52 protein-coding genes, 2 tRNA genes and 1 other RNA gene (2 of these 55 cut by a window edge) are annotated in these 57,671 nt (G+C 40.1%); 22 read left to right on the top strand and 33 right to left on the bottom strand.

Translation table 11 applies throughout. The features are described 5' to 3' along the window. From polX to SGI74_00875, 3 genes are all read right to left on the bottom strand, one after another. Positions 1-1,564 carry the 5' portion of a DNA polymerase/3'-5' exonuclease PolX gene (gene polX / locus SGI74_00885; GenBank protein MDZ4676036.1) on the bottom strand. It extends 161 nt beyond the left edge of the window, so 1,564 of the gene's 1,725 nt are visible here — the first part of the coding sequence; it begins with the start codon at positions 1,562-1,564; the stop codon falls past the left edge of the window. Beyond that, complete coding sequence (locus tag SGI74_00880) at positions 1,564-1,797, bottom strand: ferredoxin (protein ID MDZ4676035.1); 234 nt, start codon at positions 1,795-1,797, stop codon at positions 1,564-1,566. Before SGI74_00880 ends, polX begins: the two co-directional genes overlap by 1 nt. 80 nt (positions 1,798-1,877) lie before the next feature. Further along, on the bottom strand, positions 1,878-5,183 hold the full coding sequence (locus tag SGI74_00875; protein MDZ4676034.1) for a hypothetical protein: 3,306 nt from the start codon (positions 5,181-5,183) through the stop codon (positions 1,878-1,880). Positions 5,184-5,424: 241 nt separating this feature from the next. Here SGI74_00875 and SGI74_00870 point away from each other — a divergent pair, with 241 nt between their 5' ends. Further along, the gene (locus SGI74_00870) at positions 5,425-9,075 is read left to right on the top strand and encodes a hypothetical protein (protein ID MDZ4676033.1); all 3,651 of its coding nucleotides are present in this window, start codon (positions 5,425-5,427) and stop codon (positions 9,073-9,075) included. Between the two features lie 7 nt (positions 9,076-9,082). Here the strand turns inward: SGI74_00870 and SGI74_00865 are convergent, their stop codons facing one another. Together SGI74_00865 and selD are read right to left on the bottom strand one after the other, a co-directional pair. Further along, positions 9,083-9,751 (bottom strand): enoyl-CoA hydratase/isomerase family protein, encoded by a 669-nt coding sequence (locus tag SGI74_00865; GenBank protein ID MDZ4676032.1) that lies wholly within the window; start codon positions 9,749-9,751, stop codon positions 9,083-9,085. Further along, complete coding sequence (selD, locus tag SGI74_00860; GenBank protein MDZ4676031.1) at positions 9,748-10,797, bottom strand: selenide, water dikinase SelD; 1,050 nt, start codon at positions 10,795-10,797, stop codon at positions 9,748-9,750. Before selD ends, SGI74_00865 begins: the two co-directional genes overlap by 4 nt. Positions 10,798-10,862: 65 nt before the next feature. On the opposite strand from selD, the gene SGI74_00855 reads away from it, so the two are divergent. Next, positions 10,863-11,807 (top strand): cation diffusion facilitator family transporter, encoded by a 945-nt coding sequence (locus SGI74_00855; GenBank protein MDZ4676030.1) that lies wholly within the window; start codon positions 10,863-10,865, stop codon positions 11,805-11,807. Here SGI74_00855 and SGI74_00850 read toward each other — a convergent pair. The 6 genes from SGI74_00850 to SGI74_00825 form a co-directional block, all read right to left on the bottom strand. Then, positions 11,800-12,501: a PilZ domain-containing protein gene (locus SGI74_00850; GenBank protein MDZ4676029.1), complete on the bottom strand. Its 702-nt coding sequence runs from the start codon at positions 12,499-12,501 to the stop codon at positions 11,800-11,802. The genes SGI74_00855 and SGI74_00850 overlap by 8 nt on opposite strands. A 3-nt stretch (positions 12,502-12,504) precedes the next feature. Then, entirely contained in the window at positions 12,505-13,200 is a 696-nt protein-coding gene (locus SGI74_00845) for a PilZ domain-containing protein (protein MDZ4676028.1), read from the bottom strand. Positions 13,201-13,239: 39 nt separating this feature from the next. Then, a complete protein-coding gene (locus SGI74_00840; protein ID MDZ4676027.1) occupies positions 13,240-13,932 on the bottom strand; it encodes a PilZ domain-containing protein in 693 nt (230 codons plus the stop codon). Positions 13,933-14,064: 132 nt separating this feature from the next. After that, positions 14,065-15,213 (bottom strand): citrate/2-methylcitrate synthase, encoded by a 1,149-nt coding sequence (locus tag SGI74_00835; GenBank protein MDZ4676026.1) that lies wholly within the window; start codon positions 15,211-15,213, stop codon positions 14,065-14,067. Between the two features lie 75 nt (positions 15,214-15,288). Further along, the gene (locus SGI74_00830; GenBank protein ID MDZ4676025.1) at positions 15,289-16,062 is read right to left on the bottom strand and encodes a hypothetical protein; all 774 of its coding nucleotides are present in this window, start codon (positions 16,060-16,062) and stop codon (positions 15,289-15,291) included. Positions 16,063-16,094: 32 nt separating this feature from the next. Next, positions 16,095-16,991, bottom strand: coding sequence for a SpoIIE family protein phosphatase (locus SGI74_00825; GenBank protein MDZ4676024.1), 897 nt, complete (start codon positions 16,989-16,991; stop codon positions 16,095-16,097). Positions 16,992-17,045: 54 nt separating this feature from the next. Between SGI74_00825 and SGI74_00820 the strand changes: the two genes are divergently transcribed. Then, positions 17,046-18,005: a hypothetical protein gene (locus tag SGI74_00820; protein ID MDZ4676023.1), complete on the top strand. Its 960-nt coding sequence runs from the start codon at positions 17,046-17,048 to the stop codon at positions 18,003-18,005. 100 nt (positions 18,006-18,105) lie between these two features. Continuing rightward, positions 18,106-18,948, top strand: coding sequence for a tetratricopeptide repeat protein (locus tag SGI74_00815; GenBank protein MDZ4676022.1), 843 nt, complete (start codon positions 18,106-18,108; stop codon positions 18,946-18,948). On the opposite strand, the gene SGI74_00810 is transcribed toward SGI74_00815, so the two are convergent. Continuing rightward, positions 18,942-20,303, bottom strand: coding sequence for a hypothetical protein (locus tag SGI74_00810; GenBank protein ID MDZ4676021.1), 1,362 nt, complete (start codon positions 20,301-20,303; stop codon positions 18,942-18,944). The two genes, SGI74_00815 and SGI74_00810, sit on opposite strands and share 7 nt — an antisense overlap. Before the next feature lie 195 nt (positions 20,304-20,498). Here SGI74_00810 and SGI74_00805 point away from each other — a divergent pair, with 195 nt between their 5' ends. The 3 genes from SGI74_00805 (at position 20,499) to SGI74_00795 (ending at position 23,159) form a co-directional block, all read left to right on the top strand. Continuing rightward, positions 20,499-21,329, top strand: coding sequence for a hypothetical protein (locus SGI74_00805; protein MDZ4676020.1), 831 nt, complete (start codon positions 20,499-20,501; stop codon positions 21,327-21,329). Positions 21,330-21,429: 100 nt separating this feature from the next. Continuing rightward, the gene (locus SGI74_00800; protein MDZ4676019.1) at positions 21,430-21,828 is read left to right on the top strand and encodes a hypothetical protein; all 399 of its coding nucleotides are present in this window, start codon (positions 21,430-21,432) and stop codon (positions 21,826-21,828) included. Beyond that, positions 21,729-23,159: a DUF885 domain-containing protein gene (locus SGI74_00795; GenBank protein ID MDZ4676018.1), complete on the top strand. Its 1,431-nt coding sequence runs from the start codon at positions 21,729-21,731 to the stop codon at positions 23,157-23,159. Before SGI74_00800 ends, SGI74_00795 begins: the two co-directional genes overlap by 100 nt. On the opposite strand, the gene SGI74_00790 is transcribed toward SGI74_00795, so the two are convergent. Together SGI74_00790 and SGI74_00785 are read right to left on the bottom strand one after the other, a co-directional pair. Beyond that, positions 23,156-24,205, bottom strand: a complete 1,050-nt coding sequence (locus tag SGI74_00790) for a hypothetical protein (protein ID MDZ4676017.1) — start codon at positions 24,203-24,205, stop codon at positions 23,156-23,158. The genes SGI74_00795 and SGI74_00790 overlap by 4 nt on opposite strands. Before the next feature lie 21 nt (positions 24,206-24,226). Beyond that, a complete protein-coding gene (locus SGI74_00785) occupies positions 24,227-25,183 on the bottom strand; it encodes an RluA family pseudouridine synthase (protein MDZ4676016.1) in 957 nt (318 codons plus the stop codon). A 141-nt stretch (positions 25,184-25,324) separates the two neighbouring features. On the opposite strand from SGI74_00785, the gene SGI74_00780 reads away from it, so the two are divergent. Genes SGI74_00780 through SGI74_00760 form a run of 5 tightly spaced genes read left to right on the top strand, consistent with a single transcriptional unit; the run spans position 25,325 to position 30,476 of the window. After that, entirely contained in the window at positions 25,325-26,944 is a 1,620-nt protein-coding gene (locus SGI74_00780; GenBank protein MDZ4676015.1) for a carboxyl transferase domain-containing protein, read from the top strand. A 9-nt stretch (positions 26,945-26,953) separates the two neighbouring features. Then, positions 26,954-27,736: an enoyl-CoA hydratase-related protein gene (locus SGI74_00775; GenBank protein MDZ4676014.1), complete on the top strand. Its 783-nt coding sequence runs from the start codon at positions 26,954-26,956 to the stop codon at positions 27,734-27,736. After that, complete coding sequence (locus tag SGI74_00770; GenBank protein ID MDZ4676013.1) at positions 27,737-29,221, top strand: biotin carboxylase N-terminal domain-containing protein; 1,485 nt, start codon at positions 27,737-27,739, stop codon at positions 29,219-29,221. Beyond that, positions 29,218-29,568, top strand: coding sequence for an acetyl-CoA carboxylase biotin carboxyl carrier protein subunit (locus SGI74_00765; GenBank protein ID MDZ4676012.1), 351 nt, complete (start codon positions 29,218-29,220; stop codon positions 29,566-29,568). The genes SGI74_00770 and SGI74_00765 overlap by 4 nt, the downstream gene beginning before the upstream one ends. Before the next feature lie 8 nt (positions 29,569-29,576). Next, entirely contained in the window at positions 29,577-30,476 is a 900-nt protein-coding gene (locus SGI74_00760; protein MDZ4676011.1) for a hydroxymethylglutaryl-CoA lyase, read from the top strand. A gap of 24 nt (positions 30,477-30,500) precedes the next feature. On the opposite strand, the gene SGI74_00755 is transcribed toward SGI74_00760, so the two are convergent. From SGI74_00755 to SGI74_00735, 5 genes are all read right to left on the bottom strand, one after another. Then, complete coding sequence (locus tag SGI74_00755; protein ID MDZ4676010.1) at positions 30,501-31,814, bottom strand: hypothetical protein; 1,314 nt, start codon at positions 31,812-31,814, stop codon at positions 30,501-30,503. Next, complete coding sequence (locus tag SGI74_00750; protein MDZ4676009.1) at positions 31,811-32,086, bottom strand: hypothetical protein; 276 nt, start codon at positions 32,084-32,086, stop codon at positions 31,811-31,813. The genes SGI74_00755 and SGI74_00750 overlap by 4 nt, the downstream gene beginning before the upstream one ends. Positions 32,087-32,465: 379 nt before the next feature. Further along, on the bottom strand, positions 32,466-35,069 hold the full coding sequence (locus SGI74_00745; protein MDZ4676008.1) for a M1 family aminopeptidase: 2,604 nt from the start codon (positions 35,067-35,069) through the stop codon (positions 32,466-32,468). After that, positions 35,069-36,112 carry a 4-hydroxyphenylpyruvate dioxygenase gene (gene hppD / locus SGI74_00740; GenBank protein ID MDZ4676007.1) on the bottom strand — a complete coding sequence of 348 codons (1,044 nt, stop codon included), beginning with the start codon at positions 36,110-36,112 and terminating at the stop codon, positions 35,069-35,071. Before hppD ends, SGI74_00745 begins: the two co-directional genes overlap by 1 nt. Before the next feature lie 11 nt (positions 36,113-36,123). Then, positions 36,124-36,630, bottom strand: a complete 507-nt coding sequence (locus SGI74_00735; protein ID MDZ4676006.1) for a DUF4442 domain-containing protein — start codon at positions 36,628-36,630, stop codon at positions 36,124-36,126. 162 nt (positions 36,631-36,792) lie between these two features. Here SGI74_00735 and amrA point away from each other — a divergent pair, with 162 nt between their 5' ends. Next, positions 36,793-37,368: an AmmeMemoRadiSam system protein A gene (amrA, locus tag SGI74_00730; protein MDZ4676005.1), complete on the top strand. Its 576-nt coding sequence runs from the start codon at positions 36,793-36,795 to the stop codon at positions 37,366-37,368. A gap of 70 nt (positions 37,369-37,438) precedes the next feature. On the opposite strand, the gene rnpB is transcribed toward amrA, so the two are convergent. The 8 genes from rnpB to rpsU form a co-directional block, all read right to left on the bottom strand. Continuing rightward, positions 37,439-37,785: RNase P RNA component class A (gene rnpB, locus SGI74_00725), an RNA gene on the bottom strand. 67 nt (positions 37,786-37,852) lie between these two features. Then, the gene (locus SGI74_00720; GenBank protein ID MDZ4676004.1) at positions 37,853-38,272 is read right to left on the bottom strand and encodes a ribonuclease HI family protein; all 420 of its coding nucleotides are present in this window, start codon (positions 38,270-38,272) and stop codon (positions 37,853-37,855) included. Positions 38,273-38,288: 16 nt separating this feature from the next. Continuing rightward, positions 38,289-38,999, bottom strand: coding sequence for a C4-type zinc ribbon domain-containing protein (locus SGI74_00715; protein ID MDZ4676003.1), 711 nt, complete (start codon positions 38,997-38,999; stop codon positions 38,289-38,291). Positions 39,000-39,033: 34 nt separating this feature from the next. Next, positions 39,034-39,110: transfer RNA gene (locus SGI74_00710), tRNA-Ile, on the bottom strand. Positions 39,111-39,155: 45 nt separating this feature from the next. Continuing rightward, positions 39,156-41,024, bottom strand: coding sequence for an RNA polymerase sigma factor RpoD (gene rpoD, locus SGI74_00705; protein MDZ4676002.1), 1,869 nt, complete (start codon positions 41,022-41,024; stop codon positions 39,156-39,158). A 21-nt stretch (positions 41,025-41,045) separates the two neighbouring features. Then, complete coding sequence (gene dnaG, locus SGI74_00700) at positions 41,046-42,818, bottom strand: DNA primase (GenBank protein MDZ4676001.1); 1,773 nt, start codon at positions 42,816-42,818, stop codon at positions 41,046-41,048. 136 nt (positions 42,819-42,954) lie between these two features. Then, the gene (locus tag SGI74_00695) at positions 42,955-43,413 is read right to left on the bottom strand and encodes a GatB/YqeY domain-containing protein (GenBank protein ID MDZ4676000.1); all 459 of its coding nucleotides are present in this window, start codon (positions 43,411-43,413) and stop codon (positions 42,955-42,957) included. 21 nt (positions 43,414-43,434) lie between these two features. Then, positions 43,435-43,638 (bottom strand): 30S ribosomal protein S21, encoded by a 204-nt coding sequence (rpsU, locus tag SGI74_00690; GenBank protein MDZ4675999.1) that lies wholly within the window; start codon positions 43,636-43,638, stop codon positions 43,435-43,437. Positions 43,639-43,799: 161 nt separating this feature from the next. Between rpsU and SGI74_00685 the strand changes: the two genes are divergently transcribed. After that, positions 43,800-44,306: a nucleoside deaminase gene (locus tag SGI74_00685; GenBank protein ID MDZ4675998.1), complete on the top strand. Its 507-nt coding sequence runs from the start codon at positions 43,800-43,802 to the stop codon at positions 44,304-44,306. A gap of 6 nt (positions 44,307-44,312) precedes the next feature. Here the strand turns inward: SGI74_00685 and SGI74_00680 are convergent, their stop codons facing one another. Continuing rightward, complete coding sequence (locus SGI74_00680) at positions 44,313-45,137, bottom strand: glycosyltransferase family 2 protein (GenBank protein MDZ4675997.1); 825 nt, start codon at positions 45,135-45,137, stop codon at positions 44,313-44,315. Positions 45,138-45,257: 120 nt separating this feature from the next. Between SGI74_00680 and rfbA the strand changes: the two genes are divergently transcribed. From rfbA to SGI74_00660, 4 genes are read left to right on the top strand one after another with little or no spacing between them, the layout of a single operon-like run. Further along, positions 45,258-46,121 (top strand): glucose-1-phosphate thymidylyltransferase RfbA, encoded by an 864-nt coding sequence (rfbA, locus tag SGI74_00675; protein MDZ4675996.1) that lies wholly within the window; start codon positions 45,258-45,260, stop codon positions 46,119-46,121. Next, entirely contained in the window at positions 46,118-47,020 is a 903-nt protein-coding gene (gene rfbD / locus SGI74_00670; protein ID MDZ4675995.1) for a dTDP-4-dehydrorhamnose reductase, read from the top strand. Before rfbA ends, rfbD begins: the two co-directional genes overlap by 4 nt. Then, the gene (gene rfbC / locus SGI74_00665; protein MDZ4675994.1) at positions 47,017-47,562 is read left to right on the top strand and encodes a dTDP-4-dehydrorhamnose 3,5-epimerase; all 546 of its coding nucleotides are present in this window, start codon (positions 47,017-47,019) and stop codon (positions 47,560-47,562) included. The genes rfbD and rfbC overlap by 4 nt, the downstream gene beginning before the upstream one ends. Beyond that, positions 47,559-48,377: a glycosyltransferase gene (locus SGI74_00660; protein ID MDZ4675993.1), complete on the top strand. Its 819-nt coding sequence runs from the start codon at positions 47,559-47,561 to the stop codon at positions 48,375-48,377. The genes rfbC and SGI74_00660 overlap by 4 nt, the downstream gene beginning before the upstream one ends. A gap of 50 nt (positions 48,378-48,427) precedes the next feature. Here the strand turns inward: SGI74_00660 and SGI74_00655 are convergent, their stop codons facing one another. Both SGI74_00655 and SGI74_00650 read right to left on the bottom strand, forming a co-directional pair. Continuing rightward, entirely contained in the window at positions 48,428-49,579 is a 1,152-nt protein-coding gene (locus tag SGI74_00655) for a glycosyltransferase (GenBank protein ID MDZ4675992.1), read from the bottom strand. Between the two features lie 32 nt (positions 49,580-49,611). Continuing rightward, positions 49,612-51,057, bottom strand: a complete 1,446-nt coding sequence (locus SGI74_00650) for an alkaline phosphatase family protein (GenBank protein MDZ4675991.1) — start codon at positions 51,055-51,057, stop codon at positions 49,612-49,614. 163 nt (positions 51,058-51,220) lie between these two features. Here SGI74_00650 and SGI74_00645 point away from each other — a divergent pair. Continuing rightward, positions 51,221-51,310, top strand: a tRNA-Ser gene (locus tag SGI74_00645). Between the two features lie 138 nt (positions 51,311-51,448). Here SGI74_00645 and SGI74_00640 read toward each other — a convergent pair. The 3 genes from SGI74_00640 to SGI74_00630 form a co-directional block, all read right to left on the bottom strand. After that, on the bottom strand, positions 51,449-51,736 hold the full coding sequence (locus SGI74_00640; GenBank protein ID MDZ4675990.1) for an XRE family transcriptional regulator: 288 nt from the start codon (positions 51,734-51,736) through the stop codon (positions 51,449-51,451). Next, entirely contained in the window at positions 51,733-52,050 is a 318-nt protein-coding gene (locus tag SGI74_00635; protein ID MDZ4675989.1) for a type II toxin-antitoxin system RelE/ParE family toxin, read from the bottom strand. Before SGI74_00635 ends, SGI74_00640 begins: the two co-directional genes overlap by 4 nt. Before the next feature lie 154 nt (positions 52,051-52,204). Further along, complete coding sequence (locus SGI74_00630; protein ID MDZ4675988.1) at positions 52,205-52,981, bottom strand: creatininase family protein; 777 nt, start codon at positions 52,979-52,981, stop codon at positions 52,205-52,207. A 281-nt stretch (positions 52,982-53,262) separates the two neighbouring features. Here SGI74_00630 and SGI74_00625 point away from each other — a divergent pair, with 281 nt between their 5' ends. The 3 genes from SGI74_00625 to SGI74_00615 form a co-directional block, all read left to right on the top strand. Next, positions 53,263-54,513 carry a hypothetical protein gene (locus SGI74_00625; GenBank protein ID MDZ4675987.1) on the top strand — a complete coding sequence of 417 codons (1,251 nt, stop codon included), beginning with the start codon at positions 53,263-53,265 and terminating at the stop codon, positions 54,511-54,513. Between the two features lie 70 nt (positions 54,514-54,583). Beyond that, a complete protein-coding gene (locus SGI74_00620) occupies positions 54,584-55,783 on the top strand; it encodes a M6 family metalloprotease domain-containing protein (GenBank protein MDZ4675986.1) in 1,200 nt (399 codons plus the stop codon). A 9-nt stretch (positions 55,784-55,792) separates the two neighbouring features. Next, positions 55,793-57,671: the 5' portion of a glycoside hydrolase family 15 protein gene (locus SGI74_00615; protein ID MDZ4675985.1), read on the top strand. 233 nt of this gene lie beyond the right edge of the window; the window shows 1,879 of its 2,112 coding nt (coding positions 1-1,879); it begins with the start codon at positions 55,793-55,795; its stop codon lies beyond the right edge, outside the window.

Raw genomic sequence — 57,671 nt, 5'->3', positions numbered from 1 at the left:
CACGCCCACCTTTTTCTTTTAGATATTTACCAAGTCGCCAATCCATGTCGAGTCGCTGTGGGTTTGCATTCAACTCAATGATGACACCCTGTTTGGCTGCCTCGTCAATAATCGTGTGCATGTTTATTTCAAATGCTTCTCGAGCTAATAGTAAACGCCCCGTGGGATGACCTAGAAAATCTAAATAGGGATTTTTTACAGCTTTGAGAACTCTTTTGGTCATTTGATCTTGAGATAATGTAAACCCTTGATGAATACTTCCGATGATGAAATCAAATTTCTTTAACACAGCATCTTCATAATCTAAGCTACCATCACTTAAAATATCTGATTCAATGCCTTTAAAAATTTTAATTTTAAATTTTTTCTGAAGGGCTTCAATGGCTTTAAATTGTTCAAGAAGGCGATCTTTTTTCATTCCATGGGCGTATCCAGCTGAAGTAGCTGAGTGATCACTGATACCAATATATTCAAAACCTAGTTTTTGGGCAGCCCCGACCATTTCTTCTAATGTATTTGTTCCGTCACTATCAGTTGTATGACAATGAAATATGCCTCTAATTTGGTCGCGCTCAATTAATTGGGGAAGACTTTTCTTTTTTGCAGCTTCAATTTCGCCGTTATTCTCGCGCATTTCTGGTGAAATATAAACAAGCCCTAGTTTTTCAAAAATTTCTGCTTCTGTTTTACAAGGTGTTGGTTTTTCTCCCTTGTACAAACCATACTCATTAAGTTTTAAACCTTTGTCTTTGGCAATTTGGCGCATGACGGTGTTGTGTTCTTTACTGCCTGTAAAATACAATAGCGCAAACGGAAATTCTTGCTCAGTAACAACTCGTAAATCGCAAGCCATTCCATTTTTTAAAACAACACTTGTTTTTGTTTCACCACTGCCAGTGATGCTCTCAACACTGGGATGTGTTGAAAACTTTTTAGTTACAGACTTTGGATCACTCGTAGCCACAAGAATATCGATGTCACGTACGATTTCCTTTCGACGTCTTAACGACCCACCCACTTCAATTTTAGTAACGCCCTTAACACTTTTAAGTGCCGCAACTAAAATTTGAGCCTCAAGGGCTGCATCGGAGTATAGAAACGATTCTTGATATTTTTTAACAAACTCAATGTTTTTTAAAATCTTCACTTGGGTTTTTTCACCAAAGCCCTCAAGTTTTACTAATCTATTTTCTTTACAGGCATATTCAAGCTCACCCACTGATGTGATATTTAGTTTGTTATAAATTGCGCGCACCTTTTTTGGCCCGAGACCAGGGATACGAATCATCTCCATGAGACCTTGAGGGATTTTTTTTTGAAGTTTTTTATGCTCAGTAATTTCACCTGATTTTAAAAACTCTTCGAATTTTTCTTTAAGTGCTGGACCAATGCCTTTTACTTCACCAATGGCTCCACTCTTGATGGCTTTTTCTAAATCACCATCAAATGATTCAATGATGCGAACAGCATTTTGATGGGCTCGAATTTTAAAAGGATTTTCACCAAGAAGATCAAGATAAGTGGCAATTTCATTTATAAGAGTGGCAAGTTTATCACGATCCATTAGGGCCCGTCGTTACCGATAGCCTCAACCGGGCAACCTTCCATTGCTTCTTTACACTGAGTTTCTTCTTCAGGTGAGGTTGGTTGAACAGATAAATAGGCGTGGCCTTCTTCATCATTCATTTTAAAATTATTGGGCGCTGAAGTGCAGCAAGCATCACAAGAGATGCACTGCGTGTCGACATAGAATTTACCTGCTACATTTTGTGGGTACTTATTTGCTTTATCAGCCATGGCTTCTCCTATTTAGCGAACCTTTAAGTTACAGGATTCCACAAATAAGTCAATTGCTTGGCCAAAACTATAATGAGTTGTTAAAAAGGGATTATCTTCGATAGTACCGCAGAGCAAGAATCAATCGCCTTTGTCACACCCCGCAAGATATCTTCACTGAAAAGTCCAAAGAATATACCCCCAGTAAACGTGGCAAAGCTTCCGATAACTCCGTAAGACAACATTCCTTTTGCATTCTCACCAGGCTTAAACCCTATTTTTGTGAGAATACGATTTGTAGTGGCCCATGGACCAGAAATAGTCGAACCACGAAACAATCTCTGAACTCCCCACTGTTTATAGGGAAGAACTGCTGCCCAAATAACCCTATTATAAAGATATCCAAACGTACCTTCTACGGGCGTTCTTCTGATTTCACGAAGATTTCCGGCAACCATATCTTCTACTAGTGGAATTGTACGAAAGAGTAGGTTTTTTAAACCCCGCTGATAGCGCGTGTCTGAAAACAATCCCTCCATAAACCGCAACCCCGATGTCAGAACCTTATTTTGCCTTACTAGTTGTGTTTGTCTCAAACCTTGAAATATACCCGGTTGTGCAGGTGAGTGCGGTGGAACTTTTTCGGTTTTAATAGTGGCATCGACATATTTTTGAACAAAAACATCTGTTCTATAAATTTCTGTTACCCGTGCGCGTTCATAAGCAGATAGTGTAGCCAAATATGTTTTAAGTGAGGCATTTGACTCAAGTCGCACTTTAAATAAACTCTCAGTTTCAGCCTCAACATCTGCCATTAACTGTGTTTCAGTTGAGTCAGGACGCAAACCAACTAAACTTACCAATTCACTGCGATAGAGTTTTTCCCATTGCGTGCGTAAATTTGCTTGAGCTGCATCACCAGACTCACCAAAAAGTTCAATGGGATCTACTTTAAACTGAGCGACAAATTTTTCATTAGCTTTTGTAATAGCTCTTTTTAATTGCCAACGTGCAAACCGACCTTCTCTGAGTGACGGGTCTAATGCTTCGGGGCTTATATCTTGAGCAGTTTGAGTACCGACAGACACAGCAACTTCTTTTATTTCCATTAAACTAAAAAATTCTTTTCGATAAATCTGTGCCGCTGACCGCACTCCTGCATTTGACCCTTTATTACGCCAATTACCGAGCTTTGTTATTCGATCAGATGGGCCACCTGTAAAAGTAAAGGAAGTAAGCTCTTGTCGTACATTACGATAACGCTCAGCCACTTCTTTAATTTTTGTGGGAGTCAAAAATGCTGATGGATCAGATTTAAATTTCTCAACAAGACTAAAATCTTCTTTGGCTCCTTTTAAAACAACAAGTGCACGTTCATTTTTTGTATCTTGTGCAACAACAATTGCATTATTTAGGGCTCTTAAGACTAGCCCTTGTCTTAAAACTGCATAATATTCCTCAGGATTTGATTTATCTGTTGGCTTATAGCCAAAAAAGCCTTGAATACTTTGATAAAAAGAATTGGCATCAAAGAGAAAAGCTCTTTCATCTGGCAAACCCTTACTATTGAGTGATGCGCGAACCATTTTTTTCACACGCGTATCAAAGAGTCTTTTGTTTATTGGATCATCGGGATTCACACCTTCTTTACGCATTTCATCAGCGACAATTCTTAATGCATCATTTGTTGAAATTTCTTGAACTTGATTGGCATAGGCATAAGCACCTGAAGAAATGTAAGCCGTAAGATTACCGATGACTGCTATGAGATTATATAAAGCCATATTGCCGCCCATTCCCCAGGCAGCTTCAGCGCGACTTGCAAGACCAGGAAAAATCACAACAAGACCAGAAACAATCCACGGAATGACCATGTACTGCTGAAAGGCAACAAGGGCTGTGTCAACAAAGCCAAGAATACCAACACCGTAAATCAGCGTCTTATGATTGACTGGAGTTTTATTATTGATTTTTCGCGAGTAACCAAATGTTGCGTTAAAGAGTTTTCTGATGCGGCCGTTTTCAGCAGTTCCGGCGCGATCCATAATGTACTCAATAGTATTGGTAGATGTCACATAGGGAAATTGCGCAACAAACGTTAGTGATTGTGCAAAAACAGTGAGGTTTACTTGAAACCCATTTTTCCCAATACCGCTAACACCCATTCGCTCTTTAATTTTTTGTCTTAAAACCGTATATCGCAGAGCTGTACCAACAGAAAAAATAAATGCGCATTTTGCGAGTACAATACTAACGCCAATAAGAACTCTTGTGAGTTCGGCATCTGCATGAGCAGTGTTAATACCTAAAACCTGAAGAAAAGCAGTTCGCCATTTTTCTAATTTGGTTTGCTGATAGTTTGCAAAGATAGTGCTTTGATTTGATTTGTCTAAATCAAATCCCGTGAAGAGCATCCCGAATCCCGCGGTACTCCCGCGAGGCAAAGTGAGCTTCGTTGTTCCTAAAACAGATTTCATTGAAGTTAAAACCTGTCCAAAACTATTCGCGATAGATTCGTGTGCTCGTGAAAATGATTTTTCATCTTCTTTTAGAGCGGCTTTACTAAGTGTTTGTAGATTATTAATAAAGTTTTGTCGCACAGATTCAATTTGGCTCTTATTAGCCTTAAGTTTATCAATAGCCGCTTGCATAGCCATGCTTTGAGCCATCATAAAGTTTACAGATTCAACTTTAGCTATAGATTTAAGATCCTCAACTTTCACAGGCAAGGGAGCGCCTTGGGTATCTGTGAATACAACAATATCGTGCTGAGGAATTTCAGTTACTAAAACATCCGCTTTTGCTGTGGCTTGCCAACCCGTGCCAGGCATAGGAAAAAAGTAAACAGGAATTTTTTCTTCTTGTGCACTTGAAGCTAAGAGTTCGTTATACGGAACATAGAATATTCCCTCGCCAAAATCAGCACCGTCATTTGAAGAGGCCGAGAAAATATCGCTCCCCGCATTAGCTGCGAAGAAAACATAATCACTGGTTGCAAAAATCGGGTGAATCGGTGCTTTTAGTTTCCAAACTTTATTTTGAAACGGAAGTTTGATTTGTGAGACTTGGCCATCATTTGAAAATGCTAATTCACCAGATACTTGGCCCGTGATTTGCCCCCAACTTTGAGCATTTTGAAAAAATGGATCTTGATCAACGATAGGATCATTTGAGCTAAGATCTAACTCTCGAGGAAAAGTTGTATCAGCTGCAATAGCTGAAATCGCAGGGTCAACAACTGCATCAGCAATAGCCATTCGAGCATCTTGATTAGTAACTATGCTTTGTGTCAGCACTTGCGTGGCTTCTTGTGCTTTAGCTACATCGACGAGTGTGCTGCCAAGGGCTAGTTGAAAAATTATAATCCACGAAAAAAAAGTCATAAGGCTTGAGAGTTTGTTTTTCATTTTTAACATCCTTTGCTCGTACTATTAGTAAGAGCAAACCCCGGGCCAAAATCTTCCTGATATTTCAGTTAGATGGCACTGATTTAGGTGTAAAACTTTTGGTCTATATTACGAATTAGAGCCTCAAAACGACGCCTCAGACGATTAGTTCGGCACACATACCAACTAAAACCTTTATCACAAGTCACCCCAGACGGCATTGGCATTGCATTGAAAATGTAATTCGAAACTGGAGAAAATTTTGGCGTTAGCAAAGTTCATTCACATTGCGATTTGCTTATCACTCACCCTTAACCCGTTGTTGTTAAGCCCGGCAAGCGCACAAGATAATATCTTAGAGCCTGGAATTGAAGTTTTACAAGTGATCGCTACCAGTGGTGTCACCAATACAACCCCGACACTCTTAGTACCCGGTTTTAATTTACGTACTGAGCAAAAAGCTGAAGTTGATCATCTTCGCCAAACACTTGACGGGTTTGCGATCAATAGCCCCCTTGATCGTTGGAGATTGCTCGACATTATTTCACACGAGAACCCAAAAGCTCATTTTATCGATTACTCAGCACTTACATATGCCGCTTTCGATTCAACAAACACTCAAAAAGTTCTCTCAGCACATTCAAAAAGATTTAAACCTACCTTCTTAAGTTCGAATGAATCAAAACTGCAAATTCATTATCAAGGAAAACTACTCTATGACTTTCGTATGCCCGTCATTGGTTTTGCAGTTTTTGGTGATTACCTAGTTTTTGTAGAAAAACACAATCTCACGCCCTCTGGTGTGCAATCGATTTCATTTATTGATCTTAAATCGTATGATCCAATTCTTGGCAGAGTGAACCCACCGGTTTTTAAAATTCCCGTTCAGTTTGGAAATCGATTAAATAATCTCGATATAAAGAATAACCAACTTCATATTAATCAAGTTGTAATTGGCAAAGAACATCTTAATGAGATGTCACTCATCCAACAATCTGCCTACAACATCAATGTCAATATGCTTGATCCAAAAGCATTAACACAAATGCAACCACTTGGTGATGGCTTACAAGAATACCTCATGCGCGCTGTAGAACTTAAAGGCAAAGATTTTCAACAACAAATGCAAGACATTGCCGGTTCAGAAGCAAAGCTTTTAGAATTTGCTAAGGGTCTTAAGGGTCTAAAGAAAGATCAGTCTAACGCTGTTGATTCCGATAAACTCATGCACCAAGACTTTATCGAAAAAACTGCAAAAAATATCAGCGCAAATATCGAAGCAGAAAAAAGGCTACTTTCAAAACTTCATCAATTTTGGGCACGCATGACTTTGCCTCAGCCCAATGGCGCGCCTAAAATTATTCAAGGCTTAGCACTCATAGCTTCTGCATTTAGCCCCCACAGCAAAGCTAGCCGAACAGCGGCGTTGAATGAAGGTATACTGAGAATTGCAAATCATCCCAATGTTCAAATCGCAGGAGCCATCGTCACAGGCACTGCCATGGGCATTGTGTTTCCTGAACAAATGGCTCATCTTTTTTATCTATCAACAGATCTCACACGATCAATCATGAATTGGGCCATAGATGGATCAAGACTTACATCGACAGCCTTCATGGAAACTTTTGCTGGCCTTAACCCTTCAAATTTCTACAATGCTTATTTGGCACCTGACAAAATCAGCAGATTTGGTATCGGCCTTGGCGCCATTATCACTACACTTTATATGACCTTGGGAATTCCTCATTTGATTGTAAACTCGTATCTTCTTTTTAAAGACTTACGCAAAATTGGAATCTCACAATTCAAAAACACAGAAGTAAGTTGGTTAGGTGCTCTTAAAACAGCTTTTATAAAAAGACAAAATTCCCAAGAAAAAACATATCTAGAAGCTCTGGCAACCTCACATGCAAAACAAAGTGGAAAAGACAAAGAACTCGAATTCACTGCTGAACAAAACGCAGAAGCAGAAGAACAAGTACGTGAATTAGAACAAGCTCAGCGAGAGGGCGGATTTTATTATCGCATGCTAAAAGCTATTGGCAAAACTCCAAGCACTCAACAACTTGACCAAAAATCAGATCGACAGATCAGCACTCTTTTTCAAGCGATTAAACATTTTACTTATAGCTATTGCTCATTTACAAACTCCGGGCGCACCTACACGCGCATTTGGAATAATTGGTTTGCGTTACGTTCATTTATTTGGAAGCCTAAAGCCCTCATTGGCATGATAATTTATCCCAAGCTTTACGCCAGAGCTACTCGCGGAGTAATACCCAACAAAATTAATGGTGGGATGAAAAATCGTTTTGAAGATATTTATGAAGCAGATTATCGCCACCAAGTAGATGCCTGGGAAACTCAATTTATCAATGTCGAGAAGGTCCTTTACGAACATGCATTTAAAAAATCTTTCCAAGCCCTCGTCAACCACATGAATACAAGTAACGATCTTCATGATTTCTTCAAAAAAGAAGGCATTGCTAATATCTATGATAAAAAAATCAATAAATTTACCGAGCAAAATAAAATATTTTTTGAAAACCATTTCAATCTTGTTGTAGAGCGAGCATCTGAACTCTATCTTCAAGATTTAGTTTCAAAACATGGAGTTGTGCCCCAAAATGCAAATCTAAACTTAGAGACACTCAAAAATATTACATTACCTTACAAAAACGAATTGCAACTAGATGCATCAGTAGCTCAGAGATATGTCGAGCAAGTTATAACTCCAGAGCTACTTACAGAAGCTAAAATCAGAACTGAAAATGAAACCAAACTCTCAGCCACGAATCTTTTTCGTAAATACGTACACAGAGTTGATCCCGATTTTTTGAATCGACAACTTAACCCTTTAAATAATCGCCAAGTAGCAAGAATGCAAGTTGTTGAACGACAAATTAATAACCCCCAAGCCATGGCGCGCGCAGTACGGTCTATGATTGCGGGTAACATTGTAGATAAGCCCCAAGAACTTTTTTTCACTTTCCTTTTGTTGGCAGGGGTTACGGATCCCATTTTAAGACCTATCCAAGACTCCATTCACAGCCCCACCTCGTGGTACTATTTGTCTCGAATGGTATTTTTTAGTGGTTACACTTATGCAGTAATTTCTGGTGTGCTCTCGGATGTTTGGCTTAAAATTCAACAAGATGAAATGCATGAAGGTCAATTCGGAAAAGTCCCTACAAAAGAAGAACTCACCATTTCTGTAAAGCCTAAAAAAATCCATGACCAACAAGGTAGAATTATTTTTAATCAAGATAGGCATGAACGCGAGATGACTTATTTTGAATGGTACAAACATCAGCTAGTTAAAAATCCTGATAATACGCTTTTAAAGGCTTGGAGTTATTACAACAAATTGATTTGGGCCAATATGCCCGCAGCTTTTACCACACACTTAACTATAAGCTTGGGTTTACTTAAGCGATTTGACATTGATAGTTATATTACTAGCTATTCAACAAGCTTCGGGCTTCCACTAGGTGGATTACAATTTCAAACTGAACAAGCCTTTGAATTAGCAGCTGGCTACAGACTCAAAGACATCAAAGAAGAGCTCAGAGCACATCCAACGGTTCAAGAATACTTTAACCGAAGAATTGGCAAAGACAGATTTAAATACAATCTTGCATACAGAACTTGGGAAAATGTCACAGGCCAATTACTTCAAAACATGCTTACAATTGGCGTCCCCGCAACTGAAACTCTACCTGAAATTAAAACACGTGCTTTTTCACGACTTATGCTCAGACCCTTCGCGGGTGATATTACCTTTGCAAAAGCTGCCGTTGATACAATCGCGACTGTGACAACTCCCCTTGTTTCTGTACCAGGAGTTAAGCAAATAGGTGATGGTTGTGTGTTACTACTCACAAATGGCCTGCCAGCAGCTACTTTAAAATAATTAAATTTTACCGCTTTAATGTGGTTTGATGGTTTTTTGAAAACCAAAGACTTTCAAAAATCTTCTCTTCTTTAGATGGATTCGCTACAATTTCTTTTATTTTTAAAATCAACTCTGGCGTCACGAAGGCACGTTCTAATATAAATTCATGTGCTTTTTCTTCAACAGTACCAGGTGACGTGATCTCATCGATCAAACCACAACGAAATGCTTCTTGCGCACTCACCCAGCGACCTGACGTAAGCCAATCAAAGGCAATGGAAGCGCTGACACGATTTAACAATCTCTGTGCTCCGCCCCATCCAGGGGATAATGAAAGTAAAACTTGTTTAAAGGCAAAACGCGCACTGGAACTTGCCACTATACGATCAGCGGCTAAAGCCAACTCACAGCCTCCTCCAATACATATACCCTCAACGGCTGCGACTATTATAACGGGGGCTTTTTGAAACCCATCAAGTGTTTTTCGAATCTCGCGATTTACTTTTATACCTTCATTTTTTGTTTTCATTTTTGAATAAGCTTTAAGATCGCCACCAGAGCAAAAAACTTTTGAATTTTTTGAGGCAATGACAAGCCCTGTACAATTCTTAATTTTTAATGAAATTTGTTTAGCAGTAGCGAGATCAAGGGCATTAGCAGATTTTGGGCGATCTAAATAAAAAGTTTCAATCATATTACTTCGATCGATCCCTTACGATCTTTAGCCGTGATTTCACCAACGACCCAAGACTGTTGACCTGCCTTTTTCATCTCAAGTTGAAATTTTTCTACATTACTTTTAGACATTGAAATTAAAAGACCGCCGCTAGTCTGCGGGTCAAAAAGTATACTTTGCATAAACATTTCGACATTTTTAAATACAACATTATTTGCGTACTCACGATTTGTTTTATCACCCCGAGTGACGTACTCATCTGCGATTAACTTTTCAAGCCCTTTGAAATATGGAATTTTCTTAGAATAAATTTTAGCTTTCACCTGACTTGCGCGCGTCATCTCAGCAAGATGTCCCAAAAATCCAAAACCCGTAATATCTGTGCATGAGGTGGCATCTGTCTTTATCATGGCATTACAGGCTCGCTCATTGAGCCTTGCCATTTGTTCAATGGCTTCTTTCAGAAGTTTTTTGGGACAATCTTCAAACTTTGCTGCGGTTGTAATAATTCCTGTGCCTAGTTTTTTTGTAAGTACCAATGCTTGCCCTACAAGGGCTTTGTCATTTGAAAAAATACGTCCAGGGTGAATGGTTCCCGTAACCGATAATCCGTATTTTAACTCAAGATCTTTCACTGAATGCCCACCGACTAGTGCGCATTTTGCTTCAGTCATTTTTTCGATCCCACCTTGAAGAATTTGACCAATGACTTTTGGATCAAGATCTTCAGGCACACAATATACATTCAGTGCGGTTAAAGGCTTTCCACCCATGGCGTAAACATCGCTTAAAGAATTGGCCGCAGCAATTCGCCCAAACCAAATCGGATCATCAACAATAGGAGTAAAAAAATCAACGGTTTGAATCAAGGCAAGTTCAGGAGAAATTAGATACACACCTGCATCGTCGGCTTTATCGAACCCAACAAGAAGTCTGGGATCAGCCGGCTGTTTTAGACCTTTAACTGCTTGCCGCAGCAACGCTGGGCTCAGTTTAGCGGCTCAACCCGCGCAAGAAACGGATTGTGTGAGCCTGATTTTAGTTTTACTCGTTTTTTTGATCATGAGCGCCATTTTGTACTATGAAAGTTTTCGTGACAAGGCAGCATTTCTAGAATAGCTATTTTATTATGGGCACTACGCATCATGACCATGAACATCATCACGATCATCAACACCCCCATATGCATGGGAGTCACTCTCATGGCTTAGATAACTCAAAAAACATACGGCAACTAAAGTGGGTCATAGCCCTCACCTTCTTATTCATGATAGCCGAGGCATTTGGGGGGTTTTACACAAATTCATTAGCCCTTATTTCAGATGCTGTTCACATGCTCACTGATACAGCGGCTTTAAGTTTAAGTCTCTTTGCTTTCATGATGAGTTCTAAACCAGCCACGGCTCATCGTACTTATGGTTTTTTACGCCTAGAGATACTAGCAGCTTTCATCAATGGTATTTTTTTAGTGCTCCTCTCATGTGTGATTATGTGGGGAGCTTGGGATCGTTTTAATAATCCTGTAGAAATCAAATCAGTGGAAATGTTTTGGATTTCAACAGGCGGCCTTATTTTTAATCTTGTTGGTGCATGGCTTTTAACTCACGGAAATCACGCACATCCCAATATGCGTGGCGCCTTGTTTCATGTTTTAGCTGACGCCCTAGGTTCACTAGGAGCAATGATCGCAGGTCTATTAATATATTTTTATGGCTGGACTAAAGCTGATCCCATTGTGAGTGTTATCATTGCACTTATTATTATCGCATCATCTTTTAGACTTATTTTAGATACCGCACACGTAATTCTTGAAGGCACACCACTGCATCTCGATAGCGATGAAATTCAAGATGCTATAAGTAAAATTCCGCGCATCACAGAGGTACATGACCTGCATGTTTGGAGTATTACATCCGGAATGGTGAGTCTCAGCGTACACGTTGTTGCTGTTGGTGAATCAAGACATGAACTTTTATGTGAAATTAGAGAAATGCTTAAAAAGCGATTTAATATTGAACACGTCACTATTCAAATTGAGGAACTAAGCCTCAAGCAACACGAACCGTCTATTTAACGGTATCTAAAAGACTACTATAAACCTCTTCAGCCTTCATGAATTTCAAACCTGCACCTGGTTTATTTAATCCAAAACCTTGTTGTAACACCCATATTACTTTTGCAAAAACAAGATGTGATTTATCCAACTTATCGAGTTTAACATTCATTTTTAGAATATCCCCGGGCACTATAACACCTCTCTCGATGTTAATGAATGCACCACCTTGGCTAAGATTAAATAAAAAACCCTTCATTACTTCGCCAGTGAGCATCCGCTCTAAATCAACCATCTGGTCAGTTGAGAATCGTTTGGTTTTACGCTGATAGATTTCGTGGCCTTTTGCTACTTTTTCGCATATTGCCAGAAGTTCAGTTTTTACGAATGATTGCTCTAAAATAACAACACGCTTAATTTCAGTTGCGCTATCAAACGCCTCTCTCTGAATTTTTCCTGATACGATAATAATTGGCATCTCTCGATAAATATCACGAAGTTTAGATATAAATTTGACACTTTTCTGATGAAAAACAGGAATACTAAAAATAACACATTTAATTTCACCATCTGATAGTTTTTGAAGCGCCTCACTGAGACTCGCCACACGATGCAAAGTGAATGCACGACCAGTTGTCAGCGCACTTTCTATTTCGGAACCGATTTCTTCGACATGACTAATTAGTAAATACTGTTGACGTCCGCTCTTACTCATATTTTATACCTTCTCAAGCAAAGTTCTATAGACTTGCTCTTCATTAATAAATTTCAGGCCAACTGCCAGCCCTTGCCGCACTTTTGGTGCAGTCCAAATCACTTCAGCATTAAAATTATGCGCTTTTGATAATTGATCTAATTTAATAGAGACGCGAAAGAGCTCTCCTGGTTTGACATTACCCTTGGTAAGTTCAATATAGGCGCCGCCCTTACTAATAGTATAAACACTACCTTCATATTGTTCATTAGAGGTCAGTTTCTCAAGATGGGCTATTTGAATCGTATTAAATCGTTTATGTTCGCGAAAGTATATTGGCTTGCCTTCTGCAAGTCTCTCCGTCAGCAATGCAAAATCACCATGCTTTACAGGCTTATCTATAATGACAATCTCATTGTATTTCTTTAATTTTTGCATGTCGATATTTTGAATTTTCTGCGCTGTAACGATTGTTGTAGAAAGTGTTGGTGTGATTGATTTTATTTTTTGAATAACCTTAAGTGTATTGGAGTCAAAAATTTTTAAATTAAAAATTAATGAATTCGCACTACCATCCGCCGCATGATCAAAAATTTCACGAATCGTATCGACTTGAATTATTTGACATAGTGGATTTGCACCAATCTCTGCAACAATTTGGTCACAGCCTTCTGATTCTTGTCTGAACAGAAGAAATGTATATTTTGATTTATCTGACATTTATATCCCCAATCAAAACGATTCGAACTTTAAACTCTGTTACAGCTTGTCGAGTAAATTTCTGTAGACATCGCCTGCCTTCATGAATTTTAAGCCAATAGCAGGCTTTCCCAGCCAAAAACCCTGTGGAGTAGTCCAGACAACTTGCGCGTCGACATTATAAGCTTTTGAAATTTTATTTAATTGAATTGTAACCTTGAGAATCTCACCGCGTCTCACGCGTCCTGAGTGCAACTCCATATAGGCTCCACCATGGCTGAGATTATAAATTGCGCCCGCGATGATTTCACCGCTGATTGTTTTTTCAAGTACCGCTTTTTGATTTGTATAGAATCGACGAAAAATACGCTGATTAACTTTTGCACCTTGAACTATTTTTTGACATATTCCCCAAACATCTTTGGCTTCAAAAGGGCATTCGATAATAATAACGCGATCCATTTTTTTCACAATATCATAGGCTTCTTTTTGAACGAATGCGGCAAAAATGATGACGGGAAATGTATAACCCATATCGCGAAGATTAGTGATGACGCTGATTTTTTGTTGATTAAAACTATCAAAATTAAAAACCATACAGCTGATGTCCCCTTTTGCGAGACGACCCAAAGCAGCCGGTGCGGTTTCGATCATTTCAACAGAGTAAAGTCGATTACGCTCTATTTCATCGCGAATTTTGAAAGCATCGCCCGTCTTTCGGCTCACCAAAATAAAGTTGTATTGCGCATTCATACACTGCCCTTCAGTTATATATTCAATTTGCCCAATTAAATGATCGGAATCTGGACTAAGAACTTAAGACAAAGGTTTGAACTTCAAATTTTGAAATTTGAATTTATTGTTTAGAAGTTAGACGAAATTTAATTATCGCTTATCAGGGGCGACCCATTTGAGATCGCGATTGCCAGAGTAATGGCCGCGTGGACGATAAATACGATTGTTTGCATATTGCTCAAACGCATGTGCAATCCAACCAGAGATGCGGCTTACAGCAAAGATAGGTGTGTACAGATCAATGGGAACATCAAGACAGTAATAAACACTGGCTGAATAAAAATCGACATTGGGCAAAAGGCCTTTTTTGTCTTGCATGATATCGTCAATATGAACGCTCATATCATACCATTGTGGTTCACCACGGCGCTTACCAAGTTCCTGTGACATGCTTTTTAAAATTCTTGCCCGTGGATCTCCGTTTTTATAAACGCGATGACCAAAACCCATTACTTTTTCTTTGTTCTCAAGCGCATTTTTAACAAAAGTTTCACATTCTTTCATGTTGCCGATTTTAAGGAGCATCTTCATGACTTGCTCATTTGCACCGCCATGCAGAGGCCCTTTAAGTGTACCGATTCCGCTCGTGATAGCAGAATGTAAATCACTCAGAGAACTTGTGGTCACACGAACACTAAATGCTGAACAGTTTAACTCATGATCAGCATGTAAAATGAGAGCGGTATCAAATACTTTCACATGATAGGGGTCAGGCTCTTTACCTTTAAGCAGATACAAAAAATTCCAAGCAAGTGATTTATCAAGTTTTGGCTCGAGCAATTGTTGACCGGTGCGAAATCTCTCAAGTGCGGCAACGATTGGGCCCATTTTAGCTGTTAAACGAAGTGCTTTATGTTGATTAGATTCAGCGGAGATATCGGTAGCTTCTTTATCCCAGAGTGCTAGGCCTGATACGGCAGTTCTGAGCCACTCCATGGGATGTACGTTTTTATTGGGAAGTCCTTTTAAGAAATTTACATACTCTTTTTCGAGTATCATATTTTGAGCTAAATCTTTTTTGAATTTTTCTAACTCTGTAACTTTTGGAAATCGCTTATTCCAAAGTAGAAATGTTGTTTCTTCAAAGGTTGAGTGTTCAGACAAATCGTCAATTGTGTAACCTGCGTAAGTGAGAGTGGCATCGACAATTGAAGAAACCGCTGTCGTACAAGCGACGATCCCCTCTAATCCTTTATCAATTGCTTTGTCATACACTTCAACTTTCGACTCTGATGCCATGAAAATTTGTCCTTTCGCGCGCGCGAAAAATTATTATGATATGCCTTTGATCATATCGGAAAACCATTGGCAAATCTAATCTGCTCTTTGAGTTTCTATTGAAAGTATTTCTTTTGTGACGACATCGAAGGCTTCGTTACTGTACAGAAGGCCTGTATGACCTAAATAATCTAATTTTACATTCTTAAATGAACTTTCAGGTTGACCACGAATAATAGCATTGTCAGAGGGAACAACAGTCCAATCAAATGCTGAATAGATGCTCACCACTTCACTATTATTTGGAAGAGCCGTGTTTTCTAAAAGACGAAGTAAAAATGACTTCATCTTCATATCATAATCTAACGCTCCGCGAGAAAGCCCTTTAGCTAAAAAACTTAAAGCTGTTCCTTGGTGCGCCGTTCCAAGAGTGATTAATCTTTTTACCCTGCCTCGACCTTCACCCAAACTCATATAGGTACGCGAAACAATTCCACCCAAAGAATGTGCAACAATATCTACCTGATCACATCCCGTGACACGCATGACCTCATTCACTTTTTCAGCGAGTTGCTCAACCATATAAAAGACATTTCCATGAAATGTACTGTAATTGAGCGGATAAATATTTTCCCAACCAAGTTTTTGCATTCTTAGCTTTAAATAAACGAATGCAGATCTATTGTGAATAATTCCATGAACAAGAATGATAGGCCTTGGATTTACGGCAAGGGTTGAATGTTTTTGCGCTTTGAGTGCTGCATTAAAAAAACCAAATGGATATAAATTTGCTGCCATGACATTGGCACCAACTTCACGGGCACAGGCACCTAAAAAATATGATCCTCTTTTAAATAACTGAGTTACCATAACATCTGAGCTTATATCTGAGGAGGATGATGTCAACCTTTACGAAGTTTAATAACTTTGTCTTTTACTTCCATCACGAGAATGCTCAAATCCTGAATGTAATCGCGGCCATTTGTAAACTTTTCTAACTGAAACAATATTTCATTTCGCATGTCGTGGCACTTCGCACCAGGATTTTTTAGAATATGCTCAAAAAGACGATCTTCACTAAATGCTTCATCAGAGCGATTTAGAGCCTTTGTTAGACCTTCACTTGTAACAATAAGTTTATCTCTCGGATCCAGAGAAATGGTTTCACTCTTTTGATTTGGCTTTGAACTTTTAGCGATAGGGCCTTGTGTGGCCTCGAGCCTCACCAATTTATCTTGTTCTCGATTGTAAATATAAGAATTTATATTTCCAGCTTTTGAATAAGTCAGTGTGTAACGACGACGATCAATGACACCATAAAAAAGATTTGTCGTATCTTTTGCATTAACAGCACCTTGCATTTCTTTAGTCATATTATTTGAAACTTCGCTGGGGTCCAGACCTTTACGCGCTTCAATTTGAGTTGTGAGCTTTAATAATACCGATAAAAAAAGTGAGGCCATTCCATGACCAGATGAATTGGCCATGATGATTCCAAAACGCATTTTATCTTCGAGTTCAAAAATATCGAAATAATCACCCCCAGATATGGGTGACGCTACAAATTTTGTAGAAAACTCAAAACCAGGAATCGTCGGTATCTCTGTGGGCACTAGACTTCGCTGAATGAGTGAAGCCAGTTGCAATTCATTGGACATCTGGTTGATAAACTTCTCCAGCTGAACATTCACGTCGCCAAGTTCTTTTCTGAACGCTAAAAGTTCGCGTTCGCGGTCTTCTAGCTCCATCTCTAGCTGTTTTATCTTTTGATCGGGTGTTCTTGCATCTTTTTTTGCCATCTCAACATCTTCTCGGGCTTGCTTAATAACTGTCAAGGTAAGTAGACTTGAATCATGGAAATTAGCTTTTCAACTCAAGGTGAAATACAAGTAGTCACAATCATAGGTGGTCTCGGAGAATCCGAAGCCGCCGCTGTTCGCTTTAAACTCGAGCAAAAAATTAATCAGGGGCGTTTTAAAGTTCTATTTGATGCAAGTCAGTACACCGTAACTGATGATGCGGCGCGGAACTTTCTTTTGGGAATTATCAGTTATGCTGTTATGCGTGGAGCTTTAAGTGCATGTTCCGGAGTTCCGACACAACACTGGGCCCTAATGATTATGCCCGGCAATCAGCAGGTAAAACTTTTCATTTCACTAAGTGAAGGTGTTGATTATCTCAACAAAAGCGCAACACCCGATGCACAAAAAAAAGCCAACCTCGGAAAAAAACTCGAAGGAAAAGGCAAAGAAGCTGAAGACGAAATTAAACAAGGAGCTTTGACAGATCTCTTGCGAAAATATGAAATTTTTCAACAAAATGATAGTGACGATCCCTTTCGGCTTAATTTTTATGTCGAGCAATACAAAACAAATCCAAATCACGAAGCACTTGCTGCTGAAAGGAAAGCTAAAGAAAGTTTTACAAAGACAGTAGAAGAAATAGATGCGCTTGGAAAAGAATGCGACGACTTAGCTACAAAAGTTAAGGGCTACATGATCATGCGTAAACAGCCATTGACTGGTAAAGAACTTGAACTCAAACATAAAACCCTGACCTATGATCTAGGTGAACAAAAACAGGTTTTAGATAACCTAAAAAGTCAAATCGCTACGAATACAGAAGCACGTGACGAAGCGTTAAGCATTGGGGAATTGAAACAAAGTGAATTTGAACAAGAGCTCACCGATATTGAAAATAAAATTAAAGATGCAACTACCGAAAATGACAAACTTACCCAAGACTTTACTGCCAAGGATCTTGAAGAACAAAAAATAATTGAATCGCTAAAAGCACAACTCCCGCAAAAGTAAAAACACTCGGTTTTATGACGCGTAACTTCTAATGCGCATTGGTATTTAGCGCCATGTTCTAGTCTTGTAGAATTAAAAAAATTATCTTACAGTTTTTCATATGAGTATTGCTCGTATCGATTTGACATCATATAGAGTGGCATTAGCAGCATCACCTTCTCGGGTAACCACACTTCCACTCATTTTATTAACCCATGAAATCTTAAGCGGCAAACAAGTATGCGCTCAAAAAACAAGTAAACGTATCGATTTTCTTATTCATGAGTTTGCTTCACAAAACCAACCTTACAATGATGCTATTGAAGGAATATCAGCGCTCAATGATTTTTTATTTAATAAGAAACAATTTAAAAAAACAGGGGAAAATAATCCCGATTCACTTTTTATGGCTAAGCTTTTAGAAAACCGCGAAGGTCACCCATTAGCACTGGCTTTACTTTACCGTGAACTTTGTCAACGCTCAGGTCTTGCACCGATAAATTTTGTAAATTTTCCTGGCCATTTTTATGTAAAGACACTTTATCGCCATCAACTTTTTTTCTTAGACCCTTCAGATCAAGGAAAACTTCTTTCTGTTTCTGAACTACAAAAAAAGTTATCTCAAAAAATGGGCAAAAGTGTCGCTCTTAACGGAACTTTTCTTGAAACACCTACTGAAGCGCAAATGATGGTTCGCTTTTTAGGAATGCTCAAAGGAATGTATCTTGATTCGAGACAGTGGTCATCGCTCTTAACAGTATTAGATATGATTATTGAAACTAGCCCCATGCGGGTGAATGAATATAAAGAACGTGGCTTGTTATTATACCAAATTGGACATTTCGCTGACGCCCACAACGATCTCACTTTGTTTATGAATAAATCGCCGCCATCACCTGAGGTTGAAAAACTTCGAAGCTTTGTAAGACATTTAAAATCTCCACCTGTTCACCCGCTTCACTGACGTACTTGTAACACGTTTACAAAATAGCTTGGCCCAGGTGCTCGTTCAATGCGATTAAGAATATCGAGCCATGAAGGTGATCCTTCAGCATCGATAAAAGTTTGAAGGGCACTAAAGGTTTTTACAAATACACGAATATCTTCATTTTGACTGAGAAAATAACTCGCAAGACCATTACTGATAACATCGACTTTGCGCATTCCACGACGTTGCAATGCATATGAATGAGCGTAGAAATAATAACTAGCACAACTATCAAAATACAAAATCTGATAAGCATTCGGAAACCGAATCGGAATGGGCATTGCCGGATTCGAGCTACTAAACGCTGCAATTTTGTCTAAGTTCAAGCTTCCACCAAGACCAGAATGCCCTGCATATACAACTATATCTGAATTTTCATAAGCATAACGAGCGCGCTGAGCAAAAATGACGGGCCTGTCTATATCACTTTCAGTAAGCGAAATTGACAGACTTACTTTTGGCTGCGTCGCACTTTCGGCGCGTACCAAATCAATAAATGGTTTTGTTTTGTAATCGCCAACCTTCACAATTTGGAATCCAGATTTATTTACAAATTGATCAATAAGGGCGTTGTAACTGCGTCTCCCAACATCTTGACGATTTCTCCAACTGCTATCAAATCCAAGTAAAACAGATACGCGCAACTCACCTCTTGCTCTCGCTTGTGCAGCAAGACTTGCGTAATCAGGACGAGTTGTTTCTGGATTAGGAATTGGTAATCCCGTAAGTGACGCTGTGACTTCATCTACTTTATTCACACCCGTTAATTGCGAAGCACAACCTCGCTTGAAAGGATTCCAAAAATAAAAGAAAAATTCTTTCTCAGGTACCTGACGAGATGTACATTCTAATGCATAAATTTTTGAAGGATCTCGTGGAATAAAAAGTGGCAGGGCTTTTGTTTCACCTGGCTGTATGAGTCTTCGACGCGCAATTACTCTTTGAACGGCTCTGTAAGTTACCTCGTGACCTAGATTTGTATTTTTATCTGAGATGTAAGTCACTGAAACCATGGGTCCAAGGCTTATCAAACCCAATACATCAGAACTCCATCCACCAATTTTTTTTGTATATTCCTCAACTTCAAATACAGACAAAAGATGACTCGTCTGTTTTATAGCCATATTCGTTAACGTCTGTTGGGTGAGTTGCGTATTCTCAGGCATAACAACTGTGGAAGTGAATTCAATAATCGCTTCAATACCTGAAGGGGCAAGTGAAGTTGCAATTATTTGTGGGTAAACAACAGGCGCTAGCGCATTTACAGAAACCGGAAACGTCAAGAAAACGAAGGTTGTTAACGATAAAATTAGCTTGTAAAAGTATTGCATTATATCCCCCAAACCTCAGATGAAAGCAAATATCACGCGTAAAACCCAATGGCAAGTCACCCATAGAAAATGACAGTTTTTCTCACTTTTAGTGACAATTTCTGGATCTTATTCACCCCTTAAACCTGCACCTAGCCATGCCTACAGCTTATAAGCGAGTTCATTTTTGGCATATTGCGTGCTTATAGCCGTGATATGTATCAAGTTATTTTGCCTATTTTATTAGTTTTTTTAGCCTCGCCTGCTAATGCCACCATTCGCCCAAATGGATTTTGCATTAAGACACTTAGTTCAATTGACGAATTTCTTATTGATGAAGTTGAAGGGGCGTTGGATGGCAATGCACGAATTAAATCGAGTTTTGTAAAATGGGTTGAGAAAAAAAATGGTAAACCAATAAAATTTGATGAAATTAAACCCGACGTAAAAATAAAATTATCACATGAATATATTCAAGAAAACCATTCTATTATTGCAGAAGCTAAACCCAAACTTGTTCAGGCCCATTTACAAATACTAAAACAACGATTAATTCCACCCAAAAACCGAATTGATGAAATAGAATTTAATGGTTCACGGTATCCGATTTTAAATGTTTTAGGAGAAGGCAGTGAAGGAACCGTTGTACTAATAAAAATTAAAGGTCGTCTAACTGTAATTAAGAAATTTAAATCGCCAAGAATATTAGCTGATCATGTGAATTTATATAAAATACTTGCCGACAGTTATGTCAGCGTCACCAAGGTCTTAGATGCTGACCTCGCAAATGACTCATTAATGATGACTTATAAAACAGGTTTAACAATCGCAGATATTAACAAACTTGTTATTGATGGAGTAATTTCTGGGGCTGTACGAGATGCATACCGGTTTTTCCATTCCCAATTTCAAAATAGTGTTGTGCGCTTTGCAGGTCATCAAATCGTGAGTGCAACAAAAGATCCGTCTTTGTATTTTAATTTAAACGTGACAAATGTTTTATACAATCCAGATTCAGATTTTTGGATTGCGATTGATCCTCGCTAAATAATCATTACTTATAATTTATTTACTCCACATAAATCTTAAAACCTGCGATCTAACAGATCTTTGCAATTGACACTTCCCCCGCCCACTCATTAAAACAATGCCTAATAGTTTTCTTAATTTTTGCATACCAGGGGGTAAAAGCATGGGTGTTTATAAACTGCTGACAATCATATTGTTATTTTTCACTTCAACATCTTCATTTGCATTTCGAATCGATAGTAAACTTTTGCACCAGCCCCAACAATCTCGCAATGAAACTGCAAATCAAGCACTTACCCAATTAAGCCAAGATTATTGGGATGCCCTTATGGCCTACGCCCCTATGTGGTCCACCTTTGAAGGTGAAACTAAATATAATGATCGCCTAGAGGATCTTAGCTCCGAAGCTACAACAGCATGGAGATCCACACTTATTGGTTTTCAAAAAAGGCTCAATACAATCAACTTTCGAGCCCTCACGTTTGGCTTGCCGACACTTTCACATACTTTCCATTGAAGACGACCCAAGATTTAGAAAATTTCATCAAACGACTTGAAGCTGTGCCTGCGTATTTTGACAATAAAATTAAATCTTGGAACAAAGGAATTACCAAAGGTTATATTGCTCCGCGCTTCGGAGTTGAATTGGCCATCACTCAGATTGAAGCCAATATTAAAGCACTCGACGCTGGGGTATCACCATTTAACACCCATGTCGCAAAAATCACAGATCCAGTTTATTTAAAACGTGCACAAGATGCCCTATCCACACATATTGCCGTGTCTTTTAAAAAGATGCATGACTATTTGAAAAATAAATATCTTCCCCATACAACTACAGATCACGACGGTATTTGGGCACAACCAAACGGTGTAAAATCTTATAAAAAATTAATTAGCTATTTCACCACCGCAAGCCTTGATCCCGAGGTCATTCACCAAATTGGTTTTGAAGAGCTTAAAAAGTGCCAAACTGAAATGCTAGCTATTGCTAGCAAACTCGGATTCACGGGGACTCTTCAAGAATTTTTTATACATGTTCGTCAAGATCCCAATAACTTTTTTAAAACTCGAGACGAAGTTTATGAAGCAGCAGCCGCAAGCATGGAACGAGCAAAATCATTCCTACCTAAGTTGTTTATAAATATGCCCCCTGCTCAATATGAAGTAAGAAAAATTGATCCGGTCATGGAACAATCAGCAGCCGCCGGGTACGCAGGAGCTCCAGACCAAAATTTCACACGCCCTGGCTACTTCTACATCAATACATATCTACCTGAAACACGAGCACGCTACCTCATGGATTCATTAAGTGCACATGAAGGTTTACCAGGGCATCTGCTTCAAGTATCAACCGCATTGATGCTTAAAGATCTACCAAGATTTAGAGCGAGTTGGGGTAACACCGCTTATGTCGAAGGTTGGGCTCACTACAGCGAACTCTTGATGAGTGAAGTTGGATTTTACCGTGATGAGCTCTCGATGTTTGGAATGTGGAGTGATCAGGCATGGCGCGCAGCACGTCTCGTTGTTGATACTGGCATTCATCATAAAAAATGGTCACGAGCCCAGGCTTTGAAGTTTTTCATGGAGAACACAGCAATAGCTCAACACAATGCTCAAACTGAAATCAATCGCTATGCTGTTTCACCCGGTCAAGCTCTTGCTTACAAAATTGGACAACGTGAATTCTTAAGACTGAGAGAATTAGCTAAGCAAGAATTGGGTTCAAAATTTGATATCAAACAATATCACAGCGTCGTACTCAGCGAAGGCGGTGTGCCGATGTCTGTGCTCAGTGAAGTTGTTCAAAAATGGATTAACAGTTTGAAGCAACCTAAAGATTAGAATAAAAATCGACCGAACAAACCAATTTGATGCTGGGTGAATGAAAGCACTTCAAGGGTTCCTGAGGTGTAGGCACCATGGTTATCTCCATGGTAATAAATTCCCAACTGAAGATTTTTACTCATTTGATAAAGTGAGTCGAAACCAAACGGTATAATGGTGTAACCCTTGGTCGCCACAGCTGTGCCACCTGCGGGTGTTGTTGTAACATCACCCGCATTCCCAAAACCTACATAAGGTGTGAGAAAAAATTTACCAAATTGCTTTTCATAAAATGCAGTTAATAAATACTGACTACCACCCGTTTCTTTTATAGCGACGTTAGCACCCGTAGCTGAACTCGTCATCGAGCGCTCCATTTTAAAAAGATAATTGAGCTTCGCTCCCACAACACTGCCTGGTGTGAATTTATATTGAACACCCACCATCGGGGCAAAAGACATTCCACCTGAATTACGTGTACCCGTTACTGTTGAAGTGGCACTTGTTTTTGTGCCCGAATAATTAAAATTTAATCCGTAGATGAGACTCATCTTCTTCATTGGGTATAAGCCCTTATAAAGCAGCACAATATCTCCAAGACCAGATTCTTTTTCTGTCTCTTCAGGAGGAGGATTTGTTTCATAAGCGTATTTTAATTCACTACTTCCAAAACTAAGATTTAAACCTACAGTGTGATTACTTGTAAGGCCGAATTCATATGAAAGAAGTGCTACTGTCTCGGTATACTTTACTGTTTGAAAACGAAATCCGCCAATACCTGTCTCAGTACTATAAGTTGAATAATAAGGAGTTAATGTAATCGCACTTCGCTTAGCACCTGGTTGAAAAAAATAATAAGTGCGAACTGCATTTGATTTTTTAGTTTCTGTTTTGTTACTACTAAATTCATCTGAATTTTCAATTGCTGGTGACTGACGTTTATACGGCTGAATTTGATCTGACTTTTGTCGAGGCTTCGATTTTGGCTTTGTAGAATTTTGTGCCATTGCAGAAATTGAAAAAAGACTCAAAATCACAAGCACATATTGCTTGCTGTATTGCATGCTGCCTCCTTGCGAAACTACTTACTTAAGATTAACGGTCGACGCGTTATAAGGCAAGGTTATCCCCAAATGATTCCAGTGACATGGGACCTTATACTGGTGATACCCCCCAGTCTTTGGACAAGAAAAAATCATCTCAACCGCATGCAGACCAAACTCGTCGTGTGAAATACCTCCATACATTTCATCACCAACAATTGGAGCTCCACTTTGAGATAATTGCGCTCTGATTTGATGGGTGCGACCTGTGAGAAGTTCAATCCCCAATTCAAAACCTCCGAGCTTGAGAGCATTACAACTATGAATTTGCAAAAGACATTCAATCCACTTTTCGTTTGTGTCAGAGGGAACAACATCCTCCACTTCTTTTGGAGCGCGCACAGTATCTTTCATAAAGTGTCGGTATAAACGTGGCTGAAGCGGCTTAAGAGTTCTGGCTAGATAAAATTTCTTTAAATTTCTTTGTGAAACTAAATTATTAAACAGTGATTGATACTCTGGAGTTTTAGCAATGAGCACTAATCCCGATGTTGGAACATCAAGTCTATGCGTTACAAAATAATTATGACCAGTAACTTTCCTAAGTCCATGAATCAGATTTTCTTTAAGATTATCAAGTGTGGGATGCATGGGTAAACCTGATGGTTTATTCATAATAAGAAAATCATCATTAGAAAAAATAATACGCTTTTGAAGGTCAGATTCATTTACAGCGTATCGCCGCGGCTCAAAATGCACACGCAGAGTATCTGTTGAGTGAATCAAGTCTTGTGGGTCTAAAACTCGTTTTTGATTTTTATAAACTGCACCAAATTCGATCAGCCACTCTAGCTCATCTTTGGTGAATGACCTTTGCGCGATCACAAGATCCGCACTCACTTTTTGAGCTAAATAATCCAAAAGCACCATTGGCTCAAGCGGGCCCGGGTAAAACCCAAAACGCTTCGACAAAGCCTTTGCTCCCACAGCTAAATTCATACTTACTTCTACCCCATAACGCACAGCAACGCACAAATAATCTCCAAAATCCCAAAAATGCACGACCTTACTTTTTGTAATGCAAAAATGCACGGCCTTACTTTTTGTAATTTGACGCGAAATGTGATCGAATCTGAGCCCGTGGAAACAATTGAAACGCAAGTAAACACATCAAGCCCTGAATTCAACGCCAATAAAGAGTCGTATGCAAAACTTTTAAAAAAATTAGAAATGCATTTGCGACAAGTTGAATCAGGTGGAGGAGAAGAAGCCTTACGAAAACATAAATCTCGCGGTAAACTTCCGGCACGTGAACGCGTTCAAAAACTAATAGACCCTGGTACGCCCTTTTTAGAATTCAGCGCCCTTGCTGCATGGGAAATGTTTGACGGCGAAGCACCAAGCGCAGGAATCATCACAGGCATAGGTGTTATTCATGGTCGCGAAGTCATCATCGTTGCAAACGATGCCACAGTAAAAGGTGGCACCTATTTTCCCATCACTGTTAAAAAACATTTAAGAGCACAAGAAATTGCCCTAGAAAATAATTTGCCCTGTGTTTACCTCGTAGATTCAGGTGGCGCCTTTTTGCCACTACAAGCAGAGGTGTTTCCAGATCGCGATCATTTCGGAGCGATTTTTTATAATCAAGCCCGTATGTCAGCAGCTCGCATTCCACAAATCGCAGTAGTGATGGGTTCATGCACCGCTGGGGGAGCCTATGTCCCAGCCATGTGTGATGAATCAGTTATTGTAAAAGGAAATGGTACGATTTTTTTAGGTGGCCCGCCTCTTGTGAAAGCTGCCACGGGTGAGATCGTTGATGCCGAAAGTCTTGGCGGTGCACTTGTGCATTGTCAAAAAAGTGGGGTCACAGATCATTTTGCAGAGGATGAAAATCACGCACTTGAGATCACGCGCAATATTATTCAAAATCTCAATCGCCCGTCACTTGCGCAATCAACATTGGCTCTAAGTGCAATTGAGAAAAAAGATCCACTTTATGATTCTAAAGAAATTTATGGAATCATTCCAAATGATCCAAGAAAACCATTTGATGTTCGTGAAATTATCGCGCGCATTGTAGATGGCAGTGAGTTTCAAGAATTCAAAGCGCTGTACGGAACAACTTTGGTCTGTGGCTTTGCACGCATTTGGGGATTTCCCGTAGGAATCATAGCCAACAACGGAGTTTTATTTAGTGAAAGTGCATTAAAGACTACACATTTTATTGAACTTTGCTGTCAAAGAAATATTCCGTTGGTTTTTTTACAAAATATCACGGGCTTTATGGTTGGAAAAAAATACGAAAATGAGGGCATCGCAAAAGATGGTGCAAAAATGGTTATGGCCGTGAGCAATGCACGTGTGCCTAAATTTACCGTAATCATTGGCGGAAGTTTTGGTGCCGGGAATTATGGAATGTGCGGCAGAGCGTTTCGTCCACGACAACTCTGGATGTGGCCCAACGCACGTATTAGCGTCATGGGAGGTGAACAAGCAGCCAATGTTTTATTAACAGTGAAGATGGATCAACTCAGTAGTCAGAAAAAAACTATGACGCCAGTAGAACAAGAGGCGTTTAAAAAACCGACTTTAGAAAAATATGAAAATGAAGGCAGCCCCTATTATTCCACCGCAAGACTTTGGGATGACGGAATCATTAACCCGGCTTACACCCGAAAAGTATTAGCGCTTGGTTTGGCTGCGAGCACGAATCAAGAAATACCACCCACGCCCAGTGGCGTGTACCGCATGTGAAAGATGACGATGACAAACTTAAAAGCTGATAAATTTAATTCTGTTTTACACGTCACCCTTTCACGCCCCGAAGTGCATAACGCATTAGATGCAGATTTGATCAAAGGCCTTACAGAAATTTTTAAATCTATAAAAAAAGATTCATCGATTTTAGCAGTTGTACTTCGAGGTGCGGGGCCTAGTTTTTGCGCTGGAGGGGATCTCAACTGGATGCGCAAATCTATGAAATTCACTTTAGCCCAAAATAAAAAAGACACTCAAAAACTTTCTGACATGTACGAAGCCATCTTTCAATGCCCCGTGCCTGTTTTAGCTGTCATTCAAGGGAGTGTAATGGGCGGAGGAGTTGGATTAACAGCTGTCTGCGATATCGTTGCCGCTGAAACTGAAACAAAATTTTGTCTCAGTGAAGTCAGACTGGGTTTAGTTCCCAGTATTATTTCACCCTATGTTTTACGAAAAATTCCCGAATCACAAGCCAGGCCTTTGATGCTCACGGCCGAGGTGTTCAAAGCTTTACATGCTCAACAAATTGGGCTCGTACATTTTACCGGTGCTGTGGCAGATGCAGAAAATTTTATTCAAGAAAAACTAAAACTTATTGTTAATAATGGCCCAGAAGCTACTCGAATCACAAAAGATCTTATTCAAAAAATAAAAACATCAAACTGGCCAGCAGCAAGAAAACTTACCGTAAAAACAATAGCTCAACGGAGAGTTTCTAAAGAGGGTCAAGAGGGTATGAATGCTTTTTTTGAAAAACGCATACCCACATGGCGAAGGGGTACATAATTGCGCGTCGCCATTAACAATCGCGGTGAAGTTGCTGTTCGCATCATTCGCACCTGCCAAGAGCTAGGTTTTACATCGATATTACTTCATTCAAGTCCTGATAAAAATACAATAGCCTATCGAATGGCTGATGAAACCGTAGAACTCACAGGATCATCATCACTTGAAACCTATTTAAATATTCCGGTAGTTGTGAATAGTGCACTATCAGCAAAGGCAGAACTACTTCATCCAGGGTTTGGGTTTTTAAGTGAAAATGCTGAATTTGTAGTGGCGCTCGAAAGTGCTGGTATTACTTTTGTTGGGCCATCAGCAAAATCAATTTTTACTGCAGGAAATAAAATAAAGGCCAAAGAATTAGCTAAGGCGAATAATGTTCCCGTCACTCCGGCGTACACTGGCTCTGAAACAGACCCCGCCAAATTATTAGCAGAAGTTCGAAAAATTGGATTCCCCTGCATCGTTAAAGCCGCATCCGGTGGCGGTGGCAAGGGAATGAAGGTCGTTGAACATGACTCAGATTTTTTTGAACTCTTAAGCTCAGCTCAAAGAGAAGCTAAAAATGCATTCGGTTCTGATCAAGTATTTATTGAGCGCTATATTCAAAAGCCAAGACATATCGAAGTTCAAATTTTATGTGATACGCGCGGAAAACGACTTCATTTTTTTGAGCGCGAATGCAGCATTCAAAGAAGACATCAAAAGATTTTTGAAGAAACACCATCAACGGCTATTACACCTGAACTGCGCGATAAAATTACAGCAGCAGCACTTAAAATTGCTGAAGCTGCAGATTACACAAATGCAGGTACAGTTGAGTTTTTATTAGATGAAAAAAATAATTTTTACTTTATGGAGCTCAACACAAGACTGCAGGTAGAACACACAGTCACTGAACTTGTATGCGGCGTTGACCTTGTACGTTTACAATTTGCAATAGCATTAGGCCATGAACTCGAAATTGAACAAACAGATATCTCACAAAGAGGTCATGCATTAGAGGTAAGAATCTATGCTGAAAACCCAGCACTTGAGTTTTTACCCAGCCCTGGAACAATCCAAGAATTACACCTTCCTCTTGGCCCCCATCGTCGCTTTGATTTTGGTTATGACGTTGGCGATACAATTACACCCAACTATGACCCTATGATCGGCAAAATTATCACATGGGCTCCAACTCGTGAAGAAAACCTCAGACGCATGTACTCTACACTTTGTGAAACTGTTATTTTTGGAGTTCATACAAATATTGAATTTTTAAAATCAGTATTGCTCAATAAAAAATATCAAATGAACAATGTCAGTACTCGTTTTTTAGAAGAAGAGTACAAAGGTAGTTTTAAACTTTCTGAATTAACCGAAACACAAAAAGAATTTGCAAAAACAGCTGCTCAAAAATCAACCACCTCCACTGGCAATCAAAATGGAAGTGACCTCTCAAATAATTCTGGCCTTCGTTATCAATCACCGTGGGTGACATCATGAGTGATTTACGTCGCGGCTTTATCAAAAAGATCGGCTCCACACTTTGGATGCACTTTGAAGGCCGCACTTTCACAGTAGATATGAACACATCCTCTAGCGCTCGACGCAGCAAACAGACCCACGGAGTCACCGATGGTTTTCTACGCTCACCCATGCCTGGTAAGGTTTTAAAATTAAATTTCAAACCTGGCCAAAGTGTTAAATCGGGTGAAACTGTTTGTGTATTAGAAGCGATGAAGATGGAATACGCGCTGAAAGCTTCATTTGATGGAAAAATAAAAAATATTTTTAAAAATGCCGGCGAACAAGTCTTACTCGATGATAAAATTGTAGAATTAGAAAAATAGAGGCTCATATGCGCATTAAAATATTTGAAGTAGGCCCACGCGACGGATTACAAAACGAAGTAAAAATACTGAGCCTAGAACAAAAAAAACATTTCATTGAACTTTTATCTCAAGCCGGGCATTCAGATATTGAAGTTGGGGCATTTGTTAATCCTCAAAAAATTCCTCAAATGGCCAACACAAAAGAATTAACAAAGGCACTTGGTAAATCATTAAAAACCCAATACTGGAACCTTGTGCCCAATGACCGCGGATTTCAAGATGCCGCTGAATCTGGTGTTAAAAACATCGCGATTTTCACAGCAGCCAGTGAAACGTTCAATCAACGTAACATCAACACATCTATTGATGGTAGCTTTGAACGCTTCGAAACATTTTTACCCAATGCAAAAAAATTAAAAATGCGCATTCGCGGTTATGTCTCTACGTGTTTTGGTTGCCCATACGAAGGTGTGATAAATCCTAAAGCTGTATTAAAAGTAACCGAGCGCCTACTTAAGTTAGGTGTTCATGAAATCAGCATTGGAGACACCATTGGTGTTGCGAACCCAAAACAAGTTGAAAAACTCACAAAATCACTTTTAAAACTTATGGGTTCAAAAAAACTTGCTCTGCATTTTCACGATACAAGAGGTACAGCACTAGCCAATATTCTCGCAGGTTTACAAGCAGGTGTGAAAATTTTTGATTCCAGTAGTGGCGGCCTAGGCGGTTGCCCATACGCACCAGGTGCTGCAGGCAATGTGGCCACCGAAGACTTACTCTACATGCTGCATGAAATGGGTTTTGACACCGGAATCAATTTAGCCAAACAAGTTCAAGCAAGTCAGTATGTTCAATCTTGCTTGAATCGCACATTACCTAGCCGCTACTTACAAGCAGCGACCAAAAACTCCACGAATTCTTGAAATCGATAACCGTTGGCTTAAGCTCTAACGACTCCAAGTGCCTTGGGAGCAGAGCCAACCGCCAATTGCTTTTCCATCGGGAACCTTAGATGACCACGTTGGGTCATTTCCTTCCCAGCCACAGTCATGCCACCTACGATCTAGACAAAGAAAACGAGAATCCCCATTTGATAAACCCACGGTGTTATGAGTTCCAGAAAAATCACTCGCGTTAGTGGGAGTTCTTTGATTACAGTTTTGAGCTGCCCAATTCCAATCGGTCCTAACTCTAAATGTTCTATCAAAAATAATTTTATCACCAGATCCAACTATCCCTTGATCGGATGTAACTGGTGATAAGTAATAAGTGGGGCTTGCCGGATTTTCAGATAAGCATTCTGTTAAATGCCGATCTTGAGGCAAATGACAGCTTTTGATTTTAGGTCTTCCGTTTACGAGTTTGAAATCACTATTTTGAGAAAGCTTACGCAATGTTAAATGAATTGATAAATCACCCTGAGCAACTACTGGGTTTTGGTGACCTTCAATGGCAGCTATGGTAACTCCATCGCCCTCACGAGTATATGCATGTGAAAGATAACCTCTGAATCGGGGTTTTAAACCGCCACTCACATCTGGTAGATATATTGACGGAAGTTCGCTTTCTTGTAGCCAGTGAACATCATCGCCAATGTGGTGAATCTTGTACTGAATGTCAAAATAAGCGCTATTGTCAGTGGGCATGGTTATAATTTGTTCCATCTTAAAGTGCGTCGCTGCACCACCATGTGCATAATCAAGCATGGGGACATTTCCACCATTGGATACTATTTTTAATTGAACAGCTTGACCGCCACTTGTGTTAACAACTTCATAGGTCCAATCAACAGGATTCTTCACTATGACATTTGCCGCTCTATTATAACTTCCCGCCTGTGCTGGGTTGGTAACACTGGCATCACATGCGGCCGAGTGTCCATCTAGTACACGACCCGTACTATCTAGCAAAAGATTACCTGCGGCATCTCTTGGCTGACATTCGTAAATTGAGGCCTGAAATAGAGCGCCAGTATCAATATGATCAATTAAGTTAAAACCCTTAGTCGTCGGATAACTCCAAAGTTCATAAATAGCCCCACCCCAATCTGCAGCAAGCGCAACTTGTATTTCTCTTTTTGTTAAATAGAGGAGCTGTTTATAATCGCAGGTACCTAAAATTGCAGCGTTTGCATCACATTGAGGTCCACCAGCTCTCACAAAGAGTCTGTAGTTCTCCATTGAACCATTATGAGGATGTTTAAAGAGATAATCTAGGCGACCATTGGCATCAGTATAAAGACCATCCTTACTTCCTATCAAAGTTTGAGATGCATCAAGAGAGCGTATTTCGATATATATATAGGAACATTCGGCATTCCATAGGTGTAAGGAGATGCCGCTTGTTTTGTATCGATACTAATTTCAATATTACCAGTGGCCATATTGCGAAATGAACTTACATCAAGTTTAATTTTATTTGTGCTCCAACTAAAATTTTGAAACAAAACGAAAGTTACTGTGAGACAAAGAAACGAAAGACCTCTATAAAAATGTCTTTTTGAATTTTCAAGATTACCCAAGAACCGCTTCATTAGTTTATCCCCCGCAATTGCCCAATTACATGCCATCAATCTTTCGGCACCTTATTGAATTTGCAATACTCCCGGCCAGAACTTCATCGCTATTTCGTCCACTTTCGAAGCATAATTTTCTGAGATACAAATAAAAAGGCCCTGACACCTGAGGCTCGCTTGCAGTGTTACTGCTTGCCAAGCTCTTGGTTGCCAAGGCTATGGAATGCCTCCGATTGATAAGGAGGCCCGCATGAGAACCAATACCCAATGTTCTCTTCGGTTAATTTTAAGAAAACTAGACAAGCAAGCGTCAATTTAAATTGCGCTGGTTCTTAGTCTAATAACCATCTCAACCCACAAGCCAAAAGTTTGGGTATCTCCGGATAACGACAAACTCTTATTTACGTTTTGTTTTCTTAGATTTTTTCGCGATAAGTGTCGGCGGTTTTACTTCAAGCATTTCCATGCGATCTTTCAGCTTTCGATTTTCATCAAGCAGCTTCTCAAGAGTATCTTTAAAATCAGTAAACTCTTCAGGGCGCTCTTGATTGTGTCGCACTCGTTTTGCTGCACGAAATGCTGCGGCTTTAAAATGACCATCGACAATGCGGTGAGCGGCATCTTCTAGTGCCCATGCGACACTCGGATCGCGCCTGCGCACAAGTGCATCAGTGGCTGCAAAACGTACACGTAAATATGGATCATCCAAACTTTCTTTTAAAAATTCTGTGACCTCAACGCGATCAAGACCATACTCGCCAAGTGCAATGGTTGCGGCGGGCCTTGCAAACTTAGGCGCTCCATAGCGGGCATTCTCTAAAAATAATGGCAACGCGTTTGCGTCGCGCAACATTCTTAAACCCACATTGGCGTGTGTTGCAACATAGTCATTCCAGGTTTTAGTTTTAAGCGCTTTTTTAAGTGCATCAAAAGCATTTTGAGATTTTGTACGTCCTAATGCATTGGCTGCGGCACCACGAACAAAAATATTTTTATCAGATTCAAGTGTCGCAATCAGTACATCTGCAACTTCTTGATCTCGAAAATCACCCAGGGCTAAACAAATACGCGTGCGCACTTTACCTTTCTTTTCTTTTTTCAATGCTCGTAACAAGGCCTTACGTGCTTGATTTGAACGTGTACTTCCTAAAGCTGCAGCAGCTTCAATACGAATTCCCCAAAATGAATCATTATCGAGGCGATCAATTAATGTGTCGATCCCCTCACTCGTTGCTTCCTTTGCAATTGCTTTAATCGCCCATATTTTACCAATCACATCGTCATCATTTTTTAATTGATTTTTGAGCATCTCAAGCGGCAATGCCCATTCAAGTGTTTTGATAATTGAATTTCCAACATCAAAACGACAATACAATGGCTTCTCTTTTAAATGAGCTGCAAATGTCTGCTCTTTTTCATCGATTTTAATAGGAAGCTTCACAACCGACTTATCTGAGAAAACAAATTCAATTTCTGAATCAATTTTAAAAAGTGAAGTTAATGCATCTACAGTTTGTTTTTGATTAAATTTGAGTTTTGCAATTTTTTGAGTTTGATCCCACTCAAAACCGGCTTTTAATTCTGGATGACCGGCTTTAAAAATCCATTGATCAAAAAACTCTTGAAGATTTTTGCCAGATTCTTTCTCAAGTGCTCTTTGAAAATCAACGGTCTCAACTGCACCACCTTTATGTAACAACAGATAATTTTTCGTTCCGTTCCAAAAATCTTCATTACCAATTAGATTTTTGAGCATATTTAATACAAGCCCACCTTTTTGATACAAATGCCGATCCCAAACTTCACCTGGGTCACTATAAAAATGAGTAACAATAGGTCTACGGTAAAGGCCCGAATCTTCTGCTAAATAAATATTGAGTTCTTCGAATCGAAAATAGTGAGTTTCTTCAACTCCAAGGTCGACCTCTTTAAAAACCGTCTCCATAAACGTAGCCCAGCCTTCGTTTAGCCAGCCATGACTCCAGGATTTACAGGTCACAAGATTCCCAAACCACTGATGCGCTAGTTCGTGAGACACCAGATCATCACTAGTAAAATCTTCATCAAGCTCTAGAGGGTGTAAAACCGTATCTGTTTGTGTGGTGGCAGATGTATTTTCCATTCCGCCAAAAACAAATTCTGCTACTGCGATTTGATAGTATTTTTCGTACGGATACTCAACACCCAGTTTTTCACTAAAAAGATCCATCATCTTCGGAGTTTTTCCAAAGCTCAGCTTAACCTCTTCTTCACGCCCTTTTTCACAAAGATAAGCAACTAGTTTTCCACGCCATGTTTCTTTAATCTCAGAAAACATTCCAGCAGTAAGCGTCACAAGATAACTCGGAATCAACGCCCCACTTCGCCAGTGAAACGTCCAGTATTTACCACTTCTTGATTCACTCAATAAAGCGCCATTACTTGTTGCGATGAAACCCGCGGGTACTTCTATTTTCATTTCAAATGAACATTTAATTCCCGGCTCATCAAATGAAGGAAACCAATAACGAGAATCATCATCTTGACCTTGAGTCCAAACCTGAATAGGACGATTTGGATATTTATCATCAGGGTTTATAAAATAAATCCCTGCCTTTGGATCACGGGCTTCATAATTTATTTTTACTTCACCCGTGTCGCCGCGCTTAAGTGTATCGGGCAGAAAAATCATAATGTGTTTTTCTTGGACTTCAAATTGAATAGATTTTTTATTAATTTCAACAGTAGAAATACGTAAATCGATGGAATCAATTTTAAAAGAATTAACTTCGCGATATGCAACCTTAAATGAAATCGTGTTACTGCCTTTAAGTGTTTTTTCTTTCACATCTAAAACAAGATCTAAAAACTGATGAATTGGCAGTACAGGTCTTTCTTCACTGTACTGAACCTTTGCCCAAGGAAACGTATGCGCCGGTACTTTTTCTTTAACATGTGGCCGTGGTGCAAAGTAATTACCAGCGTGACATCGACACCCTATTAGATCTTTGATGTTTTCCATTATAAAACACCACGTCGCTCTTGATCTCTTTCGATAGCTTCAAATAGTGCTTTAAAATTTCCTTCGCCAAACCCTTGATTGCCTGCACGCTGAATGACTTCAAAGAAAAATGGTCCCACTGCATTTTGTGAAAAAATTTGCAGTAAATAACCAGAATTATCACCATCAGCTAAAATGCGCTGTGCTTGAAGTTTTTTTAAATCTTCTTTCATATTATTAATGCGCTTAGGAACATCATCATAATAAGTATCTGGGACATTTAAAAATTCTTGCCCCGATTTTCTCAATTGAGGAAGTGTCTCTAAAATATCAGCCGTTGAAAGCGCTAAATGTTGAACTCCAGCACCATGATTCACATTTAAGTATTCTTGAATCTGGCTCTTAGTTTCAGTAGGTTCATTTATAGGGATTTTAACTGTGCCCTCAGAATTCTCCAATACCTTACTCAATAATCCTGTGCGGCCAGTTGTGATTTTAAAAAACCGTGTGACTTTAAAATCAAAAATCTTATGATAAAAATCAGCCCAATATTCCATCTTGCCTGCTTCAACGTTGCAAGTGAGATGATCTACAGCAAACATTCCAAAACCTTTAGGGTAATTTTCAACTTCTACTTGGACAACGGGGTTAAAAACACGAGTGTTTTTGCGTGAAACAAAAGTATGCAAGACATCACCTACAGCCTTAATACTTGCTTGCGTATAATCACCATCAGCTAATTTATCTTTTTTAGGCTCATGTACCTCTGTAGCTCCACGTTTTACTGCTTCGCTGTAAGTTTTTTCTGCATCGTCAACGTTGAGTGCAACTTGACAAATTCCATCACCATGTGCGGCTACAAATTTTGATGCATAACTTTTGTCATCATCTCCTTGTGAAAGGATAAACTTTATTTTCCCTTGCCCCCAAAGTGTACTTCGCGTTGAAGATGATTTTCCCTCACCAAGTTTACTAAAACCCCAATCGGTTAATTGCTTTTCTCTTTCGCTTAGTGATTTCACTGCAAATTCGATTGAATCCACACCATTTAATTTAATACTCACGTTATTTCTCCTTAACCTAAAGCCAACGGACGCAGTGTTTTTAAAATCCAATGTCCATTTACGCTTGCTACTGTTTGATCTTTTTCATCTGTCACTACTACTGATAATTCACACGTTACTTCTTCACCTGAACGAATCTTTCGTAATACTTTTTCTCGTTCAATTTCTCCAAGCGATGCTCGCACACGCACTGCTGAAAATGCCGGCTTAAAAAACTGACTTTGTAATGCCTCTAATCTCACTTGATCTAATTCTGGATTAAGATGTCGCTTCCATAACATGTTAGATGCGTACTCAGCTGCCGCAATTAAAACTGAACTTTGCAATTGCCCCACTTCATTTCGATTTTGTCTTCCATATGGAATTTCTACTTCAACCGATGTATCGGTTAACAGCTTTACTTTAAAGCCCATGACTAAAGTCAAAGGAGCACTCATCAAAGGTGTGAGCTCCCACAGTTTTCGTGCAAGCCTTGGGCTTAATTGCTCTAATTGAAACAACGATTTTCTTAAATCCATAACCTTTTAACTACCCTTATCTGGAGCAGGTTTCACACCTTTTAATTGCTTTTGAAATTATGTGATTCTTACATAACTCATCCTCTGACACAAAACATCAAAATGGTCAATGCAGAGCGAAATTCACTGTTATTTTTAACCGAGTAAGGTTAATTTGCGTTTATGTCTGAATTTGATAAACAAGTCATTCAAATAGCCTCGTTAGGTGTCTGGCAAATTGTCACCGGCAAAACTATGAGTAAACAACTCAAGCAAGTTCTAGATCCGCGCTGGGAACATAAAACCGGCCTCTTTATCACGCTGAAAAAATCAGGAAATATTCGCGGAAGCATGGGGCTTTTAGATTCAAATACAACTTTAGCTGAAACACTTTTTGAAGTAGCTGGAACCGCAGCAACACATGATTCTCGTCACCCCCCAATTGAAGAAAATGAAATCAAAGATCTTGAAATCAACGTGACACTTTTATCAGAAATAAAAAAACTTAAATCAGCAGATGACATCAAAATTAAACAAACTGGCCTTATCATCTCTCGAGGAGCCAATCGCGCCGTCTTACTGCCACACGTGGCAAGTGATAATAATTGGTCGTCTGAACAATTTTTAGAAGCGTGTTGCGAAAAAGCGAAGCTGTCTCATAAAGCGTGGAGAGATCCAAATACACTAGTTGAGTATTTTACGGGCATTGAACTTAATGGCGGCCCACTACTCAATGCCATTGAAGAATTTATTTCGTAAAAAAATATTTAAGCTTAACCTTACAAAAAAGTGCGGGCTTTAACGTTTTAGCGTTAAAGCCCGCATAATTCTCACAAGTAAAGCTGTAAGCCGGATCCTGTCGAGGATGATCATTCCTCTAGGCCTGAGATTACTCTCAAGGCTCAAGCGATCTTACCCGGAAGCTACGGGCGGATACACCCTACTATTGCTTCCCTATTTGATCTTGCTCCGTGCAGAGTTTGGCTGTTTTCACTCCAGCGGCTCCCCGAAAACTCCCGTTCCCGTGTTCCGGCTCAATGCCCTGGACATTCTCTCTGTTCCACTGTTCCTCGCCTCACGGCGGAAGGGCGTTACCCTTTGCACTATCCAACGGAGTCCGGACTTTCCTCTCCTTCATCTATAAAAGCCTGAAGCAGCGATCATCCACTCTACTTTTGAGAATTACATTTATAACAGAAGTGGCTCTGAAGGCCAAGATACATGATGTTCAGCGATAAAATATTTAACTATCCAACGCTTTATTAGCCAACCTATCGGCATGAACATTTTGTTCTCGTGGAATATGTTCAAATTTAATTACTTCAAAATGTGCTGTTAATTTTTTGCATTGTTGATAGAGCGGAATAATCCCCTCAGCTTTGACCTTATAAAGACCTTGCATTTGTCGAATCATAAACTGCGAATCAGCGCGCACCATAAGAACTTTTGCTCCACCGGCAGCACAAGCTTTTAATGCTTCAATGAGTGCGGTGTATTCAGCAAAATTATTTGTTTGATTACCCAGCTTAAGTGAAATCTCTTCGAGTAACTTACCATCGGCTGAAAAAATAGCGACACCCGCAGATGCAGGCCCGGGATTACCTCGACTTGCACCATCGGTATAAACAATCACTTCATGGGGAAGCTTTGCTTGTGGCCCCATCAGTGTTTATCTACGTTCACTGTATTTTGTAATACAAGAGTCTTTGGCAATTAGGACAGGTAATGAGATCTTCACCCTTTTGAACACGAATGTACATTTGTGGGGGCAAAGCAACGTTACAAGATGTGCAATGACCTGAATTTACAGTTACAATTGCATCGCTATAAACAGCGCGAATACGATTATAACGACTAATCAGTGGAGGATTAATTCCAGCCACCATAGAATTACGATCACCAGCGTATGCTGCGATTTCTTTATCAGCTTCACCAACTTGGCTACCAACCTCAGATTTTTTATCAACAAGTACTTTAGCAAGATCATCTAAACGCGCTTGAATTTCTGCGAGTAAAGTATCTTGAGATGTGATTTTTTCTGCAAGCTCACCGACTGTTTTTTGACGATCACTGATCATTTTTTTTGCTTTATCAGATTCTTTTGAAGCTGCGTGGAATTCTTTATTGTTTGTTACACCACTGAGTCGCGATTCGATATTTTTAATGCGATCGCCATCCATTGTGATTTCTGATTCAAGTGAACGCTTTTGTCTTTCAAGATCAGCTTTTAGATTTTGAGCAGCTGTTAAAGCTGACGTTTGCGTTTTGATTTCATCTTCCACCTTAGCAAAAGCGGAGGGCGCTGAACTAACTAGTTTTCGAGCTCGATCGATTTTTAAATCCAACTCTTGCAACCTACTTAACTTCTCAAGCTCTTCTCGTATTAACATTTGCCTCCTCGCAGAGATTAAAACTTTCATTAAATGGTGGGCCCACCAGGATTCGAACCTGGGACTGCCCGGTTATGAGCCGGGAGCTCTAACCAGCTGAGCTATAGGCCCGTACGCGCTTCCACTTCTAAAAAAAATCTAAATCTACAATACTGTTTAATTATCAATAAACGCTTTTAACTTCTTCGCACGACTAGGATGACGGAGTTTTCTCAACGCCTTTGCCTCAATCTGACGAATTCTCTCTCGAGTTACATTAAAATCTTGTCCAACTTCTTCGAGAGTATGATCACTTTCCTCACCAATACCAAAACGCATGCGAAGTACTTTTTCTTCACGAGGTGTAAGTGTCGCAAGCACTCGGCGTGTTTGCTCTGCTAAATTTAAATTAATGATGGCATCAGATGGATTAATAACTTTTTTATCTTCGATAAAGTCACCTAAATGACTGTCTTCTTCTTCACCTACTGGTGTTTCGAGACTGATAGGTTCTTTTGCAATTTTGAGAACCTTACGAACTTTATCAATAGGCATTTCCATTTTCACAGCTATCTCCTCAGGAGTTGGCTCACGACCAATTTCTTGAACAAGATAACGTGAAGTGCGAATCAATTTATTAATGGTCTCGATCATATGTACAGGAATACGAATTGTTCGAGCTTGATCGGCAATGGCGCGTGTGATGGCCTGACGAATCCACCATGTGGCATAAGTTGAAAACTTATAACCACGACGGTATTCAAACTTATCAACGGCTTTCATCAAACCAATGTTTCCCTCTTGAATTAAATCCAAGAATTGAAGACCACGGTTTGTATATTTTTTCGCAATACTAACAACCAAGCGAAGGTTTGCTTCAACAAGTTCTGATTTAGCCTTGTCAGCTTTTCTTTCTCCGCCTTCGATGCCCCAGTAAGTGTCTTTAACCCACATAGTGTGCATCTGAGCTTCAACTTCAACTCGATCAATACGTTTTTTAGCTGTGTTTAATTGCTCACATAAAACGTCAAGCGCTTCGCAAGTCATGCTAGTATCGCGCATAAACTTACTGCGATCTTTAGGATTATCTTTTAATCGCTTGCTCAGCTCGTTGAGTTCTTCGATGTTTGCTGTATCTGCACGACGAACACCCATAGTGATGAGACTATTGAGTTGATTCAGACGTGTTACTAAGTTTTTAAATTTAATTACAATGCGATCAATAGTTTTTCTATTAAAGCTTACGTCTTGGAAGTTCTTAAAAACCTCTGCTTTATTCTCATTGAGCTCTGCATGAATTTTTTCTTTTGTCGCTGGGCTCAGGCCATGTTTATTGAGTTGATCAAAACATTTTTGAGATTTTTTCTTGTAAGCTTTAACGTGACCAATGAGATCATAAATTTTTTGGATATATTCTTTTTCGTCGTATGTTGTGTCTTCGTCTTCAAGACCGCGAAAAATACTTTTTACTTTAATGCGACCTTTATCAAGACGTTCACCGATATTGATGATTTCGCCAGTACCAAGAGGTGAACTCAAAATAACTTTTAGAATCTCTAATTCACCTTCTTCAATTTTCTTAGCGATCTCTACTTCGCCTTCTCGCGTGAGAAGACTTACACTTCCCATTTTGCGAAGATAGAGACGTACAGGGTCATTACCCTTGCCACCTTCTTCGTCTTCTTCTTCCTCTTCTTCTTCTTCCTCTGCCGCAGCTTCGGTAGGTTCTTTGAGGAATTCTTCTCCGTCTTTACCTTTTACTTTTTTGGTTGAATCAACAAGCTTGATGTCATTTTGATCAAGAGCTTCCATAAGCATATCGAGAAGCTCAGGACTTGCAATTTCAGCTGGCAAAAGATCATTTACTTCTTCATAGGTTAAGTACCCACGGCTTTTACCCATGCTGATAAATCTCTTTATTTCAGAGACGATCTTATCTTGCAGTTGTTTTACGGAGAGTTTTTCGACAGGTGCAGCCTTGGCTGATTTGCCTTCTTTTTTTCCGGGCTTATCCGTGTCGTTATTTGTTTTAGTTTTCTTAGCCATGGGTCTCCTAAAATTAAACTATTAAGGCTGTTGGGGGCCTTTTTGTTCCATTGCAATTTTCATGAAAATTTCTAACTGTTCATTATTGAGATCAGGTTCGCTTTTAATCGAGTTTAAAAGATTCTTAGACATGCGTTTTAAATACCGATCTTTTACCCGTACAAGGCAATCTTGGATCAACTGCTCATCTCCTGCTTTGTCTAACCCGCTATTAAATCCAATATGATTTGTTAGCAATTCTGAATTAACACCTTCACCCTTTAGCGAAGCGCCCAATTTATCAAAATCATTTGGGTTTTGACAATATTTTTCAACTACCTTTTGGGCAACCATGCGGGCCTCATTATTTACGAATTTCTCAATGGCACCCGAAGCTTGAATGAACTCGAGGTGCACTGGTTTCTGTAGCATAAATTGAACCAAGATCTCCTCTTCGGTAGGAATTTTTTCTGTCTTCTCAGTATTTACATTTATCTGTGTATTTTCAGCAGGTTGCGCGTGTTGCGCGCGAAGTTGCTGCGCCACGAGACGTTGCTCCATACCCAGTCGCTCTGCCACTTCTTGTAAGTAAAGAATTCTCAACCGTTGATCTGTTACACGCTCCAAAAGAGGTCCCAAGACATCAAGAAGCTCTACCTTTTCGCTGGGTTGGCCCTTGAAATGTGCCATGTGACGATTCATAAAACTGATGAAATGATCTGGCGCTTGTGCCGCTAAACGCTGGAATTCTTCTAATCCAAACTCTCTTAAATAATCATCAGGGTCTTTTTGGCCGGGCAAAGAGAGACATCGAGAAAAAACTCCGGCATCAAGTAGCATCGGAAGACTTTTATCGGCTGCTAATTGCCCAGCATCGTCACCGTCAAATAGTACGACAACACGTGAGCATAGCTTTTTAAGGCTCTTTGCATGCTCGAGAGTAAAGGCTGTCCCAAGTGTTGCCACCACATTCTTTACGCCAAATTGATAAAGCGCTAAGAGATCCATGTAGCCCTCAACGATGTAAACTTCATTTTGAGCGCGAATATGTTTTGCAGTTACATGTAATCCGTAAAGAGTTTTACCCTTGTTAAACACAGGGCTATCAGAAGAATTAATATATTTTGGCATTTGATCGCCAAGACTTCTTCCACCAAAACCTAAAACGTTTCCGTTAGGTGATAAAATCGGAAACATCAATCGGTCGCGAAATAAATCGAAGTAATCACCACTTTGTTTTTTCTTAATGAGTCCTAATTTTTCAGCCGATTGTAATGGAGCTCGCGCTCGTAGCAATGCCCCTGCTAGATCACTCCAGCCCGTCGATGCATAACCAAGTTTGAATTCTTCAACGATCTCTGGAGTCAAGCCTCTGTCATGAAGATATTTTTGAGCTCCTTGATCTGAGCTCAATGCTTTTAATTTATTATAAAAATATACGGCCACATATTTATTTACTTTGAGTTGTTGATGGCGCTCATCTGTCACTGCAGCCTGAGCTGGTGTGATTTTTTCTTGTACAGGGAGTGCAATATTCGCTCGATTGGCAAGATACTCCACCGCATCAGGAAATGACATGCCTTGAAAATCCATGAGAAAGTTATAAGCTGAGCCAGATTTTTTACAGCCAAAACAATGGTAGAGTTGTTTCACATCACTGACGTAAAAACTCGGCGTTTTTTCTGCATGACTTGGAAACGGACAAAGACCTCGAAAGCTTGAACCAGCTTTTTGTAACTGTACGAATTGACCAATGAGATCGACGATATTATTGGCTTCGCGTACGTTTTCGATGAATTCTTCGTTGAATCGCAAACTAAAAATCCCCTACCAAAAGTTACCCGAAAAATAAAAAGAGCTCTGACGATTTGTAACCATCAGAGCCCCTTGTTGCTTATTCTTAGTTTATTAATTCCCTGGGCATCAAAAGACATTCATTTCAAATATCTTTTTATTGAAGCTTAGCCTTTACCAATTCGCTAATAAGTTTTCCGTCAGCACGACCTTGAGTTTTAGCCATTACAATTTTCATGACTGCACCCATTTCTTTTGCTGATGTAGCACCCGCAGAACTCACAGCTTCTGTGACGATCTTTTCAATCTCTTCTCGCCCCATTTGTTGAGGAAGATAAGATTCAATGATCTTCATTTCTGCTGTTTCTTGATCAACCAAGTCTTGACGTCCACCGGCAGCGAACTGCTCGATAGAATCCTTACGTTGCTTGAGTAGAGTTTTAAAAACAGCTAAGACGTTTTCATCATCGCGCTGTTCTGGGGTGCGCTTATCATTTGGATCTTCAGGCTTCACACGATCGTCGATCTCTTTATTTTTGAGCGTTGACTGAACCATGCGAATAACTGAGAGACGAAGCTTATCACCATTTTTCATGGACGCTTTAAGGTCGTCCATCAATTTTTTTTTCAATGACACTTAGGGGGTCTCCAGGCTTTTTCGCAATTTTTTCAAATTGCGTTTACGCGCCGCGATCGACTTTTTCTTTAATCGCACGCTTGGTTTTTCGTAATGCTCTCTTTTTTTAATTTCAGAGAGAATTCCGCCTTTTTCACACTGTTTTTTGAATCGGCGCATAGCACCTTCAAAACTTTCACCATCGCGAATTTTAATTCCGGGCACGAAACATCACCCCTTTCCAAGAGTCATTTGTTTGCTCACCAGTCACCTCAGTAACTTGATCGCAAAGTTTAGAGCTTTTTAAGCTGTTTATAAAGCCTATTGTAGCTACCAGCCATAATATGCTTTGTCAATTTATTGGGCTCTAGACTATAGAGATTCCTATGGATTCACAAGCTTCTAAAACCGATCAAGACTTTATGCTTCGCGCCCTAGAACTGGCTCAGGAAGCGGCTTCTATAGATGAGGTTCCCATCGGGGCACTGGTCGTTTTGGATCATGACCCTGTGACTGGAACTTTATTACAGACTCCTGAAATCGTGGCTGAGGCCTATAACATTCGTGAAAGTGGGAAAAACCCCGTAGGCCATGGGGAGCTTTTGGCTCTTCAAGCCGCGGCATTGAAATTAGGTCGTTGGCGACTCACGGGCTGTACTTTGTATGTGACTCTCGAACCTTGCGTAATGTGCGCGGGAGCCATTGTTTTGTCACGCGTGAGTCGCGTAGTGTATGGAACAAGGGATCCAAAAGCTGGAGCTGTTGATTCACTTTATGGCATTTTGAAAGATGAGCGATTGAATCACAGACCTAAAGTGTTGAGTGGAGTTTGTGAAGCTGAGTGTTCGAGAGTTTTGAAAGAATTTTTTGCGAAGAAAAGAGGGTTGCTATGAAACTTATCACTTTGTAAGTTTTTGATTTTTTAAATACAGTTTCGCCTGGCGTAAGAAAAATCCGCTTGCTTCAAGAACAGCTAAAATAAAACCTAACGTTCCGTCGCGAAAACCGCGTTTTCTGAAAAATGCTTTTGAGAATTGGGCCAAGCCTGAAAACAGCATGTAGCTGGGGCCGTGTTTTACACCGCGCTTGAATAATTGCTCCGCTTCAAGTGTTGAGTAGCGATTCATTTTATCCATCATTTGAGCAAGTGTTGCGCGTGGGTAATGATAAATTGGGAATTCAATCCTTAAGATGCGACCTTGCACCACCGGGTATTCATGAACTTCGCCGGTGAAATTTGCGCCTTCTCGGCGAAAAAATCGCCATTGATGAGATGGGTTTGCAGCACCATAGCGGTAAAGCTGGCCGCGAAAATGTTCCCACCTTCTAATTTCATAGAGATCTACGCGCGGGGTTTTAGGCTCTCCTAATGGATGAACACTTGGAGTAAAAATCGCCGTGCGCTCGGCCCACTCTTCTCCTTTTTTCTTAAAATTTGTAAGCCAATTTATAAGATCAACGGAACACACTTCATCGGCATCTAAAAAGAAAACCCACGGGTGTTTTGTGTGATTGAGGGCGAAATTTCTTTGCTCACCGAAATTAGTCCAACCTCGAATAAAAACCTTATCCGTATATTTTCGAGCAATAGCTTGAGTATTATCTGTGCTCTCCCCGTCTACAACGATGATTTCATCAGCCCAAGTGAGGCTTTTAAGAGCGTTTTCAATAACACCCTCTTCGTTTTTACATATTATAAAAGCTGAAATTTTGGTTTCCGACATATCTACAATCTCTCCAAACCACCGCGGAAAGCCAAGTGAAAAAGTAGACCTAAAGTAAAGTTTATGCTACTCACAAAACATCTATTTTAGATCATATTTATTGAAGCGAGGATTTAAGGCATGAAGGGCATATTATTAGCTGGCGGAAGTGGCACAAGGCTTTACCCACTCACACTCACCGTGAGTAAACAACTCCTTCCTGTGTACGATAAACCTACAATTTATTATCCGTTATCGAATTTGATGCTAGCTGGAATCAAAGAAATTCTCATCATCAGCACACCTCGAGATCTTCCTCGCATTCGTGATCTTTTAGGCGATGGAAGTGAAATTGGCCTTAAACTTTCATATGAAGAACAAGCAAAACCCGCGGGCATCGCACAAGCACTAACCATCGGCGCTGATTTTATCGGCAATGATTCAGTTTGTTTAATTTTGGGCGATAATATTTTCTACGGTCATGAGATGACTTTACTCCTTGATGAATCATCTAAGTTAAAAGACGGTGCGTGTGTATTTGCCTATCAAGTACAAGATCCTGAAAAATACGGCGTTGTAGATTTTGACGGAAATGGAAAAGCCCTGAGTTTAGAAGAAAAACCAAAAGTTCCAAAATCTAAATGGGCTGTTACAGGAATTTATTTCTACGATAAAACCTGTGTTGAGATTGCAAAAAATCTTAAACCTTCAGCTCGCGGTGAATTAGAAATCACTGATGTTAACAAAGCCTATCTTCAAAAAGGTAAATTAAACGTAAAACTTTTGGGTCGAGGAGTGGCTTGGCTTGATACAGGTTCAGCTGATTCACTTTTATCTGCGGCGCAATTTGTTCAGACTTTAGAAAAACGACAAGGTTTACAAATTGCCTGTTTAGAAGAAATTGCTTTTAGCAAAGGTTTTATCAATCGCACACAATTAGAAGCCATTGCTGAGAAATATCCAAAAAGTTCTTACGGCGATTATTTAAGAAGGCTACTTGAATGAAAATTCTCGTCACAGGATCGACGGGACAATTAGGAAAAGCTCTCGTTACAGCTTTTGGCAAACAATCCACACTCAATAATCAAAAAGTCGAAGTCGAAGTCGTAGCCCTTACTCGTTCAGAATTTGATCTAACAAAACCAAAAACTGTGGCCGAAGTTTTATATAAGCATCAACCTCAGTGGGTTATTAACACCGCAGCTTATACAGATGTGGCCCGGGCTGAAACTGAAGAAGATCTCGCGAACATCGTCAATGGTGACACACCTCGAATCATGGCTAAATGGTGTGCAGAGAATAACGCTTCTTTTATTAGCTACTCCACAGATTACGTTTTTGACGGAACTCACACATCGCCTGCCACAGAAGATCTTTCAACAAACCCTTTGAATGCCTACGGGCGCTCTAAAGTTCGAGGTGAAAAACTCATCTCAGAGATTGGGGATAAGTGGATAATTTTTAGAACATCATGGGTCTATGATGAATCTGGTAAAAACTTTCTACGCACCATGCTGAAATTTGGTCAGGAACGCGAAGAATTACAAGTTATCAACGATCAATGGGGCGCCCCAACATATGCCAATGATTTGGCCATGGGCACATTAGACGCCATTATAAAATTAAATGGACTTAAAGAATTCTCCCGAGGGATTTTTCATATGTGTAATGAGGGCGAAACCACATGGCACGGATTTGCCCAGGAAATATTTAAATGCGCCATGGACAAGAATATTCCACTCAAGGTAAAAATGGTAAAGCCCGTGAGTACGAAGGACTATAAAAACCCAGTGGTTCGGCCCCTTAACTCACGTTTAGACATGGCAAAGTTAAATAAAATCTTGGGAGTGAAGTTACGCCCCTGGGATCAAGCCGTAAAAGCTTGTATGGAGCATTTAAGTTGAAAGTATCAAATCTAGAATTAGAAGGCCTAAAACTTATTGAGCTGAAAGTGTTTTCAGATTCGAGGGGTTATTTTATTGAGCGTTTTAATTCTGAGAAATTTAAAGAACACGGTGTTCCTTATAATTTCGTTCAAGATAACCATTCTTTTTCAAAGGCTGGAGTCTTGCGTGGACTTCATTTCCAATTTGAACCCGTACAAGAAAAAGTTGTTGGCGTAACACGCGGAAAAATTTGGGATGTTGTCGTTGATATCAGAAAAAACTCGCCCACATTTTTAAAACATATCGGCATTGAACTTGGCGCTGAAAATGGACGACTTTTATATATTCCAGCAGGTTTTGCCCATGGATTTTGCGTAATGGGGTCCGAGCCCGCTGATGTTTTGTATAAAGTCGATACGGTATATAATCCAAAAGGCGAAGCTGGAATTTTATGGAATGCCCCAGAGCTAGGAATCAAATGGCCCGTAGATAATCCTATTATTTCAGATCGCGATCAAAAATTAATGACAATTTCAGAATTTAAACAAAAAAACTTATGAAAATTTCTCTCAGCATCGCTATTTATAAATCAACAGACTTTCTCAATCGCGTTTTAGAATCTGTTAAAAGACAATCTTTGATGCCTGACCAACTCATCATCACCGAAGATGGCGAGTTTGCCGATAATAAGAAGCTTGTAGATGAATGGCGTAAAAAATTAAATATTCCAATCAACCACATTACTCAAAAAGATATTGGAAACAGAAAACCACTTGCGCTGAACAAAGCCGTTTTAGCTTCAGAGCATGAATACATGGTTTTTATCGACGGTGATGTGGTTTTGCACAAAGACTTTATCTTGGCTCATAAAGAAATGGCCGATGAAAAAGCATTTCTCACCGGGCGTCGCGTTGAGCTTTCAAAATCAGCTGCTGATTATTTAACCGCAGAGAGAATTGCAGCAGGTTATTTAGAGAAAATGCCTTTTTATCTTTTGTGGGATTCTATCGCTGGTGAAACTTATAAATTCTGGAGATTTTTTAAAACTCCAAAGTTTCTACTAGGGCTTTTCGACCAAACAACGGTCCACGATATTCGCGGCTGTAATTTCAGCGTTCACAAAAAACACCTCATTGCCATTAACGGTTTTGGAAATGATTTCTCCGGTGCTTATGGTGAAGATTCAGATGTTGAATACCGTTTGAAATTTTTAGGTTTAAAAATGAAAAGCGTTAAAGGCGAAGCTCTACAATATCACCTCTGGCATAAAACGCAGACAAAAGATCTCGCCAATCAAGAACGCCTCGACGAACTCGTCAAACGCGGCGTTGCCCGCACAGAAAATGGACTTCAGCAGTCATCAAGCATTCAATAAATGATGACAAAAAACCGTCATTTTAAGCCTTGGTCTTCTATTTTGATTTTTTAATGTTTATAATAATTTAAAATTTGATCAAAAATCTGCGCTTGATCAAAATCTTTTTTCACGCGGGCTTTGGCGCGAGCGCCGAAGGTGGGCCATTGATCTTGAATGGTCAGAGCAACTTCCATTTTTACATTTAACGCTTTTGCATCACGAGGTTTAAAGAGCCATCCTGTTTCTCCCTCGCATACAATCTCAGGTGTTCCACCGCTTTGTGTGCCGGCAACTGGCAATGCGGCTAATTGAGCATCAAGAAGTGCCAAAGAAAAACACTCTTCATAACTTGGAAGTACGTACACATCTAAAGCTTTTAAATATTTATATGAATCATGAACTGTTCCCAAAAAATGAATGCGGCTACGATTTGCATTCTCAAGAACATCCACCATCTGATTTAACTCTTGGGTGTATTTTTCAGCTTCGGGATTATTGGGACTTGCTCCACCAATAATAGCTAAATGCACTTGTGGGTGTTTGCGCAAAAACTCAATTCCCCCTTCTAAAAACTCTTTTATTCCCTTTGATTCCTCAAGGCGACTGACGGTTCCAAAGATCACAACATTTTGAGGAAGTTTTAATTCCTCTCTGGCCTTTTCTTGAGTTAAAAAACCATTTTCTGTTTTTTCGATATCACGGCCATAATTTACGATGCGAATTTTAGAGGGGCTCACAGGCAGATTTTTTATCAACGCTTCTTTTGCCGAGCCACTGCTGCACCAGACTTCATCGACCAAAGAATATAGGGCAGTATGAAATGGATCTTGCTTCCGGTGATTGAGCCAAATATGAATTTGCAAAATAATTTTAGGAGGTTTAACACTCTTGAACGCAAATCGAAAAAACTTACGATAAATCATGGCTCCGTAGATATGAAAAATCTCTTGTGTGGAATGAAGATGAATAACTGAAAGCTCAGGTGAGCTGTCAAAAACACGTTTAAGCTTCCACCAAAATTTTATAGGCGCAAGAGCTGGATGAAAATCATACGGAATGACTTGAAGACCTGCTTTTTTGCATTCTTCTTCAAGCTTTGATCCAGGAAACACAACAAAGGCAACACTCTTGCCTTTTTTCTTTTGTTCTGCGGCCATTTGAAATGCGTATTGCTCAAGACCCGAGTAACTTCTTGATGGGCAAAAATGCAGGATTTCCATAAATATGACTTTCAGCCGAAATATGCTTGATGTCAATGGGTGGCGTCGAGAACCTCGGTTAACAATTCATAGGTAGCACCGCTGGGTCTACGGGTTTCAAGAATGCGAGACAATGTGGGTGCAAGGCTTGTGATATCTACACGTCGATGTATTTTACGGGGCTTCACACCGGGCCACCATACTGCAAGCGGTACCCAACTGTCATAGTCATACGATGTTTCATGAGAAATGGTATTGTCATCACTGGAATTCCAATAAGGATTCAAAACTCCCACCACATCTGGGCCTCGCGCAGGGTTATACGATTTTGCCAAACTCTTAAGCCAAGGGACTTGAGGATATTGATTGGATAAAATTTCATCCCGAGTAAAGGCACTCCAAATTGAACCATCAGCGATCAAACATTGCTTTGCCTTTTTACGGGCGTCTACTAAATCTTCTTGCTTCACCGTATCTGACAAATGAATAGAGGAAGTGCCGAGGAATCCGACAGAACCAACACCAGAAAGATTTAGACATTTATTAATTCTGGCTTTTTCTTTATCAAAATCGACTTTCCCACCCGGAATATTTTGTTTTTGGTGTTTTTTAATATCAACGCCCGCCCCATGATCACCGGTGACTACAACGATTAATTTTTTATTGCCGATTTTTTTTTGCAATTCAGAAACAAGACGCCCGATATTTTGATCTTCAACAATAAATGCTTTTTCAAGTTCTTTGGTATCATCTCCGTAGTGGTGAGAGACATAATCATGTGTGGAATAACTCACCCATAGGGCATCTGTTTTTTTGTGTTTTCCTAATTGAAATGCATCTGCCGCAGCCAGTGCTATATCTGTCGTATCAATAATTGCGTCTAAACTTTGAATGTAACCACCATCAGGTGGCGCTTTTCTGCCGTTGATTTTTTTATTCAAGGTTTTAAGCCACGTAGGCAATTCTTTTGAGGCAGAATATGCTGTACTGGTTGTCCAAATATTTGACTTAGGTGCATACCAGTAAACGCCGTCACCCGCATGACCCGCCAGCGCAATTGCAGCACGATCTTTTGCTGAGACAGACACTACTTTGGAGTCATCTTTCCAAAGCATTTTCATTTCATCACCTACGGTGGTGGTGAGAATGCGCTTAGCACTTGTGCCTAAAGCTAAATTGCCTTTGCTGTTATCAGCCGCAGCTTCGAGCCATTCGTTATCAACATCAGCTGTACAATAAGTGTCTTTTTTTAATTTCTTATCATAATCAAAATTAAACATGATCCCATGAAGGCCTGGGTCAGAACCCGTTGAGATAGCTACATGACCGGGGCAAGTGACATTAAAAAACTGACTGTGATGAGCGTCATCGTACAAAATACCTTGATCTAAAAGCCGTACTAATCCTGATTTGCTTAATTTAGATTTAATTCGGAAATATTCATCCATACGGAATTGATCAATAACGATAACAACAACAAGTGCAAGGGAGCTAATCATGGCGCATGTTTGGCTGAAAACTAAAAGCCAGGCAACTTAAAAAGCCCAGTTTTAGGGTTTTTAATTAAAATCAAACAAATGAGCTTAGAAAATAGCCAAAGGGTACACAAAATTTGGAAATCACTGAGATTTTATGCTACTCACAGACGTCTGTTCAGATAACGGAGAGGTGGCCGAGTGGTTGAAGGCGCCCGATTGGAAATCGTGTAAACGCGAAAGCGTTTCGAGGGTTCAAATCCCTCTCTCTCCTCCATTTTTTTTCTTCCCAAGACTCAAAACCGTCAATTTCTTTTGCACAAATGCTCCTAAATTAATTCAGTATGCTCTTTCGAGATAGTCAAAGATTTATTAGCAGCTTCTGTGCCGTTGTCCATAATTCCAAATAAAAAATCTATGCGGCTGAATTCTTAACACGAACCTCAGCAATAAGCCCAACAGCTTCAATAAGTCTTAATACGCGGTCAATAGTGACCTTTTGCAAACTACCCGAGAGAATCCCTGTAACGGCACTTCGGGGAAGTTTCGCTAATTTAGCAACCTGCACATGGGTGAGTTTCTTTTTTTGGATGGTTGCCAAAATAGCCGTGATAAGTTGAGCCTTAATAGTAGCCTCCATACCCCGAGCTTGAGAAATACTAACCATTTTTGCTATTTCTGAACCAGTGCTTTTACGTTTCATCTTCCAATCTCCTTCAATCGTTTCTTTGCCAAATCAATATTAGGTTGTGGTGTTTGGCTGGCCTTTTTCATAAATGCATGGAGTAAATAAATTGTTCCTCCACCAATCAAAACATAGATAACTCTATAAATTCCGGCCCTATCTCGAAACCTAAGTTCATGAACTCCCCTGCCTATAGAGGACATGGTCCGTGATAAGGGCATCGAAAGAGTATGGCCCTCATCCAATCGAGCCAAAGCATCGGCCAACTCACCCCTAATATCCTCAGGAAAGTCAGCAATTTCTCTTGAGCACTGAGGGAGGCTTGTAATCATACAGGTGTAATGTCTCATAAATAAGACATATGGTCAAGTGATTTTGTATTGAATCCAAAACTCAAAGAGCCTATCTTTGGCCATCAAGATTCAGGCGCTAGATTTAATATATTGTAAGTTATGAATTTGCCTGTCTTAGGGATCAATGAAACTATCACCGAAGATTTTCCAAATTTTGAATGTCAGTCATTATTGATTTAACAAGCGCTTCGACGAGTACTTTAGCTTTTGAGGCTAAAGTCGCATCACCCCAGATTCCCGATGCAGAGAATGTGGTGCCTTCTTTTTTTGTTCGCGAAAGCGGCCCATCACCTGGGTGGTAATCCTTTTGGGCCTTCTTCATATCGACGGATTCGGGAGCCATCACCAGCATCATTGACGTCTCACCTTCGTCGGCATGGGTTCCGCCCTCTTGTTTCAGAACGGCCTTTTCCACAGGCTCCATTGCTTTAAGAATATTTGTATAATGAAGAGTAATCCCTTCCTTTGCCAAGAGCTCAGCCGCTGGTGCCAGCGATTTTAGCGTAGAAACGCCCGTATTGATCACGTAAAATTTTTTGGGGCCGTGTTGAGCGAGACTCTTGCAAATGTCCACGACCATGTCGCGTGCGGTTTCTAACCTTAAATGGGTTGAACCGGGGTAGTCCAGAAATGCAGGGTAAAACCCGTAATTCAATGTTGGCGCAATAACCACATTAGCCTTCTTGATCACACGTTTTTTCAAATATTCCGCCATTAGGAAATCATTTTTGAGTTTCAAATGTGGGCCATGTTCTTTAGCAGCGGCTCCTAGGGGAATGACCACGATCGTCTGTGGCGTCAGCGCCTTTTCAGCCTCTTTCCAAGTAAGATCTTCGAGCACTTTACCTTTGTTGGCAGCCATTGCGACTGCTCCGATTGAAACTATGACCACTGCAATGAGATTTTTCATAAGTGAGTTCATTCAACATTCCATTTGCTCTGTCTATTTGGCAATCGGTTTTGGCACTGGAACCGAATAATCCATTTTCGACAGATATAAACCGAGAACGACTGAAGATACAGCTAAAATTCCAGGCCTTGTTTGTTTTCCACACGCTTACTCTCGCGACCTCTCCTCCATGAATTCGTCAAAAACCCATACAATTGATCACCCCATTGTCACCGCCAAACACCCAGATAGCACCCTAGTGGGCTTTTCAATTGCAGCATATAGTTTGCGGGGTTTGGCATATGGCACTACTTAAACATCTCTTCAATATTACGTTGCTTATTGGTTCGGCTTTTTCAGCATCTGGGTGCAGCGAAATGCATTTTTACAAGGTAGAGCAGTCCGTAAGACCCCTCGCCTTTAATGCTTTTCGCACTATACAACCCGCACTTGCTTCTCGAGGTACTGGTTGCATCATGTGTCACTCAAATATCGGATCCAACATCATTACTGATTTCGGATATGGTGGTGATGGTCGGGGGTTGAATTATTTTTTTGGTGGCACTCCCAGTGTTCTTCCGTTCGGATTGCATAACACAAAGGGCAATAGCGTTTATGGGGACTTTGATTTAACAACGGGTAGTAATAAAAATTGGGCATCTGCAACACTCACAGGAAAGACAATCACCGTGCCGCGCGCACCAACCTCAGATGTCGATGTTTCAGAACCCACATTAGCAGCGTACCTCAAATTTATTTTAGCAAACAGTGATGTTGAAGTAAGTAAAGCAGTGCAAGTTAAAGAGGTAAGCAGCGTTTACATCGGTGCACCCACTGCTGATCGAATAAGAGCTGTGGCAAATCTCAGTGGTGGCGAAACTCTTAAATATATTCCGACTCATTCTGACTCCCCAGCACTATCTGGCATTCAACTCTCTACACTTGGCGGCTATTTCACCAACGCAAACATTATAACTTGTGAGGGTGAAGTCATTATCGATGGAATTCTTTGGCTAAACAACGCTCAAATTAACACAGAAAAAGGTTGTCACCTCTATGTCACAAAATCAGTTTTTATTTCTGGACCTGTAACCTTCACGACTACAAACGATTCACGTAATTTACAAATCTCAAGTGCTCGCGCTATTGCTTTAGGACTTGGTCGTAACACTTGTGCAAGTACAATTAGCGGTTTAGACTCAATCGCCTATCGACTGGGCTTCGCAAACGCCTCCATTTTCACCGGTTTTTTTACTCGCAACCTCGGCACACCTACTGAAGGGATTGTCTCAATAAAAGCTGACGCTGATACTATCGGAGTTTTAAAAGATGCAGTATGTGAACCCTTAGGCAGAAATGTTGGTTTTGAACGATTACTCCTCAACGCTCCTGTTGTGCATAGCCGCTATAAAGGAAAATTCAGCGGATCTATTATCGCCGAAATCACATTAGCTAGTTTAGGTTCACTTATATTCACCTTCGATCCAGTTCTTGCACGTGTACCAATCTTACCCCTTCTCTCACCGTCAGATTATTTAACCGTCCAGGATTGAGCACAACTCCTTCTAGTTGACTCACCCACCTTCACCCGGTTATTTATCTGTGCAAAAGGGAGAGGGGTTTATGAAAATTTTTATTCTGGTTTTCGCAGTAATTATATGTCTGAGCTCAACATCAATTGGTTCCACAGTTCCCACCACTGGTACCTGGCTCGGTAATCAGCGAGCCCTAGTGTTACTTTTAGAATGGGCTGATAAACCCAGCAACCACACAAGACAAGTTGTCGACGACACTTTCTTTAAACTTCAAGCTCCTTCACTCAGACAATACTTTGTAGAAAACTCAACCGGTAAGTTTGATATCACCGGTGATGTTTTAGAATGGAAACGCTCCACACTTAAATGGAATGCACAAAGAGGATGTGAACCCAATTTCATTGCACAAGAAGGTTGGAAACAGTTTTCAAACCTCATAAATATGAAAGATTACGATTCAAATAACGACGGCAAAGTGGATCATCTCTTTATCGTACACACTGGTCGCATTCCCCATGATCGCGTTGGACCTTCATGTATGTTTGGAAGGTTATCTCAGGCAGAACACACCATCGTTTTTCAATCAGAAGGTGTTGGCTCAATTGGCGGTGCACTTCCCATTGGTTTTTTTCTTCACGAAGCAGGACATGAACTTTTCGGATTTCCCGATCTCTATAACGATCACTATCACGGACGCTACGGAATCGGAATGTGGGGCATGATGGGCCTTGGCGCCTGGGGAACCACCAATACGATCAAACAGGAAAATCTATTTCGATATCCAAGTCATTTTGAGCCGTACAGCAAAATACAAATCGGTTGGGTAAAACCACAAATCATTAATAAAACTCAATTAGGATTAAAACTTAGACCCGTAGAAACCAGCGGCGATGTGATTGCTATTCCCCTTGGCTATGGAACAAACTACTACCTTGAGTATCGTTCAAAACAAGGTTTCTCCACTGATCACAGAGGACACGGACTTCTTATCTGGAATAATTATAAAATCATCCAAGCAGACGGGCGCGATGACATAAACTCTGGAACAAATCTTGGTCACCGACCTCTCCCACCGATCAGCGAAAATTTTGGCGACGAAAGTGATCCGTTTCCTGGAGCCCTCAAAATTACAAAATTTGTTGATGCAAAAAGAGGCATAAGTGTTGAAAACATTGTTCAGTATAATGATCGTATTGAATTCAATGTGACAATTACAAATGCAGGCATGCAACAAGAGCGTGTTGCTCCAACGACTTATAAAAAACGTTTCAACCTCAATCATTTATAGGATGATTTAATGAAAAGAAGTATTTTCTCTACCATATTACTTCTATGCATATTCACAATTGGTGCGACACCAAATTTTAATGAAGCACCCAATGGCCCTGGCATGATGGGCGTTTGGGGGCGCCCTGATAAACAAGGATTTCTCGCAACACTTAAACAACCTGTAACCGCCACAATCGCTGAAGGTATTTTATCAGAGGTTTATTACCCCTCACTTGATCGCGCCCAAACACGTGACACTCAACTTATTTTTATCGTCGATAATACTATTTTAGAAGAGCGTAAAGATTTCGTTCATACCGTTACTCGATATCCACATTCCCTGGCTTATCACGTTAGTTCGGTGAGCCGCAGAGCCAACATTCGTATTGAAAAAGATATTTTACTTGATCCAACTCAACCAACAGTTATCGTGAATTATCAACTTTCGATCAATACGCCTCAACCACCCCGCATTTATGTTTTACATAATCCAGCTACTGACAACACCGCTGGTGGAGATGCTGTTGCCATCATAGCCAATGCTCAAGAGCCTGGTGAAATTCTCAGCTATCAATCTGATCGTCGTGGTGATGAGCCCGCCGTATTTGCACGTCGTACCGTTCAAATTTTAAAAATGAATCGCCCCGCTGAAGATGGCGCCGTTGGCTTTGAAGGCGTGAATGCCCCATGGAATCAACTAAATCAGTATCATGCACTTCCATATAAGTATCAGAGTGCTCGCAATGGAAATGTCTCAGGTGCACTCGGGTTTACTCCAAACACATCTCAAGTTCAGTTAACACTCGCATTAAGTTTTACAGCAGAACAAGCTGGGCTAAACCCCACTGAAGTCTTAAGACAACTCACTCATAAAAATTTCAACACACCCGTTAGTCAATTACTCGCCCTCCAACAACAAGAATGGTCAGCGTACTTGGCAAAACTTAATTCAATCGGTCAAAAGCTTGAACCTCACGTACTTATGATCAAAGGTATGGAAGATAAATTTTTTCTCGGCGCAATTGTTGCTGGGCCTGCAAAGCCTTCGCTTCCAGATCAAATCGAACTCTCAGAACATGATTATGAATCAGCAAGACTTCGCACTGGAGATGCCAATGGCGGTTATCACCGTGTATGGCCGCGGGATCTTGCACAAATGGCTTTAGGTCTTATGGCTGCTGGAGATTACATAACAGCTACAAATATCGCTCGTTATTTTGTAAAAACTCAAAAATCAGATGGAACATTTTGGCAAAACACTTGGGTAAATGGCGATCCAAGTTGGCGCATTTTCCAAATAGATCAAACTGGGTTTCCGATTATTTTAGTGGGTAAGCTTTTAGAAGAGCGAGCCATTAACTACGATGAGTTTCGCTCAATGGTCGTTCGCGCTGCAGATGCACTGGTGAAATTTGGCCCCTATACAGGTCAAGATCGCTGGGAAGAAGTTGCTGGATTGAGTCCAAATTCTATAGCAATTGCTACTCAAGGTCTTTATGAAGCTGCTTGGCTTGAAAAAGAAAGGGATCCAAGTCGCGCACAAATTTATATGAACACTGCAAATAAATGGCGCGATAATGTTTTTCAATGGACACTTGTTGCAAATGGAAATCTTGGGCGAAATTATTTTGAACGCATTCATATTGGTCACCCTGATAATCACAATCACGCAACACCACTTCAAATTGCAAACGGCGGACAAGTTTATGAAGAAAATGAAATTATAGATGGCGGCTTTCTTCAATGGATCATTTCTGGTTTGATCGCAGGTCAAGACCCGCGCTTTACCTCTTCATTAACTATTTATGATCGAATGGCGCGTGCACAAGCTCCCGGAGGCCTCGGTTATTTAAGATATAATCATGATGCTTACGGTACAAATCAAGTTGGCAAAGCCTGGCCCCTAC

The organism is Oligoflexia bacterium (assembly GCA_034439615.1).
Taxonomy (GTDB): domain Bacteria; phylum Bdellovibrionota; class Bdellovibrionia; order JABDDW01; family JABDDW01; genus JAWXAT01.
The sequence above is the reverse complement of the archived record's forward strand: the minus strand, read 5'-3'. Positions and strand labels throughout refer to the sequence as shown.

Excerpts from the sequence above, each read along its gene's own strand:
- SGI74_00880 (MDZ4676035.1), bottom strand. The coding sequence starts at position 1,797 with ATGGCTGATAAAGCAAATAAGTACCCACAAAATGTAGCAGGTAAATTC.
- SGI74_00875 (MDZ4676034.1), bottom strand. The coding sequence starts at position 5,183 with ATGAAAAACAAACTCTCAAGCCTTATGACTTTTTTTTCGTGGATTATA.
- SGI74_00865 (MDZ4676032.1), bottom strand. The coding sequence starts at position 9,751 with ATGATTGAAACTTTTTATTTAGATCGCCCAAAATCTGCTAATGCCCTT.
- SGI74_00855 (MDZ4676030.1), top strand. The coding sequence starts at position 10,863 with ATGGGCACTACGCATCATGACCATGAACATCATCACGATCATCAACAC.
- SGI74_00850 (MDZ4676029.1), bottom strand. The coding sequence starts at position 12,501 with ATGAGTAAGAGCGGACGTCAACAGTATTTACTAATTAGTCATGTCGAA.
- SGI74_00845 (MDZ4676028.1), bottom strand. The coding sequence starts at position 13,200 with ATGTCAGATAAATCAAAATATACATTTCTTCTGTTCAGACAAGAATCA.
- SGI74_00840 (MDZ4676027.1), bottom strand. The coding sequence starts at position 13,932 with ATGAATGCGCAATACAACTTTATTTTGGTGAGCCGAAAGACGGGCGAT.
- SGI74_00835 (MDZ4676026.1), bottom strand. The coding sequence starts at position 15,213 with ATGGCATCAGAGTCGAAAGTTGAAGTGTATGACAAAGCAATTGATAAA.
- SGI74_00830 (MDZ4676025.1), bottom strand. The coding sequence starts at position 16,062 with ATGGTAACTCAGTTATTTAAAAGAGGATCATATTTTTTAGGTGCCTGT.
- SGI74_00825 (MDZ4676024.1), bottom strand. The coding sequence starts at position 16,991 with ATGGCAAAAAAAGATGCAAGAACACCCGATCAAAAGATAAAACAGCTA.
- SGI74_00820 (MDZ4676023.1), top strand. The coding sequence starts at position 17,046 with ATGGAAATTAGCTTTTCAACTCAAGGTGAAATACAAGTAGTCACAATC.
- SGI74_00815 (MDZ4676022.1), top strand. The coding sequence starts at position 18,106 with ATGAGTATTGCTCGTATCGATTTGACATCATATAGAGTGGCATTAGCA.
- SGI74_00810 (MDZ4676021.1), bottom strand. The coding sequence starts at position 20,303 with ATGCAATACTTTTACAAGCTAATTTTATCGTTAACAACCTTCGTTTTC.
- SGI74_00805 (MDZ4676020.1), top strand. The coding sequence starts at position 20,499 with ATGTATCAAGTTATTTTGCCTATTTTATTAGTTTTTTTAGCCTCGCCT.
- SGI74_00800 (MDZ4676019.1), top strand. The coding sequence starts at position 21,430 with ATGCCTAATAGTTTTCTTAATTTTTGCATACCAGGGGGTAAAAGCATG.
- SGI74_00795 (MDZ4676018.1), top strand. The coding sequence starts at position 21,729 with ATGGAGATCCACACTTATTGGTTTTCAAAAAAGGCTCAATACAATCAA.
- SGI74_00790 (MDZ4676017.1), bottom strand. The coding sequence starts at position 24,205 with ATGCAATACAGCAAGCAATATGTGCTTGTGATTTTGAGTCTTTTTTCA.
- SGI74_00785 (MDZ4676016.1), bottom strand. The coding sequence starts at position 25,183 with ATGAATTTAGCTGTGGGAGCAAAGGCTTTGTCGAAGCGTTTTGGGTTT.
- SGI74_00775 (MDZ4676014.1), top strand. The coding sequence starts at position 26,954 with ATGACAAACTTAAAAGCTGATAAATTTAATTCTGTTTTACACGTCACC.
- SGI74_00765 (MDZ4676012.1), top strand. The coding sequence starts at position 29,218 with ATGAGTGATTTACGTCGCGGCTTTATCAAAAAGATCGGCTCCACACTT.
- SGI74_00760 (MDZ4676011.1), top strand. The coding sequence starts at position 29,577 with ATGCGCATTAAAATATTTGAAGTAGGCCCACGCGACGGATTACAAAAC.
- SGI74_00750 (MDZ4676009.1), bottom strand. The coding sequence starts at position 32,086 with ATGAAGCGGTTCTTGGGTAATCTTGAAAATTCAAAAAGACATTTTTAT.
- SGI74_00745 (MDZ4676008.1), bottom strand. The coding sequence starts at position 35,069 with ATGGAAAACATCAAAGATCTAATAGGGTGTCGATGTCACGCTGGTAAT.
- SGI74_00735 (MDZ4676006.1), bottom strand. The coding sequence starts at position 36,630 with ATGGATTTAAGAAAATCGTTGTTTCAATTAGAGCAATTAAGCCCAAGG.
- amrA (MDZ4676005.1), top strand. The coding sequence starts at position 36,793 with ATGTCTGAATTTGATAAACAAGTCATTCAAATAGCCTCGTTAGGTGTC.
- SGI74_00720 (MDZ4676004.1), bottom strand. The coding sequence starts at position 38,272 with ATGGGGCCACAAGCAAAGCTTCCCCATGAAGTGATTGTTTATACCGAT.
- SGI74_00715 (MDZ4676003.1), bottom strand. The coding sequence starts at position 38,999 with ATGTTAATACGAGAAGAGCTTGAGAAGTTAAGTAGGTTGCAAGAGTTG.
- rpoD (MDZ4676002.1), bottom strand. The coding sequence starts at position 41,024 with ATGGCTAAGAAAACTAAAACAAATAACGACACGGATAAGCCCGGAAAA.
- SGI74_00695 (MDZ4676000.1), bottom strand. The coding sequence starts at position 43,413 with ATGGACGACCTTAAAGCGTCCATGAAAAATGGTGATAAGCTTCGTCTC.
- SGI74_00685 (MDZ4675998.1), top strand. The coding sequence starts at position 43,800 with ATGGATTCACAAGCTTCTAAAACCGATCAAGACTTTATGCTTCGCGCC.
- SGI74_00680 (MDZ4675997.1), bottom strand. The coding sequence starts at position 45,137 with ATGTCGGAAACCAAAATTTCAGCTTTTATAATATGTAAAAACGAAGAG.
- rfbA (MDZ4675996.1), top strand. The coding sequence starts at position 45,258 with ATGAAGGGCATATTATTAGCTGGCGGAAGTGGCACAAGGCTTTACCCA.
- rfbD (MDZ4675995.1), top strand. The coding sequence starts at position 46,118 with ATGAAAATTCTCGTCACAGGATCGACGGGACAATTAGGAAAAGCTCTC.
- SGI74_00660 (MDZ4675993.1), top strand. The coding sequence starts at position 47,559 with ATGAAAATTTCTCTCAGCATCGCTATTTATAAATCAACAGACTTTCTC.
- SGI74_00655 (MDZ4675992.1), bottom strand. The coding sequence starts at position 49,579 with ATGGAAATCCTGCATTTTTGCCCATCAAGAAGTTACTCGGGTCTTGAG.
- SGI74_00650 (MDZ4675991.1), bottom strand. The coding sequence starts at position 51,057 with ATGATTAGCTCCCTTGCACTTGTTGTTGTTATCGTTATTGATCAATTC.
- SGI74_00640 (MDZ4675990.1), bottom strand. The coding sequence starts at position 51,736 with ATGAAACGTAAAAGCACTGGTTCAGAAATAGCAAAAATGGTTAGTATT.
- SGI74_00635 (MDZ4675989.1), bottom strand. The coding sequence starts at position 52,050 with ATGATTACAAGCCTCCCTCAGTGCTCAAGAGAAATTGCTGACTTTCCT.
- SGI74_00630 (MDZ4675988.1), bottom strand. The coding sequence starts at position 52,981 with ATGAAAAATCTCATTGCAGTGGTCATAGTTTCAATCGGAGCAGTCGCA.
- SGI74_00625 (MDZ4675987.1), top strand. The coding sequence starts at position 53,263 with ATGGCACTACTTAAACATCTCTTCAATATTACGTTGCTTATTGGTTCG.
- SGI74_00620 (MDZ4675986.1), top strand. The coding sequence starts at position 54,584 with ATGAAAATTTTTATTCTGGTTTTCGCAGTAATTATATGTCTGAGCTCA.